The organism is Nonomuraea sp. NPDC005650 (genome assembly GCF_040605375.1).
In the GTDB taxonomy this organism is placed as follows: domain Bacteria; phylum Actinomycetota; class Actinomycetes; order Streptosporangiales; family Streptosporangiaceae; genus Nonomuraea.
Genome location: NZ_JBEXCR010000021.1, coordinates 113,787 through 171,457, shown reverse-complemented (window position 1 = coordinate 171,457; position 57,671 = coordinate 113,787). Strand labels below are relative to the sequence as shown.

The 57,671-nt window shown below is 72.7% G+C and carries 48 protein-coding genes and 1 riboswitch (2 of these 49 cut by a window edge); of the genes, 34 read left to right on the top strand and 14 right to left on the bottom strand.

The window, feature by feature from the left end:
- The 14 genes from ABZS69_RS33820 to ABZS69_RS33755 form a co-directional block, all read left to right on the top strand.
- On the top strand, nt 1-1,204 hold the 3' portion of the coding sequence (locus ABZS69_RS33820) for an MFS transporter (protein ID WP_355379430.1). 35 nt of this gene lie to the left of the window's left edge; only the last 1,204 of its 1,239 coding nucleotides appear in the window; its start codon lies off the left edge, out of view; it ends in the stop codon at nt 1,202-1,204.
- On the top strand, nt 1,201-2,037 hold the full coding sequence (locus ABZS69_RS33815; RefSeq protein WP_355379428.1) for a S8 family serine peptidase: 837 nt from the start codon (nt 1,201-1,203) through the stop codon (nt 2,035-2,037). Before ABZS69_RS33820 ends, ABZS69_RS33815 begins: the two co-directional genes overlap by 4 nt.
- 11 nt (nt 2,038-2,048) lie before the next feature.
- Nucleotides 2,049-2,693, top strand: a complete 645-nt coding sequence (locus tag ABZS69_RS33810; protein WP_355379426.1) for a GAF domain-containing protein — start codon at nt 2,049-2,051, stop codon at nt 2,691-2,693.
- An 18-nt stretch (nt 2,694-2,711) separates the two neighbouring features.
- Entirely contained in the window at nt 2,712-3,803 is a 1,092-nt protein-coding gene (locus ABZS69_RS33805; protein ID WP_355379424.1) for a radical SAM protein, read from the top strand.
- Nucleotides 3,772-4,722 (top strand): radical SAM protein, encoded by a 951-nt coding sequence (locus tag ABZS69_RS33800; protein ID WP_355379422.1) that lies wholly within the window; start codon nt 3,772-3,774, stop codon nt 4,720-4,722. The genes ABZS69_RS33805 and ABZS69_RS33800 overlap by 32 nt, the downstream gene beginning before the upstream one ends.
- Complete coding sequence (locus ABZS69_RS33795) at nt 4,712-5,389, top strand: iron-containing redox enzyme family protein (RefSeq protein WP_355379421.1); 678 nt, start codon at nt 4,712-4,714, stop codon at nt 5,387-5,389. Before ABZS69_RS33800 ends, ABZS69_RS33795 begins: the two co-directional genes overlap by 11 nt.
- Nucleotides 5,390-5,394: 5 nt before the next feature.
- A complete protein-coding gene (locus tag ABZS69_RS33790; protein WP_355379419.1) occupies nt 5,395-5,580 on the top strand; it encodes an aroma-sacti cluster domain-containing protein in 186 nt (61 codons plus the stop codon).
- Nucleotides 5,577-8,507 carry an adenylate/guanylate cyclase domain-containing protein gene (locus ABZS69_RS33785; RefSeq protein WP_355379417.1) on the top strand — a complete coding sequence of 977 codons (2,931 nt, stop codon included), beginning with the start codon at nt 5,577-5,579 and terminating at the stop codon, nt 8,505-8,507. Before ABZS69_RS33790 ends, ABZS69_RS33785 begins: the two co-directional genes overlap by 4 nt.
- Before the next feature lie 186 nt (nt 8,508-8,693).
- Nucleotides 8,694-8,906 (top strand): hypothetical protein, encoded by a 213-nt coding sequence (locus ABZS69_RS33780; RefSeq protein WP_355379415.1) that lies wholly within the window; start codon nt 8,694-8,696, stop codon nt 8,904-8,906.
- Between the two features lie 119 nt (nt 8,907-9,025).
- Complete coding sequence (locus ABZS69_RS33775; protein WP_355379413.1) at nt 9,026-10,303, top strand: pitrilysin family protein; 1,278 nt, start codon at nt 9,026-9,028, stop codon at nt 10,301-10,303.
- Complete coding sequence (locus ABZS69_RS33770) at nt 10,300-11,598, top strand: pitrilysin family protein (RefSeq protein WP_355379412.1); 1,299 nt, start codon at nt 10,300-10,302, stop codon at nt 11,596-11,598. The genes ABZS69_RS33775 and ABZS69_RS33770 overlap by 4 nt, the downstream gene beginning before the upstream one ends.
- The gene (locus ABZS69_RS33765) at nt 11,595-12,977 is read left to right on the top strand and encodes a SagB family peptide dehydrogenase (protein WP_355379411.1); all 1,383 of its coding nucleotides are present in this window, start codon (nt 11,595-11,597) and stop codon (nt 12,975-12,977) included. Before ABZS69_RS33770 ends, ABZS69_RS33765 begins: the two co-directional genes overlap by 4 nt.
- Complete coding sequence (locus tag ABZS69_RS33760) at nt 12,964-14,163, top strand: M20 family metallopeptidase (protein WP_355379409.1); 1,200 nt, start codon at nt 12,964-12,966, stop codon at nt 14,161-14,163. Before ABZS69_RS33765 ends, ABZS69_RS33760 begins: the two co-directional genes overlap by 14 nt.
- A gap of 122 nt (nt 14,164-14,285) precedes the next feature.
- On the top strand, nt 14,286-14,906 hold the full coding sequence (locus ABZS69_RS33755; protein WP_355379408.1) for a response regulator transcription factor: 621 nt from the start codon (nt 14,286-14,288) through the stop codon (nt 14,904-14,906).
- A 54-nt stretch (nt 14,907-14,960) separates the two neighbouring features.
- Here the strand turns inward: ABZS69_RS33755 and ABZS69_RS33750 are convergent, their stop codons facing one another.
- Nucleotides 14,961-17,870 (bottom strand): tetratricopeptide repeat protein, encoded by a 2,910-nt coding sequence (locus tag ABZS69_RS33750; RefSeq protein WP_355379406.1) that lies wholly within the window; start codon nt 17,868-17,870, stop codon nt 14,961-14,963.
- Between the two features lie 458 nt (nt 17,871-18,328).
- A riboswitch (cyclic di-AMP (ydaO/yuaA leader) is annotated at nt 18,329-18,471 on the top strand.
- Nucleotides 18,472-18,483: 12 nt separating this feature from the next.
- On the opposite strand from ABZS69_RS33750, the gene ABZS69_RS33745 reads away from it, so the two are divergent.
- Together ABZS69_RS33745 and ABZS69_RS33740 are read left to right on the top strand one after the other, a co-directional pair.
- Nucleotides 18,484-19,251 (top strand): GH25 family lysozyme, encoded by a 768-nt coding sequence (locus ABZS69_RS33745; RefSeq protein ID WP_355379405.1) that lies wholly within the window; start codon nt 18,484-18,486, stop codon nt 19,249-19,251.
- 215 nt (nt 19,252-19,466) lie between these two features.
- Nucleotides 19,467-19,802, top strand: coding sequence for a hypothetical protein (locus ABZS69_RS33740; protein WP_355379404.1), 336 nt, complete (start codon nt 19,467-19,469; stop codon nt 19,800-19,802).
- A gap of 4 nt (nt 19,803-19,806) precedes the next feature.
- Here the strand turns inward: ABZS69_RS33740 and ABZS69_RS33735 are convergent, their stop codons facing one another.
- Entirely contained in the window at nt 19,807-20,457 is a 651-nt protein-coding gene (locus tag ABZS69_RS33735; RefSeq protein WP_355379476.1) for an Lrp/AsnC family transcriptional regulator, read from the bottom strand.
- 112 nt (nt 20,458-20,569) lie between these two features.
- Here ABZS69_RS33735 and ABZS69_RS33730 point away from each other — a divergent pair, with 112 nt between their 5' ends.
- The 6 genes from ABZS69_RS33730 to ABZS69_RS33705 are packed head-to-tail and all read left to right on the top strand — an operon-like array spanning nt 20,570 to nt 26,779.
- Complete coding sequence (locus ABZS69_RS33730; protein WP_355379402.1) at nt 20,570-22,147, top strand: ABC transporter substrate-binding protein; 1,578 nt, start codon at nt 20,570-20,572, stop codon at nt 22,145-22,147.
- A gap of 13 nt (nt 22,148-22,160) precedes the next feature.
- Nucleotides 22,161-23,231 carry an ABC transporter permease gene (locus ABZS69_RS33725; RefSeq protein WP_355379401.1) on the top strand — a complete coding sequence of 357 codons (1,071 nt, stop codon included), beginning with the start codon at nt 22,161-22,163 and terminating at the stop codon, nt 23,229-23,231.
- Nucleotides 23,228-24,106 (top strand): ABC transporter permease, encoded by an 879-nt coding sequence (locus ABZS69_RS33720; RefSeq protein WP_355379400.1) that lies wholly within the window; start codon nt 23,228-23,230, stop codon nt 24,104-24,106. The genes ABZS69_RS33725 and ABZS69_RS33720 overlap by 4 nt, the downstream gene beginning before the upstream one ends.
- The gene (locus tag ABZS69_RS33715) at nt 24,103-24,879 is read left to right on the top strand and encodes an ABC transporter ATP-binding protein (protein ID WP_355379399.1); all 777 of its coding nucleotides are present in this window, start codon (nt 24,103-24,105) and stop codon (nt 24,877-24,879) included. Before ABZS69_RS33720 ends, ABZS69_RS33715 begins: the two co-directional genes overlap by 4 nt.
- Nucleotides 24,876-25,784: an ABC transporter ATP-binding protein gene (locus tag ABZS69_RS33710; RefSeq protein WP_355379398.1), complete on the top strand. Its 909-nt coding sequence runs from the start codon at nt 24,876-24,878 to the stop codon at nt 25,782-25,784. Before ABZS69_RS33715 ends, ABZS69_RS33710 begins: the two co-directional genes overlap by 4 nt.
- An 11-nt stretch (nt 25,785-25,795) precedes the next feature.
- On the top strand, nt 25,796-26,779 hold the full coding sequence (locus tag ABZS69_RS33705) for a Xaa-Pro peptidase family protein (protein WP_355379397.1): 984 nt from the start codon (nt 25,796-25,798) through the stop codon (nt 26,777-26,779).
- On the opposite strand, the gene ABZS69_RS33700 is transcribed toward ABZS69_RS33705, so the two are convergent.
- The 4 genes from ABZS69_RS33700 to ABZS69_RS33685 are packed head-to-tail and all read right to left on the bottom strand — an operon-like array spanning nt 26,776 to nt 34,788.
- Nucleotides 26,776-27,849, bottom strand: coding sequence for a hypothetical protein (locus ABZS69_RS33700; protein ID WP_355379396.1), 1,074 nt, complete (start codon nt 27,847-27,849; stop codon nt 26,776-26,778). The genes ABZS69_RS33705 and ABZS69_RS33700 overlap by 4 nt on opposite strands.
- Nucleotides 27,850-27,885: 36 nt before the next feature.
- Nucleotides 27,886-31,713 carry a S8 family serine peptidase gene (locus ABZS69_RS33695; RefSeq protein WP_355379394.1) on the bottom strand — a complete coding sequence of 1,276 codons (3,828 nt, stop codon included), beginning with the start codon at nt 31,711-31,713 and terminating at the stop codon, nt 27,886-27,888.
- 55 nt (nt 31,714-31,768) lie between these two features.
- Complete coding sequence (locus ABZS69_RS33690) at nt 31,769-31,909, bottom strand: hypothetical protein (protein ID WP_355379393.1); 141 nt, start codon at nt 31,907-31,909, stop codon at nt 31,769-31,771.
- A gap of 29 nt (nt 31,910-31,938) precedes the next feature.
- The gene (locus ABZS69_RS33685) at nt 31,939-34,788 is read right to left on the bottom strand and encodes an AAA family ATPase (protein ID WP_355379392.1); all 2,850 of its coding nucleotides are present in this window, start codon (nt 34,786-34,788) and stop codon (nt 31,939-31,941) included.
- A gap of 212 nt (nt 34,789-35,000) precedes the next feature.
- Here ABZS69_RS33685 and ABZS69_RS33680 point away from each other — a divergent pair, with 212 nt between their 5' ends.
- The 4 genes from ABZS69_RS33680 (at nt 35,001) to ABZS69_RS33665 (ending at nt 38,892) form a co-directional block, all read left to right on the top strand.
- The gene (locus tag ABZS69_RS33680) at nt 35,001-35,528 is read left to right on the top strand and encodes an acyclic terpene utilization AtuA family protein (protein ID WP_355379391.1); all 528 of its coding nucleotides are present in this window, start codon (nt 35,001-35,003) and stop codon (nt 35,526-35,528) included.
- 96 nt (nt 35,529-35,624) lie between these two features.
- Entirely contained in the window at nt 35,625-36,725 is a 1,101-nt protein-coding gene (gene menC, locus ABZS69_RS33675; protein ID WP_355379390.1) for an o-succinylbenzoate synthase, read from the top strand.
- A gap of 175 nt (nt 36,726-36,900) precedes the next feature.
- Complete coding sequence (locus ABZS69_RS33670) at nt 36,901-37,581, top strand: hypothetical protein (protein ID WP_355379389.1); 681 nt, start codon at nt 36,901-36,903, stop codon at nt 37,579-37,581.
- Nucleotides 37,582-37,716: 135 nt separating this feature from the next.
- Nucleotides 37,717-38,892, top strand: a complete 1,176-nt coding sequence (locus tag ABZS69_RS33665; RefSeq protein WP_355379388.1) for an MFS transporter — start codon at nt 37,717-37,719, stop codon at nt 38,890-38,892.
- 91 nt (nt 38,893-38,983) lie between these two features.
- On the opposite strand, the gene ABZS69_RS33660 is transcribed toward ABZS69_RS33665, so the two are convergent.
- Nucleotides 38,984-39,682: an alpha/beta hydrolase gene (locus tag ABZS69_RS33660; protein ID WP_355379387.1), complete on the bottom strand. Its 699-nt coding sequence runs from the start codon at nt 39,680-39,682 to the stop codon at nt 38,984-38,986.
- 230 nt (nt 39,683-39,912) lie between these two features.
- Nucleotides 39,913-40,494, bottom strand: coding sequence for a hypothetical protein (locus ABZS69_RS33655; RefSeq protein ID WP_355379386.1), 582 nt, complete (start codon nt 40,492-40,494; stop codon nt 39,913-39,915).
- A 153-nt stretch (nt 40,495-40,647) separates the two neighbouring features.
- Here ABZS69_RS33655 and ABZS69_RS33650 point away from each other — a divergent pair, with 153 nt between their 5' ends.
- The 4 genes from ABZS69_RS33650 to tuf all read left to right on the top strand — a co-directional run bounded on the left by ABZS69_RS33650 (nt 40,648) and on the right by tuf (nt 45,132).
- A complete protein-coding gene (locus ABZS69_RS33650; RefSeq protein ID WP_355379385.1) occupies nt 40,648-41,238 on the top strand; it encodes a hypothetical protein in 591 nt (196 codons plus the stop codon).
- A 258-nt stretch (nt 41,239-41,496) separates the two neighbouring features.
- Complete coding sequence (locus tag ABZS69_RS33645; RefSeq protein WP_355379475.1) at nt 41,497-41,829, top strand: YciI family protein; 333 nt, start codon at nt 41,497-41,499, stop codon at nt 41,827-41,829.
- A gap of 115 nt (nt 41,830-41,944) precedes the next feature.
- Nucleotides 41,945-43,177, top strand: a complete 1,233-nt coding sequence (locus ABZS69_RS33640) for an RNA polymerase sigma factor (RefSeq protein ID WP_355379384.1) — start codon at nt 41,945-41,947, stop codon at nt 43,175-43,177.
- A 734-nt stretch (nt 43,178-43,911) separates the two neighbouring features.
- Nucleotides 43,912-45,132 carry an elongation factor Tu gene (tuf, locus tag ABZS69_RS33635; protein ID WP_355379383.1) on the top strand — a complete coding sequence of 407 codons (1,221 nt, stop codon included), beginning with the start codon at nt 43,912-43,914 and terminating at the stop codon, nt 45,130-45,132.
- A gap of 154 nt (nt 45,133-45,286) precedes the next feature.
- Here the strand turns inward: tuf and ABZS69_RS33630 are convergent, their stop codons facing one another.
- From ABZS69_RS33630 to ABZS69_RS33620, 3 genes are all read right to left on the bottom strand, one after another.
- Complete coding sequence (locus ABZS69_RS33630; protein ID WP_355379382.1) at nt 45,287-46,096, bottom strand: methyltransferase domain-containing protein; 810 nt, start codon at nt 46,094-46,096, stop codon at nt 45,287-45,289.
- An 87-nt stretch (nt 46,097-46,183) separates the two neighbouring features.
- The gene (locus ABZS69_RS33625) at nt 46,184-48,970 is read right to left on the bottom strand and encodes a glycoside hydrolase family 2 TIM barrel-domain containing protein (protein WP_355379381.1); all 2,787 of its coding nucleotides are present in this window, start codon (nt 48,968-48,970) and stop codon (nt 46,184-46,186) included.
- A gap of 80 nt (nt 48,971-49,050) precedes the next feature.
- On the bottom strand, nt 49,051-50,199 hold the full coding sequence (locus ABZS69_RS33620) for an amidohydrolase family protein (RefSeq protein ID WP_355379380.1): 1,149 nt from the start codon (nt 50,197-50,199) through the stop codon (nt 49,051-49,053).
- 176 nt (nt 50,200-50,375) lie between these two features.
- Between ABZS69_RS33620 and ABZS69_RS33615 the strand changes: the two genes are divergently transcribed.
- From ABZS69_RS33615 to ABZS69_RS33600, 4 genes are read left to right on the top strand one after another with little or no spacing between them, the layout of a single operon-like run.
- Nucleotides 50,376-51,380, top strand: coding sequence for an NAD(P)-dependent oxidoreductase (locus ABZS69_RS33615; RefSeq protein WP_355379379.1), 1,005 nt, complete (start codon nt 50,376-50,378; stop codon nt 51,378-51,380).
- The gene (locus ABZS69_RS33610; RefSeq protein WP_355379378.1) at nt 51,367-52,056 is read left to right on the top strand and encodes a PIG-L family deacetylase; all 690 of its coding nucleotides are present in this window, start codon (nt 51,367-51,369) and stop codon (nt 52,054-52,056) included. Before ABZS69_RS33615 ends, ABZS69_RS33610 begins: the two co-directional genes overlap by 14 nt.
- On the top strand, nt 52,053-52,985 hold the full coding sequence (locus ABZS69_RS33605; RefSeq protein WP_355379377.1) for a methionyl-tRNA formyltransferase: 933 nt from the start codon (nt 52,053-52,055) through the stop codon (nt 52,983-52,985). The genes ABZS69_RS33610 and ABZS69_RS33605 overlap by 4 nt, the downstream gene beginning before the upstream one ends.
- Nucleotides 52,970-54,784 (top strand): NAD-dependent epimerase/dehydratase family protein, encoded by a 1,815-nt coding sequence (locus tag ABZS69_RS33600; protein ID WP_355379376.1) that lies wholly within the window; start codon nt 52,970-52,972, stop codon nt 54,782-54,784. Before ABZS69_RS33605 ends, ABZS69_RS33600 begins: the two co-directional genes overlap by 16 nt.
- Before the next feature lie 44 nt (nt 54,785-54,828).
- Here the strand turns inward: ABZS69_RS33600 and ABZS69_RS33595 are convergent, their stop codons facing one another.
- The 3 genes in view from ABZS69_RS33595 to ABZS69_RS33585 are tightly spaced (at most 16 nt apart) and all read right to left on the bottom strand, a layout consistent with a single transcriptional unit that may run on beyond the window.
- On the bottom strand, nt 54,829-55,059 hold the full coding sequence (locus tag ABZS69_RS33595; RefSeq protein WP_355379375.1) for a hypothetical protein: 231 nt from the start codon (nt 55,057-55,059) through the stop codon (nt 54,829-54,831).
- Nucleotides 55,060-55,075: 16 nt separating this feature from the next.
- Complete coding sequence (locus tag ABZS69_RS33590; protein WP_355379374.1) at nt 55,076-56,947, bottom strand: N,N-dimethylformamidase beta subunit family domain-containing protein; 1,872 nt, start codon at nt 56,945-56,947, stop codon at nt 55,076-55,078.
- Nucleotides 56,944-57,671, bottom strand: the 3' portion of a protein-coding gene (locus tag ABZS69_RS33585) for a hypothetical protein (RefSeq protein WP_355379373.1). Its footprint extends 238 nt past the window's final position; only the last 728 of its 966 coding nucleotides appear in the window; its start codon lies beyond the right edge, outside the window; its stop codon occupies nt 56,944-56,946. The genes ABZS69_RS33590 and ABZS69_RS33585 overlap by 4 nt, the downstream gene beginning before the upstream one ends.

The window sequence follows — 57,671 nt, the reverse complement described above, 5'->3', positions numbered from 1 at the left end:
CTTCATCGGGGCGCGCGCCTGCTCCGTGCTCGGCAGCATGGCGTCGGCGCTGGTCGTGCTGGTCTGGGTGCGGGAGATGACCGGGAAGGACAGCGCGGCGGCCCTGTCGATGCTGGTGTTCGCGCTGCCGACGCTCGCGTACCCGCTGATCGGGCAACTGGTGGACCGCGTCGACCGGCTCGTGGTGCTCATCGCCAGCCAGGTGCTCGGCGCCGGCCTCATCTCGTGCCTGGCCTTCGTGCACGACGCGTCCGACGTCTGGCTGGTGTACGCGGTCCAGCTCGGCCAGGGGATCAACCTCGGCCTGATCTCGATCGCCGGTGACGCCCTGCTGCCGCAGGCCGCGCCGAGGGACCGGCTCCCGGCCCTCAACGGCTGGCTGCAGTCGGCCCTGTCAGCGGTGCGCATCGTGTCGCCGGGCCTCGGCGTCATGGTCTTCACCGCGTGGGGCGGCATAGGCTCCGTCATCCTCCTCGACGTCGCGACGTACGCGGCCGGCATCGTCCTGCTGCTGCCCCTCGTGTGGCTGCGCCGGCGATCGGCCGAGGAACGGCCGCAACGGGAGAGCTACCTCGCGACGGTCAGATCGGGGGCCCGGCTCATCACCGGCAACGGCGACGTGCGCGTCATCGCCCTGTCGGCGGTGGGGTGCATCATGATCGCGGGCCTGATCAGCAGCATCTGGTACGCGGTGATCACCTCCGGGCTCGGCATGTCGGCCGACTTCGCGGGGGCGCTGGCGACGGCGCAGGCGGCCGGCGGCGTGCTCGGCGGCCCCGTCGGCTCCAGGCTCGCCCGCGCCGGGCGGACGCGGCTCGCGGCGCTGCTGGCGCTGGCGGCGTTCGCGGCCACCGGGCTGATGCTCCTGTCGGGATCGCCCGTGCTGGCCACGGCCGGCATCGGGCTGGCCGGCGTGGGCGCGACGATGCTGATGGTCGTCTACGCCACGGTGATCCAGACCTCGGTGCCGGAGAACGTCCTCGGGCGGGCGTTCGCCGCCGTGGACGCCATCATCAACATGGCGCAGGTGACCGGCCTGGCGATCGGCACGTTGTGGCTGGCGTCCGCCGGGACGTTCGAGCCGGTGCTGCTCGGCTCCGTCGTGCTGGTGGTGCCCATAGCCGTCGCCGTCTGGCGCGGATACGACGCCGGGGAGCGGCGCCTGCCGGAGGCCGCCCAGCCGATCGCCAGGAGGAAGGTGTGACGACCGCATTGCCGCTGCCCCGCCGTACCGTCCGTTTCGCGCACAGCTCGGCCGGTGGGCTGGTGGAGGCGCGTTCGGTGGTCTTCCCCGGCCCGATCACCCGCGAGTGGGCCTGGGGCGGCGCGACCGGGAGGGGCGTGACGGTGTGCCTCATCGACAGCGGGGTGGAGGCCGACCATCCCGCCATCGGCGGGCGCGTCCGGTGCTACAGCGTCGAGCCCGAGGCGGGCCCGGCCAGAGTCGGGTGGAGCGTGCGGCCGGACGACGAGGGCGACGCCGCGGGGCACGGCACGGCGTGCGCCGCCATCGTCAGAAGCCTGGCTCCCGACTGTGACCTGGTCAGCGTGCGGGTGCTGGGCAGGAACCTGCGCGGCAGCAGCGAGGCCCTGGCCGCCGCCGTCGAATGGGCCGTGCGGCAGCGCTTCCCCCTGGTCAATCTCAGCCTGTCCACCAACCGGCCCGCCGCGAAGGAGCGGCTGCACGACGTGGCCGACGAGGCGTACTTCGCGGGCGTCACCCTGGTCTCCTCCGCCCACAACCGGCCGGTGGCGAGCTATCCGTGGCGCTTCCCCTCCGTGGTGTCGGTGGGCTCCCACAGCGCCGCCGATCCCGAACGCGTCGAGCTGAGCCCGGACCCGCCCGTCGAGTTCTTCGCCGCGGGAGTGGCGGTTCACACGGCCTGGCTCGGCGGGCAGACCCGGACCGTCTCGGGCAACAGCTTCGCCACGCCCCACATAGCCGGGCTGTGCGCACGCGTACTGGAGAAACACCCGCACTACCGCACCCATCAGCTCAAGCACGTCCTGGCCGGTGTCGCCGACAACCTGAGGTGAGGAGACCGATCGTGGATCTACACATTTCCGAGGATGTGCTCCACTCCGCGGGCCGGTTGTTCGACGCGTCCGTCCATGACGAGATCCTGCGCTCGACGGTGCGGCTGGCCAGGCTCGCGTTCAGCGCCGCCGCCGCGTCGGTGTTCCTGTTCGACAAGCATCGGGACGCGCTGGTGTTCGAGGCGGCGTCCGGCGCGGGCGAGGACCGCCTGATGGGCGTGGCGCTCCCCTGCGATCAGGGGATCGCCGGCTGGGTCCTGAACACCGCCGAGACGATCATCGTCAGGGACGTCAGGGAGGACCCGAGGTTCGACAGCGAGTTCGCCGCCGGGACCGGCTACGTGCCGAACGAGATCATGGCCGCGCCGCTGGAGCTGGAGGGCGAGCCGATCGGGGTGCTGGAAGTCCTCGACCCGCGCCTTGAGCACTACGGGGACACCACCGCGATCGACCTGCTGACGGAGCTGGCCCAGCAGGCGTGCTCGGCGCTGTCCCTGGTGGTGGCGGCCAGGACGCTCCCCCCGGCCGTGCGCGAACGTCTCGACGACGATCCGCTGACCCGGCTGGGCACGGCGTTACGCGGGCGCGGGGCCGCCGACAGCGAGGTGGTCGCCGCTTTCGTGACCTCGCTGGCCGACCTGCTCACCAAGCGCTGACCGGACCGGGGAGGGACGATGCACCTAGCGGAGATCGCGGCGCTGCGGCCGGTGCCCGCCGCCGGACTGCAGCTCGCGCTCACCAGACGCTGCCCGCTGTCCTGCGCGCACTGCTCGACCGATTCGTCGATCGCCGCCGAGCAACATTCCGGAACGCCCTTCCGCACGCTGGTGGCGTCCTTCACGCACGAGCACCACCCCGAGGTCATCCTGATGTCGGGCGGCGAGCCGCTGCTGCGCCCCGGGCTCGTGGCCGACCTCGCGACCCGGGCGCGGGAGGCGGGCACCCGCTCGTTCGTGCTCTCGGGAATGTTCTTCGCCAGGCCGGGCCGCGCCGTCCCGCCGGCCATCGACCGCGCGCTCTCCCGCGTCGACCACGTCGGCGCCAGCGTCGACGCCCACCACGAGCGGGAGGTCGGCCGCGGCGCCGTCTTCGAGGTCCTGCACCGCCTCGCCGGACGCGTTCCCGCGGTCAGCCTGCACGTCACCGGTGGCGGTGACGACGACGAGTACGTGGCCGGCCTGGTGGCCGACATCCGCCGGGAGTTCGGCGACCGGGTGCCCATCCTGGTGACCCGGATCCAGCCCACCGGCCGCGCCCGGCACGGGCCCCCGCGGGCCAGTGCGGCCCCGGTCATGCCCTGCGCGTTCGCGGCCTGGCCGCTGGTCTCCTACGACGGGACGGTCTTCGGCTGCTGCCGGCAGAGCCTGCTGGAGAGCGAGCGGCCCCGGCATCTCGTGCTCGGCCACGCGGCCAGGGACGGCTGGGAGGCGCTGGCGGCCAAGGCCGCGGGCGACCCGGTGCTGCGCGCCCTGCGGCTGATGGGCCCGGTGGCCGTGCGGCGGCGGTTCGGGGCGGGTCCGGCGCTCGGGACCGTGTGCGCGACCTGCGTGACGCTGTCGGGCGACGCGGACCTGCGCCGGCGCGTGGCCGACTACCTGGAGTCGCCGGCCGGCCGGGCGCTGGCCACGCTGGCCCGGCCCGAGATCGAGCACCGCGATCCGTACCGCGTCGCCGCCGGATGGGGATCGCCGCGCTACCGGGAGTTGATCGGCCTCGGCTGGGAGGGGGCGAAGCATGCGCAGGCTGACACTGGCCGACACCGATGAGCTGCGCGCCACGCCCGGCGCGACGGTGGTCCTGTTCCTGACGGACCGATGCCCGGTCGGTTGCGCGCACTGCTCCGTCGCCTCGCGGCCGGACGGCCCCTCGATCACCGACCGCGAGCTGTTCGTGGAGCTGGTCGCGGGCATCGCGGCCACCGAGGAGGTCCGGGCGGTGGCGGTGACCGGTGGCGAGCCGTTCGCCGAGAGGTTCGGGCTGCGGCACGCGGTCCGCGCGTTGAGCGAGGCGGGCAAGGACGTCGTCCTGTTCACCAGCGGGTACTGGGCCTCGGCCGGTCCGCCGCGCCCGTGGGTGCGCTCGGTGCTCCGATCCGTTTCCACGGTCTTCCTCAGCGTCGACGGCTTCCACCTGCCGTTCGTCGACCGCGACCGCGTCCGCTCCGCCATGACGGCGATCCGGGACGCCGACTGCCACCTGATCCTCCAGACGCTCGGCGAACCGGATCCGGCCCTGGCCGGCGACTCGGCCGAGGTCAACGTGATCACGCCGATCCCGCAAGGACGGGGGCGGGAGGTGTTCCGGGCTCATCCGTACCGGCCGCTGGTCGATCTCGGCCCGTGCCCTCTCGTCAAGTCCCCCACGGTCCGCTACGACGGCACCGTCACGGCCTGCTGCGACGAGGCGGTGATCATGGGAGCGGGACCCTCCGGCCTGCGTACCACCGTCCGGAGCCGCGCGGAGGTCCCGGACGCGCTGCGCGCGTTCCGGCACGCGCCGCTCCTGCGGGTGATCGGCTCGCACGGCCCGCGGGCGTTGGTCTCATTGCTGGGGGCCGGCAGCACGTACCGGAACGTGTGCGGCGCGTGCTGGCGGGCCCATCGGATCGTCGAACGGTCGCCCCTGGCCGAGCGGCTGGTCACGGCCGTGGCCGCGCTTCCTCGTGGAGGCCGTCGTGCCTCATAGAACCCTTCCGGGGACCCGGCTGCGGGTCCTGCTGGACGTCGTGATGCCCGCCCTGTCCCGATCGACCGGCCGCATGTGGGCCGCCGACCCCGTCAGGGACGTGTACCTGTCCTGGCTGCGAACCTCGTACGACATGGTGCGGGCCACCGTGCCGCTCCTGCGCGCCGCCCAGGAGGAGTCCGCGCGGCGCGCGGACCCGATCTCCTCACGGCTGCTGACCTACCTTCCCCGGCAGATCCGCGACGAGGACGGCCACGACGCATGGGTCGCCGACGACTACGTCACGGCCGGGGGCAGCGCCGAGGACCTGCGCGAGCGGGTGCCCAGCGCGGCCGTGGCCAGGCTCGTCGGCTCCCAGTACTACTGGATCAGGCACGCTCATCCGATCGCCCTGCTCGGCCACACGGCCGTGCTGGAGTGGTATCCGCCGCCCGGCGAACTGGCGTCCATGCTCGCCCGGCGCTCCGGGCTGCCCGCCGGCGCCTTCCGCACGCTGTCCCGCCATTCGAGCCTGGATGGCGGGCACGGCGAGGCGCTGGCAGGCTTCCTCGACTCGCTGCCGCTGTCGGCCGCGCAGCGCCGCCTGCTGACCCGCAGCGCGCTCGCCTCGGTGGCCGGGCTGGCGGAGACCGCGGCAGAGGTCGTGAACGCACGCGGGAGAGGGTGACCACCATGGCCGACCGGCTCAGCCTGGAAGCACTCGGATTCGATCTCGAACTCGCCACCCCCGAACAGCGGGCGGTGCTGGAGTCGCTGACGGACGACGAGATCGTGCTGCTCGCCGACATCAAGCGGCGGCTTGAGGACGCCGACGACGACGTCGAGGGTCACATGGAGGGCGGTGGGTTCTGCTGGTGACGACGATCGCCGGGACGGCCGGCGGGGCACGCTGCCGCCGCTGCCAGGAGGTGAGCCCGTCCACCGCGCGGTTCTGCATGCGGTGCGGCGCCCGCGTCACCGTCGCGGAGCCGGCGCCCGCCGAGCTTCGCCTGGTGACCGTGGTCTTCTGCGACATCGTCAAGTCCACGGAGCTGGCGAACCGGCTCGGCGCCGAGGTCTGGACCGACGTCCTGGACGCCTATTTCGGGCAGGTGGGCGCCGCCCTGGAGGCACGGGGCGGGCGGCTGGAGAAGTTCATCGGCGACGCCGTGGTCGCCGTCTTCGGTGCCGACGGCGGGCGGGAGGACGACGCGACCCGCGCGGTCGCCGCGGCCCGCGACGCGCTGCGCCGGTTGGCCCGTTACGCCAGATCCCTGCGCCGGCGCGGGGTCGAACTGTCGGCGCGGTTCGGGGTCGCCTCCGGCAGGGTCGTCGCGGCCGACCGGGACGCCTCCTTCGCCGTCGGCTCGGTCATGAACCGGGCCGCGCGGCTTCAGCAGGCCGCCTCGTCCGGCGAGATCGTCGTCGACCTCAAGACGTGGCTGCTGGTGCGCGGGACGGTCCCGTGCCACCCGCTGACGCCCTTGAGCGTCAAGGGCTTCGCCGAGCCGCTGCGCGCCTGGCGGGTCGACACGTCCCCGCGGAGGCCGCCGGACGTCGCCCCGAGGCTGGTCAACCAGACCGCGCTGGTACGGGAGCTGACCCGGCAGGTGACCACGGCCATCGCCGAACCGGGCGTTTCCACTCTCCGCCTGGAAGGCGACATGGGAGTCGGGAAGACCCGGATCCTCCGGGAGCTGACGCGCCGGCTCGGCGACGACGTCCAGACGATCTTCCTCACCTGCGGGCCCGGTGCGCGGCGCGACCAGCTCTGGCTGCTCTACCAGCTGGAGCGGGCGCTGGGCGGGGCGCTTTCCGTACGCGGAAGCGCCGTCCCCCGTACGGCGGCGGAGCTCGTCTGGCTGCTCACCCGGCGGCTGCGCGCCCTCGCCGCCCACCGGCCGATGCTCGTGATCGTCGACGACGCCGCCCCCGCCAGAGCGGGCCTGGAGCGCCTGGCCCGAGCCTGCGCGAGCGCGCAGGAGAGCATCGTCTTCCTGCTCGGCGCCCGGGAGGCCGGCCTGACGGGCGGCGATCGCCTGGTCGTGCGGCCCTTGTCGGACGAGCATGCCCGCGACCTGCTGGACGAGATCACCAGGTCGGCGCCGCTGCGCGGCGGCGCCGCCAGGGCCGACGAGATCGTCCGGCGCGCCACCGGCAACCCGTTGTTCGTCGAGCAGCTCGCCCTGCTGGCCGCGACCGGCCTGGACGAGCTCATCCCGCCGTCGGCGGAGGCCGCCCTCGGCTCCCGGCTGGACCGGCTGAGCCGGGAGGCCAGGCAGGTGCTCGGCTGCGCGGGCGCCTGGGGGGAGGACGTGGAGCTGCCGGACTTCGTGGCGACGTGCGACCTAGACGACCCGGCCTTCGACGGAGCGATGGCCGAGCTCGCGGAGGCGGGGCTGCTCGACGGGGCGATGGCCGAGCCTGCCGGGGCCGGGCCGCTCGACGGCGCTCCCGTCGGAGCCACGCTGCCCGCGCGGGTGGCCTACACCCGGCTGCGCCTGGCCGACAGGGCGGCCGTGCACACGAGGATCGCGGAGCTGCTCCAGGCGCGGGCGAGCCGCCGTCCCGAGGCCATGGAGGCCGCCGCGGCCCACGCCGAGCGCGCTCACCGGGCGTGGCTGGAGCTCGATCCCGGGTCGAGGTCCGAGCGGGCCGCCGCGGTGCTGGCGGCGAGCTGCCTGTGCACGGCGGCGAGGGTGGCGGTGGCGCAGTCCAGGATCCCGCCGGCGCTCCGGCTCGCCGAGGAGGCCGGCGCGCTGGCCGGAGAGGATCGCGCGCTCAGGGCCGAGATCGCCGTCGTCCAGACGTACGCCATGGCCGCGGCCGGCCGGCCGACGGAGGCGCTGGCCCGCATCCGCGAGGTGCGCCGCGCCGTGCCCGCGACGGTCAACCTGCCCGCCGCCGCCCACCTGCACGCCAACGAGATCGCGATCAACCTGGGCACGGGCGTCTGGGACACGGCCCTGCTCGCCGAGGCCCACCGCCTCGCCGAGCTTTCCGGCGAGCGCGGTGCGCTGGCCAGGCTCCTGCTGGTCGAGGCCCTCCGCGACGCCCGCGCGGGCGACTACGCCGCGGCCGAGGCGCGGTTGCGCACGGCCAGGCTGACGGCGACGGACCTGCCGCTCTGCTTCGGAGCGTCCGAGATCTACGGGAATCTCGCCCTCTGCCTGGTGTACGGCGACGCCCCACCCGCCGTCGCGCTGAGCGAATGCCTCGAGTTGCGCGAGGAGGTCGCCGGGAGGCCGGCGCTGCACGCCGCAGTCAGCTGTCCTGCCGCGTTCCTGCTGGCCATGACCGGTGACGAGGTGGAGGCCGAGCGGGTCATCTCGGCGGCGGAGTCCGCGTTCGCCGACATGGGCCACGCGATCGGCCTGGCCGGTCTGTACGAGTTCCGCAGCATGATCGCGGAGCTGCTGGGGGACCCGGCCGCCGGGGCGGCGTGGGCCGGCCGGGCGGCGGCCCGGTACGCGGAGATCGGCCTGCCGGCCGCGGCGTACCGCTGCCGCCTGAGGGCCGGCCTGCTCGACGGGCACGGACCGGCCGACGGCGAGGAGCCGGACGAGCACGCCTCATGGGATCTCGCGGTGCTCGCCCGGCTGGCCGCCGCGCTCGGACACGGCGAACGCGGGCGCGCCGGCCGCGCGCTCTCCTGCCTCGACGCGGCTCTGCGGCGGATCGACGACGTCAGCGGAAAGGGGGCGATCACGATCTCCATACGCTCGTGCCGGCGGGTGGCCGCGAAACTCGGCGGCGCCGCGATGACACACGTCCAGGCATTCATGAAAAGGCGAGAAATAGACTGAGCCCACCCTTTTCCGGGGGCGAATATATCCGTAACGCCTGGTCGGGCGTCCCGTCGGCATGCCATTTTTCGGTTTATCAAGCATAAAAATTTCCACCCCCCAATATCTCGACATACCAGTATTTGTCTGATTATTCTGAATTTGGCCGGCCGTTCGGACCGGTGAGATTTCGGCAAAGGAGGAGCCATGGGTTCCGAATCCGGGAAAGAGCAGGCGATGAACCCCACCGAGCAGGTCATCGACGCGGCGCAGCGGCTGACGGACGCGGTGTCCGTGGCCGTCAAGGGCGGCGCTGACGTCACCGGGCACTCGCTCGACGACGGCGCCGAGGTATTCGAGGACGGCGAGGAAATCGGCCAGCGTTCGAACGCCATCAACTTCGGCTGCTGCTGCGCGTGAGGCCATAGCATTTCGCTGTTGACCGCACGACCGGCGCCTGCCGAAAAGCTGCGGAGCGAGGGCCGGGTGAATTTCACCCGGCCCTCGTCGGCCGGTCCGGAAATATGCGAGGAGGTGACATGGGAACATCGGCCGTCGATTATCTCGATCGGCGCCTCGACAACGGATTACGGGTGCTCCTTTCCGAGGACCACACGGCAGGCGTCGTCGCCGTGAACGTCAGATACGGCGTGGGCTCCCGCGACGAGCGACCGCCGCGGACCGGCTTCGCCCACCTTTTCGAGCACCTCATGTTCTGCGGGTCCTCCAAGGTCGCCGCCGGCGAGCACCTGCGGACCGTCCAGCGGCTCGGCGGGCAGGCCAACGCGATCACGTCGATGGACTCGACGGCCTACCACCAGAGCGTGCCCGCGGGGGCGTTGAGACAGGTGCTGTGGCTGGAGGCCGAGCGGATGGGCGACCTGCTCCCGGCCGTGACAGGCGAGGCCCTCGACCTGCAGCGCAAGGTGGTAGAGAGCGAGCGCCGCGAGACCCTGGACAACCTCCCCCACGGCACCTCGCTGGAACGCCTCGCCGCCGCCCTCTTCCCGCCGGGTCACCCCTATCACCATCTGCCCATCGGATCGGTGGACGACCTGGAGAACGCCTCGCTCGACGACGTGCGGGCGTTCTTCACGCGTCACTATCCACCGGGCAACGCCGTCCTCACCGTCGTGGGCGACTTCGACCCCGCCCAGGCCATGGCCTGGATCGAGGAGTACTTCGGCCCGATCTCGCCCGGTCCGCTCCCGCCGCGCCCGGCGTTCCCCGCGCTCCACCCGCACGAGCAGCTCAGCCTCACCGTCCACGAGCCGGCTCCCGCCGCCGTCTTCATCGGCCGCCGGCTGCCGGCGGCGGGCGGCCGCGAGTTCGAGGTCGCCCGGCTCACCGGCGTCCTGCTCGGCCACGGGCAGGGCAGCCGCCTCAACCAGCGCCTGGTCCGCGGGCAGGACCTCGCCGCGACCGTGAAGATCACCACGATCCCCCTGACCGGCGCCGCGTCCCTGGGCGTCGTCCACCTCGTCCCGCGGCCGGGCACCGATCCGGCGGAGGTGGCGGCCGCCTGCCGGCGCGAGCTGATCGACCTCGCCGAACACGGCCCGGGGGAGGACGACCTGGCACGGGCCGTGGCCCAGGTCGAGGCGAGCTGGCTGAGCCGGCTCGACACCGCGGAGGGCCGGGCCGGCGAGCTCTCCTGGCACGGCCTGCTGATGGACGGCCCGGCCCGCGTCAACGACGTCCTGCCTCTCACCTACTCCATCACGCCGTCGGACGTCCAGCGGACGGCCGGCCAGTGGGCGGCGGGCGGCGGCAGCGTCGTCCTCACCTACCGCTTCGGCCAGAAGGGAACCGGATGAAAGCGCACGTGCCGGACTTCAAGGAAGGAACGTTGCCCGGCGGCCTGCGGACAGTGCTGGTCGACCTCCCCGATCGTGGCATGGCGGCGGCGCAGCTCTCGTTCCGGTTCGGCACGGCGGGCGACGGCCCAGAGCTCGCCGGGCTCTCCCGCGTCCTCGTCCAGGCCCTGGCGACCCCTTCCGATCGGTTCGCCGTGGATCTCGAACGCTGCGGCGGGCGGATCACGGCGACCGGCGACCACGACGCGTGCTCCATCACGGTCAGCGCGCCTGCCGGACGGTTCCCCCAGGTCCTCGACCTGCTGGCGGAGGCCGTCATCGAGCCCCGCCTCGCCCCGGACGACGTCGACCGGCTGGTGGCGCGCCGCGGTGCGCAGCTCGCCAGGGAACGCGCCGATCCGCCGACCAGAGCCATGGACGCCTTCCTGGCCGCCGCCCACGCCCCGGGCTGCGGCTACGGCCTGCCGGCGGGCGGCACGGCCGGATCCGTCGCCGGCCTGCGCGCCGAGGCCGTGCGCGCGCTGTACGACCGCTCGGCAGGACCGGCCAACGCCTGCCTCGTCGTGGCCGGCGACCTGCGCCGGTCGGCGATGGAGCACGCGCTGGACAACTCGTTCGGCGGGTGGAGCCGGGACGTCGAGCCCGTCAGGCGGCGCGCGCCCGAGCCCGCGGCGCCGGCCAGGACCGTCGTCGTCGACGTCCCGCGGGCCGTGCAGACCGCGATCGTCTACGGGCGGTCCGTCCCGCTCCTCGACACCGCGGGCAGGATCGCGCTCGAGGTCGTCGTCCACTGCCTGGGCGGCTGGTTCGGCTCGCGGCTCAACCTGCTGCTGCGCGAGCGGAAGGGCTACAGCTACGGCGCTCACGCCTGGCTGGTCTCCCGCTCCTGGCAGGCCGGGCACTCCTGCCAGGTCCTGGTCCAGACGTCCGTACGCACGCCCAGCACCGGCGCCGCGGTCGAGGAGATGGTGGCGGAGGTCGACCGGCTGAGCGGCGGCGACCTCGCGGACGGCGAGCCGGCGTCGGCGGCGGAGAGCATCGTGCAGGCGCAGCCGATCCAGGCGCAGACCCCGCAGCAGGTCGTCGAGTGGTACGGCCGGCCCATCCGCCGCGGTTACCCGCCGGACTTCCCGAGAAGGCGGCTGGACGCCGTCCTCGGCCTGGACCCCGCGGCGGCGCGGGAGACGGCACGGCTCCTGCGGCCCGCCGAGCTTCACCTGGTGGCCGCCGGGGACGCCGAGGTGATCGAGCCGATGCTGCGCGGCGCCGGGCTCGCCCCGGAGGTCGTCGCGTGACCGCCTGCGACGAGGTGCTGGAGCTGAGGCCGCAGGCCCGGTGCGCGATCACCCGGGACGGCGAGCTGCACGTCGCCGACGCGCTCCACGACGAGCGGCTCGGCCACGTGTCGCCGTCGCGGAAGGCACTCATGAAACGGCTGGCCACCGGCCCGGTCAGCCGATCCGGCCTGCTCGGGACCGGGGACGACGGCGATGAGCTCGCGGAGCTGATCACCCGGCTGGCGTCCGGCGGCTGGCTGTCGATCGAGGTCCGGCGCCAGGGCACGCCGCTCTACACCCTGGTGCCGCTCCGGCCCCCGCCCGGCCCGCCCCCGGCCACCGTTCCGGCCGGAATGGTGCTGTCGCGGTTCGCGCTGCTCCATCGGGACAGGGACGGCGGCGGCATGGCGGTGGAGTCCGCGCGGTCCTGGTGCTCGATGGTCGTGCACGACCCCGGGCTCCTCGGCGTGCTGGCCGATCCGTCGGGAACTGCCGGCGAGGAGGGGCCGGTGGGCGAGCGGCTGCGCCGCGATCTGCGCTGGGCCGGCTTCGCCGTGGCCGGGGGCGAGGAGGAGCACGATCTGCGCCTGTGCCAGTGGGGGGCGCACGAGCTGTGGTTCCACGATCGGAGCAGGCTGGTCCGCGGCCACCCGCGGGTGCCCTTCGGCGACACCTGGTGGGCCAGAGACCGGTTCCCGGCCCTGCCGGCCGATCACGAGCCGTTCTCCGGGCGCGAGACGGAGCTGTGCCGGCCGGATCTCCAGGCCCTGCGGCGTGGCGACCCTCCGCTGACGGCGGTGGTGGAGGATCGCCGGTCGATCCGCCGGCACGACGACCGGCACCCGCTCACGGCCCGGCAACTGGGCGAGTTCCTCTTCCGCTGCGCGCGCGACCGGCACACCCGGGTCGCCGACGGCGTCGACTATGTGAGCCGGCCCTATCCGGCCGGGGGATCCGCCTACGAGCTGGAGATCTATCCCCTGGTCAGACGGGTGACCGGGATCGAGCCCGGGCTCCACCACTACGACCCCCGGCGGCACCGGCTGCGGCTGGTGCGCCCGATGACGCGCGACGTGCGCCGGCTGCTGGAGATCGGCGCCAGGTGCGCGCGGACGGAGCAGGAGCCCCAGACGCTCCTCATCATCTCGGCCCGGTTCGGCCGGGTGATGTGGAAGTACCAGGAGATGGCCTACGCCCTGATCCTCAAGGACGCCGGGGTGCTCACGCAGACGATGTACCTGGTCGCCACCGCCATGGGGCTGGCCCCCAGCGCGATCGGGGGCCACGGCGCGGCCGAGTTCGCCCGGGCGACCGGGCTCGACCCGATGGTGGAAGGCAGCGTGGGCGAGTTCATCCTGGGCAGCCCCGCGCCGGGACAGGCCGATGAGCCTGCGTGAGGCGGCCTCGGAGCTGGAGCCCGATCTGGTCCGGCTGCGCCGTGCCATCCATGCCGAGCCTGAGCTCGGGCTGCGGGTCCCCCGTACGCGGGACAAGGTGCTCGCCGAGCTGGCCGGGCTGCCTCTGGAGATCTCCACCGGCGTCCGCGCGGACTCCGTGACCGCGGTGCTGCGCGGCCCGCGTCCGGGGCCCGTCGTGCTGCTGCGGGCCGACATGGACGCGCTGCCGCTCACCGAGCGGGGGCCCGCGGGACAGGTGTCCGCCGTGCCGGGGCGCATGCACGCGTGCGGCCACGACCTGCACACCGCGATGCTGGCCGGCGCGGCACGGCTGCTCGGCCGGCGACGCGACGACCTCCCCGGCAACGTGATCTTCATGTTCCAGCCCGGTGAGGAGGGGCAAGGCGGCGCGCGGATCATGATCGACGAAGGCGTGCTCGACGCGGCGGGCGCGCGTCCGGCGGCGGCCTACGCCCTGCACGTCGTGTCCGCCGGGCTGCCACGGGGCGTGGTCATGACGAGGTCCGGCCGCATGATGGCCTCCTGCGACGTGTTCGAGGTGGTGGTTCGCGGCGTGGGCGGGCACGGCGCCCTGTGGCGGCTGGCCAGGGACCCCGTGCCGGCCCTCTGCGACCTGGTGTCCGCGTTCCGGGCGGTGGGGGCGGGCCACGGCGAGCGGGATCCGGTGGCCGTCACGGTGGGAAGCGTCCGGGCGGGCGCCTCGCCCAACGTGATCGCCGAGGAGGCGCGCTTCTCCGGCACGATCAGGACGCTGTCGGAGCGCACGCGGTCCGCGGTCAGGGACCGCCTGGCGGCGCTCACCCGCAACGTCGCGGCGGCGCACGGGGTCGGCGCCGCGCTGGAGTTCACCGCCGAGTATCCGATGACGGTCAACGACTGCCGGGAGACCCGGTTCCTGAGGTCGGTGGTACGGGAGGCACTCGGCGCGGAACGGTTCGTCGCCGCGGCCGGGCCCTCCCTGGTGTCGGAGGATTTCTCCTTCGTTCTCGAAGAGGTCCCGGGCACCATCGCGATACTCGGCGCCTGCCCGCCCGATCGGGATCCGGCGCGGGCCCCGTACAACCACGCGCCGGACGCCGCGTTCGCCGAGTCCGTGCTGGCCGACGGCGCGGCTCTCTACGCCGAGCTGGCCCTGCGCCGCCTCACCGGCCCCCGAACCCTATGACCAGCGAGAACACCGATTGACAGCCTCGTGTCATCGATCGGTCATGGGCCGGAACTAGCGTTCCTGGTGGCAGGTGTCCCTTCATTCACCGGGCTGGATGGGCGATGCGGACGATAAAAGTCATGGTGGTCAACGAGAACACGCTTGCGCGTAACGGCATTCAGTCCATTCTGTCCCGCCATCCGGATATCCAGGTGGTGGGCGAGGCCACCGACCTGGCCGATGCCTACAGGGCGCGCGTCACGCCCGACCTGTTCCTGGTCGAGGTCCCCGCGATCACCGCCGACATCGTGGCGGCGGCGCGGGCGCCCGGCGGGCGCGGCCGGGTGCCGGTGCTCTTCCTGGCGGCCGACATCCGGAGATCCGAGTTCGACCTGCTCGGGCTGGGCTGCTGCGCCATCTCGGACCGGCATCTCGCCGCCGCCGACCTCGTCGCGGCCGTACGCGTCATGGCGGCCGGCTATGTCCTGGTGGAAAGGACGAGGGCGGCCACCATAGCGGTCGTGTCGGCGACGCTGGGCGCCGATGTCGAGGGGCACGGCGGGCCGCTGCTGACCAGGCGCGAGAGCGAGATCCTCGACCTGATGGCCCGGGGGTTGTCCAACTCGGAGATCGCGGCGGTGCTGACCATCGCGCCGTCCACCGTGAAGAGCCACGTCAAGGAGATCCTCAGCAAGCTCGGGCTGCGCAATCGGGTCCAGGCCGCCGTCTACGCGGCCGGGGCGGCTCAGCGCTCCTGGTAGCGCCCGCCCCCGTCCAGGCTCAGCGCTCCTGCCGGAGCCCGCCCCCGTCCAGGCTCAGCGCTCCTGCCGGAGCCCGCCGCCGTCCAGGCCGGCCAGCAGGATGCGGATCCGGTCGGCGTCCGGGAGGTCGAGCCGGGTGTAGAGGTCGAGCGCGCTCTCCCAGTGCCGCCGCGCGCGGTCCGGCCGGTCGAGCCGCTGGTGGATGGCGGCGATGGCGTCGTGGGCGCGGGCCTGGTCGTCCGGCTGGTTCAGCTTCCCGGCCAGGGCCAGCGCCTCCTGGTGATGGGTGAGCGCGTCGTCGGCCTGGTCTCCGGCGTGGAAGGTCTCGCCCAGGGCGTGCAGGGCCTCGAACTCCAGGTTGCGATCCCCGGTGTTGCGGGCGATGGCGAGGACGCGCCCGTGGCAGTCCAGCGCCGTCTCGTACCGGTGGGACATCCGGTGGACGATGCCGATCTCGTTGAGCATGTAGCCCTCGCCGCTCTGGTTCCTCGATCGGCGGAAGATGTCCAGGCCCTGCTCGAAATGAGTGAGCGACTCGGCGTAGTCACCCGACGACCGGCAGATCAGGCCGAGGTTGTTGAGGGCGTGCGCCTCGCCGGTGCGGTCGCCGGTCCGGCGGAAGATCTCCAGGGCGCGGCGGCAGTGATCCAGCGCCTGGTCGTGGCGGGCCTGACGCCAGTAGAGCGAGCTGAGGTTGTTGAGGACGTGCGCCTCGCCCGCCTGGTCGCCGGTCTGCCGGAACAGCTCCAGGGCCTGCCGGAAATGGTCGAGCGCCTCGGCATAACGCCCGAGCCGCCAGAACAGCGAGCCCAGCTCGCGCAGCGAATGGCTCTCACCGGGCAGGTCACCGTGGCGGCGGGTGGTGCGCAGGGCGAGGCTGTGCAGCGCCAGCGCGTCCGCGTTGTGGCCGCGTATCTGCAGGTAGTGCCCGAGAACCGCGGAGAAGCGTCCGGTCTGCACCGCCCAGTCCTGATCCGCGCAGTGCTGCGCGAGAGCCAGCATGTTCGCCCGCTCCGCGTCCAGCCACGACAGCGCCTGGGCCTCGCCGCGGAACTCGGCCGGCTCCGGATCGAGCTGCGGATGGTGGTGCTTGTCCTCCGGCGCGAGCACGCGGACGGCCGTCGACGCGGTGCGCAGATAGTGCTTCAGCAGGCCGTCCACCGCCTGGCGCCGGGCGGGCTCGGACTCGTCGCGCGCGGCGATGTCGGCCGCGTGCCGGCGGACCAGGTCGTGGAAGCGGTAGCGGCCGGGCACCCGCTGCTGGAGCAGATTCGCGTCCAGGAGGTCTTCGAGGAGATGCCTGCTCCGGTCGGTGGTGAGCCCGGCCAGCGCCGCCGCGGCGTGCTGGTCGATGTCGTCCCCCGGATGCAGGCCCAGCAGGCGGAACAGCCGCCGCTGCTCGGCCGTGAGGTGCTGGTAGGACACCTGCAGAGCGGTCGCCACGCTGCGCTGACCGGCGTGGAGCTCGGGCAGCCGCCGGCGCTCGTCGCTCAGGAGCTCCAGCAGGTACGTGACGGTCCAGGCGGGGCGGGCCCGCAGCCGGGCCGCCGCGATCTGGATCGCCAGCGGCAGCCGCCCGCAGAGCCTGACCGCCTCCTCCATGAGGTCGGAACGGGCGTCGGCCCGGGGATGGCCGGCGGTCACGGCGGTGAAGAGTTCGACCGCCTGGGGCAGGGGCAGCAGGTCCAGGGCGATGGGGTGGGCGTTCTCCAGGCCGATCAGCTGCCGGCGGCTGGTGATCAGCACCAGGCAGCCGGAGGTCCCGGGCAGCAGCGGCCGCACCTGTGCTTCGGTGGCCGCGTTGTCCAGCACGATCAGCATGCGGCGGCCGGCCAGCCGGCTGCGCAGCAGGGCGGCGCGCTGCTCGACGCCTTCCGGGATCTGCTCCTCGTCCAGGCCGAGCGGGCGCAGGAGCTGAGTGAGCGCCTCGGCGGGATCGACCGGTGCTATGTCGTGCGTGAAACCGTGCAGGTCGATGAAGAGCTGGCCGTCCGGGAAGAGCGGGGACAGCTGATGAGCGGCGTGCACCGCCAGCGCGGTCTTGCCGATCCCGGCCATCCCGTCGATCACGCCGATGGTCGGCTTCCCCGGGTCCGTGTCGTGCGCCTCCTGCTGGAACGGGGCGAGCAGGCTGGACAGCTCGAAGTCGCGGCCGATGAACGTGGGCAGGTCCGCGGGGAGCTGCGCCGGCGTGGACACCGGCGCCACCGGCGCCGGGACCGCCGGCGGAACGCGGCCGGGGGACTCCCGGAGCAGCCGCGCGTGCGCCTCGCGCAGCTCGGGCGAGGGATCTATGCCCAGCTCCTCCGCGAGCCTGCGCCGCGTGCGCTCGAACCGGCGAAGCCCGTCGGCGCGGCGGCCGACGGCTCCCAGCAGGGTGATCAGCCGGGCGTGGAGGGGCTCCTCGTAGGGGGCGGCCTCCGTCAGGGTCTCCAGGTGGCCCAGCGCGGTGTCCGGCACCCCTTGTTTCAGCGCGAGGTCGGCGAACCGGCACGCGCAGGCGACGCGCTCGCGGCGGAGCCGGCGCACCTGGGGATGCGTACGCACCCAGTCGGGCGCGTCGGCCAGGACGTCCCCCCGCCACTGGGTCAGAGCGCCCGCCAGGCGGTCCAGGTCGTCGGGCTCCGTCCGGACGGCCAGAAACCGCTCGGCGTCGACGTGCTCGGCGGACAGCCGCAACAGGTAGGAGCGCGGGCCCGCGTGCTCGATGGCATCCGCGATGTCCAGCTCCCGGCGGAACCAGGCCCGTAATCGGGAGACCGTCGTCCGCAGGGCCGGAAGGCTGCCTCCCGACGGGCCCCACACGTACCGGATGAGCTGCTCCTCCAGCACGGGTTTCCCGACGCTGAGCAGGAGGGCGGCCAGGAGCCAGCAGACCTGCTGGCCGGGCAGGTCGCCCGCCAGCCCCTGAACGCGGATCTCGAACGGGCCCAGTATGCGAAAGTCTGGCGATACCTCATCCACCACCGCGACCATCTCGCCCCAATCGAGTCAGACCGCGTTTTTTGCCATGAATATAACCAACATCGCAAACCTCCCTCCAGCAAGACCTTCTATGCCAGATCGGACGGTTGGCAACGTGCGAATCACGGCCGCCTCGGGCCACGATTACCTGCGCGATCGTGCAGAGTCACAGCAGCATCATGCGGCCGGGATGCCCCAGCCGCGTCGGCCATCGGCGTTCTCGCGAGCGAGGCAGGACGCGGCGGCCACAAGTTTTACCAAGTGCCAAAACCCTTGTGGGCACGGCGTTTCCCCGCCGCCCGGCGACCGATACCCGCGAATCCGATTTGTCCTGCTTGCGCTATCTGTGGGTAGATGCCTATCTTTTGCCTAATCGCGGCATAGATGTGGTTACTTCACCTCATCGTGCCGCTTCGTTGACCGGACCGTGCGCTGTCCTCCGGAAGCTCTTCGGGGACAGCATTCGGCCGCCTAATCCGCGCCTCGCGGAGCCGGGGACCCAATTTCCGGGGTGAATCGGACGCCAGCCCAGGCTGCGCCCGTAAGGCACTTCCAAGCCCGAACCCGTCAGCTAACCCGGTAGGCGGTATGGAAGCAAGGAGTCAATGCCGTCGTGTCCAAGCCTCGGTTTGCCGCAATCGCCCACGTCCTCCAGAACCCCCGCGCTCTCCTCACCAAGCGCCTCGGCCTCGCCGTCGCCGGTGCGACCCTCGCCGGAACCACCGCCATCGCCGGCGTGGCGTTCGCGGCGGCATCCCCGGAGCAGGGGCCGGTGAACGCGTCTCAGCACAAGACCGGGTCTCTCATCTACGGCCTGGACATCTCCAACTACGAGCCGCTGTACGACTGGACCTCCACCCAGGCCCAGTTCGGCATCATCAAGGCCACGGAGGGCACGGACTTCCGCGACGCCTCCTTCGCCAGGCACTGGCGCGAGCTGGGCAAGAAGGGGATCGTGCGCGGGGCCTACCACTACGGCCACCCCGCCAACGACCCCATCGCGGAGGCGAACTACTTCCTGTCCGTGGTGAACTCCCAGCCCGGCGCGGCCGGCGACATCCTCGTCCTCGACCTGGAGACCACCGACGGCAAGTCCGTCGCCGAGGTGAACTCCTGGGCCAAGACCTGGCTGTCGTACGTGAAGAAGAAGACCGGGACGACGCCGATGTTCTACAGCGGCTGGAAGTTCGCCAACAAGTACGGCAAGGGCCTGGCCGAGTACCCGCTGTGGGTCGCCCACTACAGCAAGGCCAAGGGCGCGGTCGCCCCGCCCGCCGACTGGAAGACCTGGGCCATCCACCAGTACACCGACATCCCCATCGACCAGAACGTCTCCGTGCTGTCCACCGACCAGCTACGGGGTCTGGGCCGCCGCGCCTGAGGGAGCGACGCGGACGGCCGGGCCATGGGCCCGGCCGTGCGCCCGCACTCCGGGACGACCGGCCTCCACGCCACGACGGGCTCAACGACGCGCTCGTCGTGGCTCGGCCTGTGATGGGGATCCGGACTGGACGGATTGTCGATCACCGACCGGTCTCCCCGCGATCCGTCCAGACGGATGCTGACATTTCCGGAATGTGAGCCACGATGTCGGGCGTGAATCTCAACGGCCGCAAATTCGTGATGGTGAGCTCGACGGCGAGCGCAGTCGACCAGGACAGCCCTACGGAGTTCCTGTACCAGGAGGCTGACGGGGTGGTGTGGGGCAGCTACTCCGGCGACACCGTGACCCACGGGCGTTTCGTGGGCATGCGCGACGGCGCCCAGGTGGCGATCTCGTACGCGCACGTGTTGAAGGCCGGTGGGAAGGCGGGCGGGCAGAGCAGCAGCCGCATCGAGGCGGGCGACGACGGGCTGCTGCGCCTGGTGGAGGAGTTCAGCTTCGACGGGGACGACACGCTCCACGTGAGCGTGTGCCAGGAGATCGGCTGACCGCTCAGTCGTCCTTGCGGAGGGCGGCGCGGCCCTCGGCGGCGCCGACGAAGCGCATCTTGCCGAGCGGCACGCCGCCCTGCGCCCCCTCCTGGGCCGGCCGCCGCGCCGGGCGGGCTCGGTCGCGATCACGGTCGCGGTCGCTGGGTAGCACGTACGGCCGCTTGAGCACCTCGTCCAGGATGAACACGGTCTCCGTGGCCTTGACCGCCGGGATGTTGGCCAGGCGATCGGTCACCATGGTGTGCACGGCGGCCACGTCGGACACGCGTACCTGGATCATGGCGTCGTGCTGCCCGGTGGTGATCGCGCAGTACTCCACCTCCGGCATCCGGGCCAGCTCGGCCCGGAACTGCTTCCACATCTGCTGGCGCACGGTCACGAAGATCAGGGCGGTGATGCCGAGCCCGGTCCGCACGTGGTCGATCTCGGCGGTGAAGCGCTTGATCGCCCCGTCCGCGCGCAGCGCCTCGAAGCGCGTGTAGGCGTTCGCGCGGGAGATGCCCACCCGTTCGGCCAGCGCGGCCACGGAGATCCTGCCGTTCTCGCGCAGGACCTCAAGGATCTTCATGTGGATGTCGTCGAGCTCGAGACCGATGCCGATCCGTCCAGGCTGACCGCCGCCGCTGACACCATTTCTGGAAATTTCACTCATCATTACCTCACTGACCTTTATATACGTCTTACCGACCGCACGGTGCCTGGACGTTCTGCCGCACAATCCTCGACATCTTCCTGCCGAACGTCCAAATCTTGGAGGACCCATCATGGCGACCCGCTCGCAGACGGCGGCTGTGCTGCTCGCCGGTGCACTCGCCCTGGCCGCCTGCGGCAGCGGCGGCTCCCAGGCTCCCGCCGCGTCCGGCGGTGGAGGCAAGACCCTCGTCATCGACACGTCCTTCGACCTCAAGACGGCCGACCCGGGCCGCACGTACGAGCCGACGGGGCTGATCGTCGGCAAGGCCGTCTACGAGACGCTGCTGACGTTCGACGGCGCGGACGTGACCAAGCCGGTGCCCGCGCTCGCGGAGTCGTACGAGCTGAGCACGGACGGCAAGACGCTGACGCTCAAGCTGAAGAAGGGCGCCACCTTCGCGGACGGGTCGCCGATCACGGCGGACGACGTGGTGTTCTCGCTGACGCGCGTGCGGGACATGAAGGGCACGCCGTCGTTCCTGCTGGACGGCGTCGAGGTGGCCAAGACCGACGACTCGACGATCACGCTGACGTCGAAGGCGGCCAACCCGGCGCTGCCGTACATCCTGCCCAACCCGGCCCTCGGCATCCTCAACAGCAAGGTCGCCAAGGAGCACGGCGCCACCGCGGACGCCCAGGACAAGGCCGAGCAGTACCTGAACTCGGCCTCGGCGGGCTCGGGCCCGTACGAGATCGAGTCGTTCAACGTGAGCAGCCAGGTCACGCTCAAGGCGAACCCCAAGTACTACGGCACCAAGCCCGCCTACGACAAGGTCGTCATCCGCAACGTCGAGGCCGCCACGCAGAAGCTGAACGTCCAGCGCGGCGACAGCCAGGTCGCCCTCAACCTGTCGGGCGACCAGGTGACCGGCATGCCCGCGACCCTGCAGGTCAAGAAGACCGCCTCGGCGAACGTCATCTTCCTGCTGGCCAACCAGGACTCCGCGATCAGCAAGACGACGCCGAACGCCAAGTTCGTGGAGGCGGTCCGCAAGGGCGTCGACTACGCGGGACTGCTGGAACTGGCCGGCGAGGGCTCGGCGCAGGCGCCGGGCGTCATCCCGTCGCAGCTGCTCGGCGCGCTGCCCGCCGACCAGGCGGCCAAGCGGGACGTCGAGGGCGCCAAGGCGGCGCTGGCCGCCAGCGGCGTGTCGAACCCGACCGTCAAGCTGGAGTACCCGAGCGAGCTGACCGTGAACGGCCTGTCCTTCCAGCCGCTGGCCGAGCGCATCCAGGCCAACCTCAAGGAGGTCGGCATCACGGTGGACCTGCAGCCCGCGCCGGTCACCACGGCCCTGGACAACTACCGCAACGGCAAGGAGGAGATGGGCCTGTGGTACTGGGGCCCGGACTACCCCGACCCGAGCGACTACCTGGCGTTCCTCCCGGGCAAGACGGTGGGCCTGCGGGCCGGCTGGAAGGCGGGGGCGGCCAAGGAGATCGAGGCCGCCGGTGACAAGGCCGCCACGACGATCGGCGACGACGCCCGCAAGGCCGCCTACGTGGACGTGCAGACCAAGCTGAACGCCTCCGGCCCGTTCATCCCGCTGATCCAGCCCAGCCAGAACATCGTGACGGCGGCGTCGGTGACCGGCCTGGAGTACCACCCGGTGTGGACGGTGGACGTGGCCGATCTCGGCGTGAAGTAAGGGAGCCTCGCAGGTGTCCGACATCCCGGGCGAAGCCCGCCGGAGCCGGGCGAGACGGGTCCATCCGCTCGTCCGCTTCCTGATCCGGCGCATCCTGCTCGCGGTCCTGATGGCCTGGGGCATCACGCTCGTCACGTTCGTCCTGACGAACCTGGTGCCCGGCGACCCCGTGGCCGCGAACCTCGGCCAGCGGGCGCTGGGCGATCCGGCGATCGTGGCCCAGTGGCGGGCCGAGCACGGCCTGGACAAGCCGCTCTGGGAGCAGTACGCGATCCACTTCCAGGGCCTGCTCCACGGCGACCTGGGCACCAGCCAGCAGAGTCACCGGCCCGTCAGCCAGGACCTGGCCGAGTTCGTCCCGGCGACGCTGGAGCTGGCCGGGGCGGCGATCCTGGTGTCGCTGGTGCTGGGCGTGGCGTTCGGCGTGATCGCCGCGCTGCGCCGGGACCGGCTGTCGGACCACGCGCTGCGCGTGCTGAGCCTGATCGGCATCTCCGTCCCGACGTTCTGGCTGGCGCTGGTGGCGTTCTACGTGTTCTTCTACCGGCTGCAGCTCACCCCGGGCAGCGGCCGGGTGGACGCGGCGCTCAACGGCGCGGTCCCGGCCGTGACCGGGCTGCAGACCGTGGACGCGCTGGTGGCGGGCCGGTGGGACGTGTTCTCCTCCGCGGTCGGGCACCTCGTGACGCCCGCGCTGGTGCTGGCGCTCTACACGATCGGCCTGCTCACCCGCTTCACCCGCTCGGCGGTGCTGGAGGTGCTGGGGCAGGACTACGTGCGCGCCGCCAGGGCCAAGGGCCTGCCCGGCCGGGTGATCCTCTTCCGGTATGTGCTGCGTTCGGCCCTGGTGCCCGTCATCACCGTGGCGGGCCTGGCGTTCGGCAGCCTGCTGTCCGGCACCGTGCTGGTCGAGGCGATCTTCGCCTGGCCCGGCGTCGGCCAGTACGCGTACAAGAGCGCCACCACCCTCGACCTGCCCGCCGTCATGGGCGTCGGCCTGGTCGTCGGCGTCGTCTACCTGGTCATCAACCTGATCGTGGACGTCCTGTACGGCGTCATCGATCCCCGAGTGAGGCTGCAATGAGACGGCGGGACCCCCTGGCCCGCAGGGGCCTGCTCGCGCGGCTGCCCGAGGCGTGGCGGCAGCCGCTGGCCGTGGTCGGCGCCGTGCTGGCGGTGGCCTGGCTGGTCATCGCGCTGGCCGCCCCCGTGCTGGCGCCGCACGACCCCCTCGCCCAGGACCTGCCGCGGCTCGCGCCGCCGGGCGCCGGGCACTGGTTCGGCACCGACCAGCTCGGCCGCGACATCCTCAGCCGCGTCATGTACGGGGCGCGGGTGTCGATCCCGCTGACGTTGCTGCTGGTCGTGCTGTCGGTGCTGATCGGCGGGCTGCTCGGCGCCTGCGCCGGGTACTTCGGCCGGTGGGTCGACGAGACGATCATGCGGCTGGCGGACCTGGTGTTCGCGTTCCCGACGGTGATCCTGGCCATGGTGGTGGCCGCCGCCCTGGGCGCCAGCTTGACGAACGCGGTCCTGGCCGTGCTGGTGGTGGCCTGGCCCGCGTACGCCCGCGTCACCCGGGGGCTGGTGCTGGGGGTGCGCGAGCGGGAGTTCGTGCTGAGCGGGCGGCTGCTGGGCTTCTCGGTGTGGCGCTCGCTGCGCGTGGACGTGCTGCCGAACGTGACCGGCCCCATCCTCGTGCTCGCCACGCTCGACATCGGCACCGCGCTGCTGCTGCTGTCCGGGCTGTCGTTCCTGGGCCTCGGGGCCAAGCCGCCGTCTCCCGAGTGGGGGGCGATGGTGGCCTCGGGCGTGGAGGTGTTCGACAGCTGGTGGGTGGCGACGTTCCCGGGGCTGGCGATCCTGACGGTGGTGCTGGCGTTCAACTTCCTCGGCGACACCCTGCGGGACGCCCTCGACCCCCGTACGGCCCGCGCGATCAAGGAGCGTGCCCTGTGAGCACTTTGGGGATCACGGGGCTCAAGATGTCGATCGGCGGCAAGGAGATCCTGCGCGGCGTCGATCTCGCGCTGGAGCCCGGCCGCGTGCACGGGCTGGCCGGAGAGAGCGGCTCGGGCAAGACGATGACGGGGCTGGCCGTGCTGGGGCTGCTGCCGCACGGCGCCCGCGTGTCGGGCGCGATCCGGCTCGGCGAGCGCGACCTGCTCACCCTGCCGCCCAAGGAGCTGAACCGGGTGCGCGGCGGCGAGGTCGCCATGGTGTTCCAGGACCCGGCGACCAGCCTGCACCCCATGCTGACCATCGGCAAGCAGCTCACCGAGCACATGCGGCACCACCTGGGGCTGGGCAGGCGCGAGGCGCGGGCCCGGGCGGTGGAGCTGCTGGGCAAGGTGCGGATCCCGGGGGCCGAGGAGGCGTACGGGCGCTATCCGCACCAGTTCTCCGGCGGGATGCGGCAGCGCATCGCCATCGCCATCGCGCTGGCCTGCTCCCCCAAGGTGCTGATCGCCGACGAGCCGACCACCGCGCTCGACGTGACCGTGCAGGCCGGCGTGCTGCGGCTGCTGCGCGGCCTCTGCGACGAGCTGGGGCTGGCGGTGCTGCTGGTCACCCACGACCTGGGGGTGATGTCGGCGGTGGCGGACGAGGTGAGCGTGATGAAGGACGGCCTGGTCGTGGAGTCGGGGCCGCGCGGGCGCGTGCTGCGGGAGCCCGAGCACGCCTACACGCGTTCCCTGCTGGAGTCCCTACCCGACGCGGAGGCGCAATGACGCTGTTGGCCATCGACGACCTGGTCGTCGAGCACCGCTCCCCCGGGCGGCCCGCCGTGCGGGCCGTGGCGGGGGCCAGCCTGGCCGTCAACCCCGGCGAGGTCGTGGGGCTGGTCGGCGAGTCCGGGTGCGGCAAGTCGACGCTGGCCCGCGCCGTCTGCGGGCTGAACCCGGTCACCGCCGGCTCGATCTCCTTCGACGGGCAGCCGGTCACCCCGCTCGGCCTGCGGCGCAGGAAGCTGACCGGGATCCAGATGGTCTTCCAGGACCCGTACGCGTCGCTGAACCCCCGGCGCCGGGTCGGCGACCAGATCGCCGACGGGCTGCGCACCTCGAACGACACCGCCACCTCGCCCGCCGACCTGCTGGAGCGCGTCGGCCTGCCGCGGGACTTCGCCGGGCGGCACCCGCACGAGTTCTCCGGCGGGCAGCGGCAGCGCATCGCCATCGCCAGGGCGCTCGCGGCCCGGCCGCGGCTGCTGATCGGCGACGAGCCCATCTCGGCGCTGGACGCCTCGGCGCAGTCGCAGGTGGCCAGGCTGATGCGGGACCTGGCGGTGGACTCGGGCGCGGGGCTGCTGTTCATCAGCCACGACCTGTCCGTGGTGCGGCTGATCGCCGACCGGATCGCCGTCATGTACCTCGGGAAGATCGTCGAGGTGGGCGACACGGCCGAGGTGTGGGCGGACCCGAAGCACCCGTACACCAAGGCCCTGCTCCAGGCCATCCCCAAGCCGGACGGGATGGGGGTGCTGCCCGCCGAGCTGGCCGGTGACGTGCCGGACCCGGCGAACCCGCCGGGCGGGTGCCGGTTCAACCCGCGCTGCCCGTCCGTGATGGACGTCTGCCGCGTGAAGGAGCCGGACTTCGGGCCGGTCGCCTGCTGGCTGCACGAGCCGAAGTGACGCCCGCCCCCGTGCCAGTGCCCGTGCCCGCGGCGCGGCTGGCGGCGGTGCGGGCCGCCATGGGCGAGGCCGGGGTGGAGGCCCTGGTGCTGCGGCCCTCGCCGGACTCCCGTTTCTTCGGGGCCTTCCTCGGGGGCGCGTTCCTGGTGGTCACGCAGGACGTGGTGGCCGAGACCGCCGATCCGGCCGGGGTGGTGCCCGCTGGGGCGCGCCGGGTCGGGGTGGACCCGGAGATGCGGGTGCGGGAGCTGTTCGCGCTGGCGATCGAGGCCGAGCTCGTGCCCGCCTCCTCGGTGCTGTGGCCGCTGCGGCTGCGCAAGGAGCCGTACGAGGTCGAGGCCGTCGGGCGCGCGGTGGCCGCGGCGGAAGGGGTGCTGGCGCGGGCGCGGGAGCTGGCCTGGTTCGGGGCGACCGAGCGGGCGATGGCGTACCGGCTGCGGGTGCTGCTGGCCGAGTCGGGGTGCGAGGAGCTGCTGGCGCTGCGGGTGGCGGCCGGGGAGCACACGGCGCGGCCCGCGCACGTGCCCGGGGACCGCGTGATCAACCCCGGGGATGCGCTGGGCGTGTCGGTGTGCGGGCGGTGGGGCGGCTACTGCGCCGAGGTGGCCGGGGTGTTCGCCGTGGCCGAGCCGCCCGAGGACTTCGAGGCGATGTACTCGGTGGTGCTGGCCGCGCACCGGGCCGGGCTCGCGGCCGTGCGGCCCGGCGTGCCGGTGGACGAGGTGGCCAGGGCCGTGGGCGAGGTGATCGACGGCAGCGGGTACGGGCGCTTCGCCGCGGCGCACGTGGGCCGGGGCGTCGGATTAGGGCACGACGAGGGGCCGTGGCCGGGCGAGGACGCGGTGTTCGAGCCCGGGATGGTGTTCTGCCTGGAGCCCGCCATCTACGTGCCCGACCTGTTCGGGGCACGGGTCGCGGACGTGGTGGTGTGCGGGGACGACGGCCCGGTGCCGCTGGGCGCCTCCCCGCACGCCCTCCACGTCCTCGACCGCTAGGGCAGCTTGACGGCGTCGGCCAGCCTCCGGGCCTCCTCCGCCCACCCCGCCAGGAACATCAGCGCCTCGCCCCGCTCCCTGAACCGGCGGGCCGCGTCCACCGGCCTGGCACCGCCGTAGTCGAGCTGCGTCTCCCCCAGCCGGGCCAGCATCAGCGGGGCCAGGAAGTCGTACTTGACCGCGGACGCGCACACCGCCAGCCGCACCAGCCGCTCGTCCCCGCGCCGGCCCGACTCGCGCAGGCCCCGCACGTACGCGCCGTAGACGGCCGCGTCGAGCGCGGGCAGCAGCCCGGCGGGCAGGAACAGGTCGAACACGCTGTCCGGGATGTGGTTGCCGACGTCCTCGCCCAGCGCCCCGTCACCCGCGAACGCCCAGTCCACCAGGACGCTCTCGCCGTCGCGGCCGATCACGTTGCTCGGCCACACGTCGAGGTGGCACAGCGCCCTCGGCAGCGACTCCAGGACGGCCAGGAGCTCCTCCCGGTCCCGGTGCAGCCGCACCAGCTCCCCGCGCAGGCCGGGCGGGAAGTTCTCGGCGACCAGGGGGTGCCGCCAGGCCGCGCCGTCCTCCAGCAGCTCGTACGGGACCGCTTTCGAGCCCAGGTAGTCGCGCAGGAACGACCGGCTGGCCCACGGCCGCTCCACCTCGCCCGCCGCCCCCTGGGCCAGGCCGAGCTGGTGCCCGAACAGCGTGTGGCGCTCCAGGCCCCAGGTGGTCGCCGGGGTGCCGCCGACGTCCTCGGTCCACAGCGCCAGGTCGCCGTCGTCGCGTTCGACCAGCGCCAGCAGCTTCGGCGCGGTCACCCCCGAGCCCGCCCACAGCTCCGGCAGGCCGTCGGCGTAGACGTCGGCCTCCCTGCGCCAGTAGTTCCAGTGGCGCGGGTCGTCGGAGTGCCCCCACCCCTCGCCGCCCTCCTTCCGGCGGGTCAGCACCTTGAGCACCGCCGACCTCTGCCCCCTGCGCACCCGCCAGATGCCGCCGGTCACCGCGTTCAGCGGGTTGTGCGTGAGCGGCTCGACGACGGCGTCGCCGCCGCCGCCGAGCACGCGCGCGATCTCCTCTTCCACCCACGCAAGGGTAGCCAGGACGGCGCCGCCGCCGTCCTACCTCCGTGCGACCTTCCAGGCCCTGGTGACGGTCTGGTCGATCGAGTTGCCGGCGGCGTCGGTGGCCTGCACCCGCAGGGTCACGAACGCGCCGTCGCGCGGCGCCCTGGCCTCGTACCCGGCCGTCGCGCCGCCGCGGACCTTGCGGCTGCCGAGGTCGGTCCACGTGGCCCCGTCGTCACCGCTGACCCAGGCGCGCACGGTGAACCTGCCCAATCCGCCGCCGTATCCGGGCTGGTGGCCGGGCAGGAGCCTGATCGGGTACTCAGCCCCGGCCCGGACCGTGTTGTCCGAATCCAGCCCCACGTCGTAGCGCACGTCGACCATGGGCAGGACCTCGCCCTCCTCGTCCTCGTCCGAGCCCTGGCCGTCGAGCCGGGCGGCGAACTCCCAGGCCGTGCGGCTCGACGTCGACAGCGGCCTGATCGACTGCGTCGTCTCGAGCTCTATCCGGTACCGGCCGGGCGTCGGCGTCTCCAGCGTGCAACTGCTGATGTACGGCCTCTCACAGAGCACGTTGCCGTCCTTCAGGAACCGGATGTTCGACTGCGCCTGCTGAGGCAGGTAGTGGTACCCGTTGCCGATGCGGAGCGTGTAAAGGTTGAACGAGAGGTAGCCGTACCCCCATTGCGGGTACGCCTGCGCGGTCAGGCTCGGCCCGGTGCCCGTGGGCCCGGGCGCGATCGGCGCGGAGAAGTAGTCCTCGGTGACCCGGTCACCGGCCGCGTACTCGCGCCTGCCCTGCTCGTAGAGTCCGCTCGTCAGGCTGACGAACTGCCGGCGCAGGCCCGGCGAGACGTACTCGGTGCGGGTGAACGGGGCGGCGACCTTGGTGACCGCCTTGATCAGGTGGTTGGGCGCGATGCCGTCGACGCGGTAGACCGTGCCGGGGACGTCCGCGCGGTACCGGGCCGTGATGGTGGCCAGGTCCTTCGGCCCCGTCTCGAAGACGGTGTCCGCCGGCATCTTGTCCTTGACGATGTAGGACAGGTCGTACAGGAAGGGAGAGACCGGGTCACCGCCGGTCTCCACGGTGGTCCGGCCCCTGGCGGCGGCCGCGCCCAGCCGTTCGCCGTCCTCGTGGGTGAGCACCGCCACCGGCACGGTGGTCGGCTTCTCCACGGCGCGGCGGGCCGGCCCCGCGTCGGCCACGGCGACCAGCACCCCTGCCGCGCCCGCCGCCGCGGCGTCGGCCGCCACCTGGTCGAGCGGCGTCGTCGCGCCCCATTCGTCGATGGCGAGGGTCTCGTCGACCAGCGCCAGCCTGCCCCGGACGCCTGCCGCGGCCAGCTCAGCCGGGCTGCCCTTGCCCGCGGCCACCACCTGGTACGCCCCGGGCGACCGGAACGTGGCCGTGCAGCGCGGGACGGCGGCGCAGACGTTGGAGAACTCCAGCGGGTAGGCGGGGCTCAGCTTGGGCGCCCGCGGGCCGGTGACCTTCATGGTCAGGGCGGGAGCGACCAGTTGCGTGCCGAAGCCCATCATGAAGGTGCCAGTGACGGCCGTGGTCGTGCCGGGCAGCACGTAGACCTCGGCCGGGCCGGTGTTGCCGTGGAAGGTCTGTCCGATCACGCCGATGTCGTGGCCGGGCGTTCCGACGCGCCGGTCCCAGCGCACGCCCATCCGGTCGACCGCCTCCGCCGGCCGCCGGGTGGGGTATTCCACTCGCCGGGCCTTCCGCGCGTCGAAGACCAGCTCCCGGGGCTGGTCCATGACCAGCTCCGGCTCGCCGGCGATGGTCTCCGACAGCTTCGAGTACGGTTCCTCCGTGGTCCAGTCCGAGATGTTGGTCATCAGGGCGTACCGGCGGCCGCGTACCAGCATCGGGTCGTAGCCGAGCCCCATGAAGTACGCCGAGCCGCGGTCGTACAGGCCGAGCCACTCCTGGCCGGTCTGCAGGTCCATCAGGTTCAGCAGCGAGCAGCACGTGGTGTGCGCCGGTGCGCCGGCGCGGTCGATGCCGCGGACCTTCAGCCGGACCCGCTCGCCGTCCTTGGTCCAGCCCAGCGTGGTCCGCGCTGCCGTGTCACCGTGCCGCGCCTCGAGGAAGCCGTAGTACGCCCCGAGTCCGAGCGCCGCCGGGTCGACCGTGACGGTCACCGTGGCGGTGCCGCCGGCCGGCACGTCCACCGCCGACGGGGTCACCGTGACCGCCGCGCCGGGCTCGAACGGGGTCGCCTTGGCCATCCTCTCGTCCATCCTGGACAGCGTGAGACCGAGGGTGGCGCGCACCGCCTCGGCGCCGGTGTTGCGCAGGGTCACGGTCCCGGTGGCCGTCGCGTACGGCGGCCTGATCATGCCCAGGTTCAGGGTGCCGGTCGCCGTCAGGCCGCCTGCCACGGCCTGGGCCAGGTCCATCATGCCGCCGCCCTCCCGGGTCACCTCGCCCTCCTTGGCCGGGTTCGCCGTGCTGACCAGCGCGTCGCGGATCCGGCCGCGGCTCCAGTCCGGGTGCTGCTGCGCCAGCAGCGCGGCGCCGCCGGCCACGTGCGGCGCGGCCATCGAGGTGCCCGACAGCGACTGGTACCGGTCGTTACCGACGTTGCCTCCGAGCTTCGAGCCGGCCGCCCTGGCGGCGGCGATCGCCGCCCCCGGCGCGGTGATCTCCGGTTTCACCGCGTTGTCGCCCAGCCGCGGGCCCCAGCTGGAGAACCAGCTGCGCTCGTAGGGGGCGGTCTTGTCCACGCTGCCCACGGTCAGCGCCTGGTCCGCGCTGCCCGGGCTGCCGATCCAGTACGGCGAGTCGGTGTCGCCGTCGTTGCCCGCCGAGACGACGAACAACGCGCCGGTGGCCTCCGAGATCCGGTTGACCGCCTGCGACAGCGGGTCGGTCCCGTCGGTCGCGATGCCGCCCAGGCTCATGTTGATCACCTTGGCGCCCTGGTTGGCGGCCCACTCCATCCCGGCGATGATGTCGGAGTCGGCCCCGGACCCTGTGGCGTCGAGCGCCTTGGCGACCACCAGCTCGGCGTCCGGCGCGACGCCCCGGTACCTGCCGTCGGACGCCGCGCCGGACCCCGCCGCGATCGAGGCGACGTGGGTGCCGTGCCCGTTGTCGTCCGCCGCGGAGGAGGTGCCGGGCACGAAGCTCTGCGACGCGGCGATGCGGCCGGCGAAGTCCGCGTGGTCCCGGTCGATGCCGGTGTCCACCACCCCGATCTTCACGCCCCTGCCGGTCAGCCCCGCCGACCAGGCGGCGGGCGCGCCGACCGCGGGCACGCTCACGTCCAGCGACGCCTTCACCCGGCCGTCCAGCCAGATCTTCTGCGTGTCCGCGCCCTTGAGCGCCGCCCACGCGTCGGTCGTCCTGCTCTTGTCGACCGCCAGCGCCTGGCCTTTGACGCTGGTCAGCGCCCGCTTGCGGGACGTGCCCCGCGGCGCGGTGGGCAGCGCGGCCCGCGCCTGCGCGCCCGCGTAGGTGGCGATGACGGGCAGTTGCCCGGTGTGCGCGTCGTCGTAGCCGTACTCGGCGAGCCTCGTCAGGTTGAACAGCTCGCGGTCCAGCCTGCCCGCGGCGATCTGGCGGAGCGTCTCGCCGGTCAGCGCGTAGAGACCGCCGCTCAGCTGCTGGAAGGTGATGTCGCCCAGGGGGGCGACATCCTTGACGACCTCACCTATCGCGCCGCCGTCGGCGGCGGTCCGCAACCGGACCACGTCGCCGGTCAGCAGGGTGAAGGTCTTGTCCGCCGGCGGCTCGGCCGCGGCCGGACTCGCGGGGGGCGACGGTGGCGGGGAGGCGGGGGGTACGGCCGCGGCGGGTCCGGCGACCGCGACCATCAACACGCCCGCTAACGCCGCGGGCGCGCCGGAACGGAGAACGCGCATGGAAACCCTTTCGTGCTTTGCGTGATCCACGGTCAGGACTGGTTCTCTCGGCAGCTCACAGCGGCACCCACCCGTCCTCGTCCGGTTCGGCGGGCACAGCGGCCTCGGGCTCCTCCGACGGCGGCGCGTCCCGATCGCGTTCGCGTTCGGCCGGCCCGATCTCGTCGTCCGGCGCCGGTGATCTGCTCTCTTCCACACGGACACGATGCGAGAGCGGGCGAACAGCTAGCTATTGGGGAATCCCCCATCTTTGCCCGCCGTGTCCCCCAGCAGGCGCTCCAGCTCAGTGCGTGAGCGGGCCGAGAGCTTGCGCATCACCGCGGCGAGGTGCTTCTCCACCGTCTTGGCCGAGACGAACAGCGCCTGCGCGATCTCCTTGTTGGTCCGCCCGCGGGCGGCCAGCTCCGCCACCTGACGCTCGCGGGGGGACAGCTCCGCGCCGTAACCCTGGCGGCCACCGCGATGGCGGGCCGGGAGCGCGACCCCGTGCAACCGGGCGACGCCGGCCGCCCGGCCGTGGTCCCAGGACGCGCCGAGCCGCTCGTAGACGGCCACGGCGTCGCGCAGCACCGCGCCGCCGCGCGGGTCGTCTCCGTCGAGCAGCAGGCCGGCCGCGCGTTCGCTCGCCCGCGCCGCCTCGTACGGGGCGGAGGCGTTCCGGTACTTCTCGGCCGCCGCCAGGAAGTCGCCGGCGCGGCCGTCCAGCACGCCCCGGGCATAGCACAGGGCTGCGGCGGCGAGCGGCGCGTCCAGGTGCCGGAGCTCCCGCTCCACCCGCTCGGCGAACCGCCGCGCCTCATCGTGCTCGCCGGCCGCCGCCCACACCTCGACCGCCGACGGCAGCGCCGCGCCGGCCGAGGGCCAGCAGCCCCACTTGCCGAGCTCGCGCAGCAGCAGTCGGACGCAGTGCAGCGCGCCCCGCGCGTCCCCGCGGGCCAGCCGGGCGCGGGCCCATCCCCCGGCCGCCGCCGGCACGACCTCGTACGCCCCGATCTCCACCGCCAGCTCGGTGACCCGCCGCAGCCGCTCCTCCGCCCGGTCCACCGCCCCGTGCGCCAGATCGAGGCTGCCGCCTGCCAGCTCGACGTCCATGCGGCTCGGCGCGTAGTGGGCGACGTCGGCGAGGAGGCCGTCGACCTCCTCGCGCAATCCGGTCCAGCTGCCGCGGCAGTACCGCAGCAGGGCGAGCCCGCTGCGGAGCATGACCTCGAGCCGCCGGTTCTGCTGCACGGCCGAGGCGCGCAGCCCGCTGGTGAGCATGGATTCGGCCATGTCGAAATGGCCCGCGTAACAGGCGGAGATGCCGACCGAATAGTGGGCGTTCGCCTCGCGACGCTGCTGCGGGGAACCGCCGGTGATCTTCAGCATGCGATCGGCCGCGCCCCGCCACGACGGATCCCCGATGTCCAGGAAGACGGAGCCGGCCTTGCCCAGCACGAACACCTCGAGCAGCCGGTCGTCGACCTCGTCGACCAGTTCGAGCGCGCGGCTCAGCCACCGCACGTTCTCCCGGATCGGCTCGTTCGGGCCAGGCGTGACGCCCAGGCCCACCAGCGCCCACGCCCGCAGGTCCGGGCGGTCCTGGAGATCGCCGATCGCGGCCATGAACAGCTCCCGCTGCCGGGCCGGGTCCTGTCCCGCCTGGCCGAGTGCGACGGCCACCAGGAACCGCAGCTCTCCGCGTACCGGCCCGGTCAGGTCGTCGTCCAGGACGCGGTCCAGCAACTCGATGACCTCCCGCGCGCCCAGCGTGTCCAGTGCGGCCCACCCGAGCTTGACCGCGGCCAGGCCGCGCCGCTCGCCCGTCATCGGCGCGTGCCGCACGACGTCGGCGAGCAGGCGGACGGCCTCGTCCTCGTGCCCCAGCGCGACGGCCTGCCCGGCCGCCTTTTCCGCGGCCTCGGCCCACTCGGCGAGCCGGTCCGCGTGCTTGAGGTGATGGGCCACCTGGCCGAGAGGGACGGGGTCGAGGGCCCGCAACGCGTCGGCCGCCCGGCCGTGCAGCTCGCGCCGCCGGGGACCGCTCAGCGTCTCGTAGACCGCCTGCGCCGCCAGCACATGGCGGAACCCGAGGGCCGGGCCGTCCTCGACCAGCAGGCCGGAGCCGATGGCCTCCTCCAGCCCCTCGATCCCGCCCGGGTCCCCGGCGGCGGACAGCAGGACCGCCAGCGTGACCGGGGTCTGCAGCACGGCCGCCGCCTCGGCCAGCCGGTGAGCGCCGACCGGCAGCCGGGCGATCCGTTCCAGCGTGGAGTCCCGGACCCTCCGGGGGACCTCCAGCTCCTCCAGCACCCTGCGGGTCCAGCGGTCGCCGCGGCGTACCAGCGAACCGCGCTCACGCACCAGGGCCAGCACCTCCTCCACCGCGAACGGCAGCCCGGCGGTGCGCTCCCACAGGTAGCGGGCGAACTCGTCCGACACCCGCTCGGTGTCCAGGATCACGGTCGCCAGGGCGCCCGTCTCGTCCTGGTCCAGCGGCGCCAGCACGAGATGGGCCTGGCTCGTGCCGGGCAGCAACCTGACCGTCGACGCCCGCACCGCCGCGCTGACCTCCTCACCCCGGTACGTGAGCACCACCGTCAGCCCGGGCGGCTGATCGCCCAGCAGATAGGCCACGAAATCGGTGGTCTGCTCCTCCGCCCAGTGCAGGTCCTCCAGCACCAGCACCGCCGGCGAAGCCGCCACCAGCACATCCGTCAGGCCCCGGAAAACCCGGTGCCGCTCGGCCATCCGATCGTCCAGCGGATCGGGCGCGGCCGGCAGCACCTCCGCCAGCTCCGGCAGCAACGGGCGCAACGCTCCGGCCACTCCGCTGAGGCGCAACCCCCGCAGCCCGTCCCCGATGCCGCGCACCGCCTCGATCACCGGGCCCAGCGGAAACGACTCGCGCAACCGGTGGCACCGGCCCAGCAGCACCCGGCGGCCGGCGACCTCGGGCCGGCCGAGCAGCTCCGACACCAGCCTGGTCTTGCCGACCCCCGCCTCGCCCTCGACCGACACCACCGCCGGCGGGCCGGCCACCGCCGCCACCAGCGTCGCCAGCTCCTCGACGCGCCCGACCAGCGCCGGCGACACGACCCGCTTCCCGGCAGCGCTCCGCGCCGCCCTCACCGGCGGGCGATCCGACGAGTCATGCGGCGGTGTCATCCTCACACCCCCACAAAACCCGCCCAGCGATCATTCCAGGTGAATTTCCGATGAACATGGGCTACCGATGCGCCCTCTTGAGCACAGCCACGGTCCGTGACGGTGTGTGATGATCCGCGGCAAAGGGTAGCCCAAGGAATATGCTGCGCATCGGCACATGGAGGTCTGCCGGGTCGCGCGACGTGGTGGTCTGCGGCTGGCGCGACGGCGGTCCCGAGCCCCTCGAAACGGGCATCAAGCTCATCTACGGGGCGGGCGGCCCGATGCCGGACTTTCCCGGGCTGCGCGTGGGCAGCCTCGTGGCGAGGTGCGCGGAGGAGATCGCCGAGGCCCTGTTCCAGGGGGTGGACGTGGTGGCCACCGCGCCGGACTGCTGTCCGGCGGCGCCGGTGGTGGCGGCGGGCAGGTGGCACTACGGCTGGACCGAGGGCGACCTGGGCGCGCTGGCCGGGGCGACCGTGGCGGGCCTGGTCATGGCCGCGCAGCCGGGGCCGTGCGCGGTGGAGATCCGCCGCGACGGCCGCAGCTCGCTCGACGGCGACATGCGCGCGGAGGCCGTACGCGCCTGCCTGGCCGCCCGCTACCGCACCCCGGAGCTCACGATCCCCCTGGAGTCGGTACGCCTCAGCCAGGAGGCCCCCAGCAGGCTCCTCATCACGCCCCGTTAGCCGGTCTGTGATCCTGGAGCCGGCACACCGCGGGATTGCGCGGCGCTGCCCCCGGGAACGGCCGGTCGTGGGGTTCTACTACGTAGTGGAGAGAACGTGAAGATCACTGGAGTTGAGCTGCGGCGGATCGCGATGCCGCTGGTGGCGCCGTTCCGCACGTCGTTCGGCACGGAGACGGCCCGCGACGTCCTGCTGGTCAGGGTGGTGACGCCGGACGCCGAGGGGTGGGGCGAGTGCGTGGCCATGGGCGAGCCCCTCTACTCCTCCGAGTACACCGACGGCGCGGCCGAGGTGATCCGCCGCTTCCTGCTGCCCGCGCTGCCGAAGAGCCTGGACGTGCACGACGTCGGCCGCGCGCTGGAGCCGATCAAGGGCCACCGCATGGCGAAGGCGGCTCTGGAGACGGCGGTGCTGGACGCGCAGCTGAGAACGGCGGGCGAGTCGTTCGCCCGCTTCCTCGGCGCCTCCCGTACGCGGGTGCCGTGCGGGGTGTCGGTCGGCATCATGGACTCGATCCCGCAGCTGCTCGACGCCGTCGGGGGCTACCTCGACGAGGGGTACGTCCGCATCAAGCTCAAGATCGAGCCCGGCTGGGACGTCGAGCCGGTCCGGGCGGTGCGCGAGCGGTTCGGCGACGACCTGCTCCTCCAGGTGGACGCGAACGCCGCCTACTCGCTGAGCGACGCCCGTCGTCTGGCCCGGCTCGACGCGTTCGACCTGCTGCTGATCGAGCAGCCGCTGGCCAACGACGACCTCGTGCAGCACGCCCGGCTGGCCAAGCAGCTCACGACACCGATCTGCCTGGACGAGTCGATCGAGTCGGCCGAACACGCGGCCGCCGCCATCGCGCTCGGCTCGTGCTCCATCGTCAACATCAAGCCCGGCCGGATCGGCGGCTACCTGGAGGCCCGGCGCATCCACGACCTGTGCCGGGCGAACGGGATCGCCGTGTGGTGCGGCGGCATGCTGGAGACCGGCCTCGGCCGGGCGGCGAACGTGGCCCTGGCCGCCCTGCCGGGCTTCACCCTGCCCGGCGACACGTCGGGGTCGCGGCGCTACTACTCCACCGACATCACCGAGCCGTTCGAGCTGTCCGACGGCCACCTGGAGGTTCCGGCGGGGCCGGGGCTGGGGGTGAACCCGATCCCGGAGGTGCTCGAGGAGGTGACCACGAGCACGGAGTGGATCACGCTCTGAGCTCGGGCAGGTGGTTCCTCAACCACGGTGAGGATCACACTCTGGTCCCAGGCCAGAGCTCGGGCAGGTGGTTCCGCACGCGGTTCCCCCACATGGGGGAGGCCCGCGGACGCGGTGGCCGCGACGATCGGAAGTCGCCAAGCGAACAACCACCTGTTTGACCGGAGGCCCCCGTATGACCACCCTCGGCGAAGCACCGCAGATCGGACGGCTGCGCGTCATCCTGGCGAAGCTGCACGGGCGGACGGCGGCGGGCGTGCCCCGCTGGGCCGTGTGGGCCGCCTACGCCACCACCCTGATCCCGCTGCCCTCCGGCATCTGGCGGATCGCGGCCCTCATCTTCGGCGCGCCGCTGCTGGAGTTCGGTTCGGCGCCCCCGCCCGGCCACGGGCCGATGCTGATCGACGGCCGGTGGTGGTACATCGTCGCGCTCAGCGTGGTCAGCGAGGCGGCGGCGCTCCTCACCGTCGGGCTGGTCGCCCAGTGGGGTGAGGTGTGGCCGCGCCGGATCCCCGGTCTGGGCGGCCGCCGGGTGCCGATCCTGGCGGCCGTCGTACCCGCCGGCCTGGGGGCGGCGGTGCTGCTGGTCTTCCCGTTCGCGTTGGTCATGCTCGCCTCCGGCCGGATGATCAACGGGAACCCCTCCGGTCTGATCGTGCACGGCTGGCAGGCGGTCGTCTTCTGGGTGACGTACGCGCCGCTGGCCGCGTGGGGGCCGCTGCTCGGCCTCTTGACCGTGCACTACTTCAACCGGCGCCGTACCACCCGGTCCGGCGGCGGCGACTCCGGCGAGACCGAGGCCGCCCGGTCCGACACCTCCGACTCCCGCGAGACCCGGGCCACCCGGGCGGGATGACAGGGTGAGGGGCGAGCGGCGCCCTGTCGTAGGGCCGCCAGAAGCATGGTGCGGTCTGAAACCTGCCGGTATCCACCCCTCCGTCGTTGCTTGGCTGGTGCCCTGCCCAAGGTCCCCAACCAACCGAACGGAACCATGTCCACGCTCACCCAAGCCCGGCCGCGCTCACCGCTCGTCAGCCGGCTGGCGGTCGCCTCGCTCACGCTGGGCATCTTCGCCATCGTCACCAGCGAGATCCTGCCCATCGGCCTGCTGCCCGACATCGGCGCCGATTTCGGCATCTCCGACGGCACCACCGGGCTGACCATGACCCTGCCCGGCATCGTCGCCGCCGTCGCCGCGCCCGCCGTCACGCTGGCCACCGCCCGCCTGGACCGCCGGGTGATGCTGTGCGTGCTCATGGCGGTGCTCGCGGTCGCCGACGTGCTGGCGGCGGTGGCGACCTCGTACTGGATCATGCTGCTCTCCAGGGTGCTGGTCGGCCTCACGATCGGCGGATTCTGGTCGATCGGCGCCGGGCTGGCCGCCCGCCTCGTGCCGCCCCGCTCGGTCGGCGCCGCCACAGCGCTGATCTTCTCCGCCGTCCCCCTGGGCTCCGTGCTCGGCGTGCCGGCCGGCACCTTCATCGGTCACCTCGCCGGCTGGCGAACCGCCTTCCTCGCCCTGGCCGCGCTGTCGCTCCTCGTGCTGGTCGCCCTGCTGATGCTGCTGCCGCCGCTGCCCGCCCAGCAGGTCACCAGCGGCCGCGTCCTGCTCGGCCTCCTGCGCGAACGCGGCACCAGGATCGCCCTGCTGGCCACGTTCCTCGTCGTCCTGGCGCACTTCGGCACCTACACCTACGTCACCCCCTTCCTCCAGCACGTCACCCACCTGGACCCCGCCGCCGTCAGCGCCACGCTCCTGGCGTACGGCATCGCGGGGACGGCAGGGAACTTCCTCGCGAGCAAGGCGGTCGCGACCGCCCCGCGAGCGGCCTTCATGGCCTGCGGCGGCCTGATCGCCCTCACCACGCTGGCACTGCCCGCAGCCGGCACCACCACCGCCGGCGCCGTCGCGCTGGTGGTCCTGTGGGGCCTGGCGTACGGGGGCGTGCCGGTCTGCTCCCAAGCCTGGTTCATGAACGCCGCCCCCCGAACGCCGGAGGCCGCCACGGTCGTCTTCACCTCCTCCTTCCAGGCGACGTTCGCCCTCGGCGCGCTCGTCGGCGGCCGGGTCGTCGACGCCTTCTCGGTCTCCACGGCGATGATCTGCGGCGGGCTGACCGCCCTCCTCATGGTGGCCTCCCTGTGGTCGCTCACCAGACCCCGCTGACCCTGCTCGGCTCTTTCCTCCCCAGGGCTCAGCAGACGGGGACGGCCTCGTGCACGGTGCCACCACCGGCCGAGGCCGCCACAGCGCGCCGCTATGCGCTGATCCGCCCGAGGAGATGCCGGCTGAAGAAGCGCTCCGAACTCTCCAGCTCGAACGCGGGAACGTCCACGTGCGGGCCGGGGTTGGCGTGCAGCGTCTTCTCCTTGGAGGCGAAGGCGTCGAACAGCGCCAGCCCCGAGTCACGCGGCACCAGCTCGTCGTCCCACTGCAGGAGGAACTCGACCGGGACGGTGATCCGAGCCGCCGCCTCGCCCAGCGTCTCGTGCCCGGCGAGGCCGAAGACGGCGGCGTTGATCCTCGGCTCGGCCGCGACGAACGGCACGCCGACCGCGCTGCCCAGCGAAACCCCCCAGAATCCCACGGGCCCGCCCGCGCCGACGCCGTCGAGTTCCTGGAGGGCGTCGAGGGTGGCCCGCCACTCGGGAACCGCCTGCGCGCCGCGTTCGGCATTGAAGCGGACGATCAGCGGACCGATCTCTTCGCCCGCCGCCCTCCGTTCCCTGAGGTCGGCCGCGAACCGCTCGTCACGTTCGGTCCTGGGCCGGTCGCCGTGCCCGGGCGCGTCGATGGCCGCCACCGCGAAACCGCACTCCGTCACATAGCGGTGGGCACGGGCCACCAGGCCCGGCGCCGTCTTGTGCTGGCCACCGCCATGGCCCAGCAGTACGAGAGGACGGCCCCCGTCGGCGTCGGCGGGCGACCAGAGGACGCCGGGGAGGTCCGGGAGCATGAAGAGACGTTCGGAGACACCGTTCGAGGTCGTCTCTGAAATGAAACGCATAGGTTCGTTGCCTTTCGGGATGCCTTACGGGCGCTCCCGCGGCCACCTATGTCAGACGAACCGCACGTTCACGAGGGAGTTGAGCACCCGGCCTGCTACAGCGTTAACGGGTCTCACCTCCTCAAGTCGGTACATGCACGGCGACCCTACCACCGACCAAGCGCGGCCTTGGAGTGTCGTCACCCGAGTGATGATCTGGATGCTGCCGCGAGGTTGATCACTCGCCGTTGGGCAGCGCCGAGGGGTGGCGGGAGCTGATGGGGCCACTGGCGATCGTCGTCAGGGTGAACAAGCTTCCCAGAGGCGAATACGGCATACTCCGGCCTCCACCCGTAACAGTAGTCCGGGTCATCGGCGAACGGCAGCGCCAAGGACCGGACACACAGGCACGGCCACTCTTCGACGTTCATGCCGAGGTAGGTGCCCCATGTCTCAAGCTCATGTGTACGGCCGTCCCGCTGCTCATGCGGCACGGCGCCCTCCCTGTATGCCTTCCAGTCGATCGCCCGCCACCGCACGCATTCGGCGCCGGTCACCGGGTCGATCATGACGCGAGAGGGAATCGGCGAGCAGGTTGCGCAACCGGTGAACCAGGTGGTCTGGGGCCCCCAACGGTTGCCGGCCACGTAGTGACTGCCGTTCGAGTACCCGGCGATCATGCGCCTCGGTTCATGGGCGACGAGCTGCGCGAAGCCTGTCTCATCAAGCCGCATCAGCAGGAAATCAAGCAACTCCTCCACGAAACGGTCATAGCGGCCCACTCTCCGATCGTCCCATGAAGCGCATCGCCGCTGGGATGATCCTGTGGTTAGCCGGGTGCTCCGACTGCCCCGCAGCGGCGCGCCAGGGCAGTGGCCGAAGATCTGGTTCAACCGAACCGATCACGGCTGCGATACGTCCAGATGGACATGACGATGCGTATGCTCGCGGTGCTCTCCCTGGTGGCCGCTCTGCTGATGGTTTCCGCGGGTACGGTGGACGCCCGCTCGGGCTGCTCATGTGCGATGCGTACACCACAGCAGCACGTCAACGACGCGACGGCCGCGTTCTCCGCTACCGTCACGAACGTCCAGGTGAACGAACCGATGCTCAACGGCGGCAGCGTCACCGCCACGCTCCGCACCGACCACGTCTACAAGGGCGAACTCGGCGCCGAGGTCGAGGTGTTCACCAAGGCGCAGGGGCCGGCCTGCGGATACGAGTTCGTGAAGGGCGCCCGCCACCTGGTGTTCGCCAAGGCCCGCGGCTCGGGACTGGCCACGACGTCGTGCTCGGGCAACAGGCTCCTGCCTCCCGGCGACCAGCCGTTGCGGCCCTCCGACCAGACCCAGGGCATGGAGCCGCTCACTCCCGAGCTGATCAAGGCGCTGGGAACGCCTACCCGCGTCAGCTCCGAACACGCACCCGCCTTCGACTGGACCGGCCCAATGGCGATCGCCCTGTTGATCGGGGCGGTCGCGCTGGCGGCGATCGTCTGGACACGACGGAGGGCTCGGTCGCGCTGACCTGCGATCAGCGAGCGTGCGATCTCTTCGGAGGACTTCGGCCTGGCATGCCGCCTTTCATGACCAGTTTCTCGGCGAATTGGCGTGCGGTGGCATGCCCTGCGGTTGCCTTGGTCGCGCAGGGGGCTCGGGTCTTGTGGTTGTCTGAGGAAAATGTTGGGAGGCCCTGTCCATTTGGCGGGAGTCCGTTCGTGGTGAGGGTGTGCGGCGGGCCTGCCGTACTCTGACCTGACCCATGGGGGGAACACCGTGAAGTACATGATGCTGATCAACGCCGCCACCGCCGACCAGGGCGACCAGTGCACCGTCGAGGACTGGATGGCCTATGACAAGGCCGTGCGTGAGGCGGGTGTCTGGGTGTCCGGCGAGTCGCTGGCCGATCTGGTGACCGCCACGACCGTGCGCGTCGACCGGGACGGCGTCCGGACCGTGACCGACGGGCCGTACGCCGAGACTCGGGAGGTTCTGGGCGGGTTCTACGTGATCGACGTACCGGACCTCGACGTGGCGCTCGACTGGGCCGCCCGCTGCCCGGGCTCGCGCGGCGGCGGGTCGGTGGTCGTACGTCCGATCGCCGACTTCGGCGCCTGAGAAGCTCGACGTGCCTGAGGTGTCTGAGGTGCCTCGTGCTTGAGGTGCCTGAGGTACGTGAGGTGCGTCGTGCCTGAGGTGCCAAAGTTGCCCATGATGTCTGAGGTGTGGCGAAGTGCGTGAGGTCGAGGCGGTCTTCCGGGAGGAGCGCGGCCGGCTGCTGGCCGCGCTCGTGCGCCGGTTCGGCGATCTCGACCTCGCCGAGGAGGTGACCTCGGACGCCATCGAGGCGGCGTTGACGCACTGGCCGGTCGAGGGCGTGCCGCCCAAGCCGGGCGCGTGGCTGATGACGACGGCGCGGCGCAAGGCGGTCGACCGGCTCAGGCGCGACCAGGCGTTCGCCGCGCGGCTGGCCATCCTGCAGGTGGAGGCGGAGCGGGCAGCACACGCCCCGCCGGCCGACGCGGACGGCGAGCTGCCGGACGAGCGGCTGCAGCTCTTCTTCACCTGCGCCCACCCCGCGCTGCCCACCGAGGACCGTGGCGCGTTGACATTGCGCTGCCTGGCGGGGCTGACCACGCCGGAGGTGGCGCGGGCCTTCCTGGTGCCGGTGCAGACGATGGCCAAGCGGATCGTCCGGGCGAAGAAGAAGATCCGCGAGGCCCGCATCCCGTTCCGCGTGCCCGGCGCGGACGAGCTGCCCGAGCGCCTGCCCGGTGTGCTCCAGGTGATCTACTCGATCTTCACCGAGGGGTACGCGGCCAGCTCCGGGCCCGACCTGCAGCGCCTGGACCTGGCCGAGGAGGCGATCCGGCTGGCGCGGATCCTGCGCCGGCTGCTGCCCTCCGAGCGGGAGGTCGCCGGGCTGCTGGCGTTGATGCTGCTGGTCCACGCGCGCCGCGACGCCCGTACCGGTCCCGGCGGCGAGCCGGTGCTGCTGGACGAGCAGGACCGCGCCCGCTGGGACCGGGACCTGATCGAGGAGGGCTCGGCCCTGGTGGTGACCGCGCTGAGCGGCGGCCCGCCCGGCGTGTACGGCGTGCAGGCCGCCATCGCCGCCCTCCACGACGAGGCGGCGGACCTGGCCACGACCGACTGGCCGCAGGTCGTGGCCCTGTACGACGTGCTGCTCGCGCTCGACCCGTCCCCGGTGGTCGCGCTGAACCGGGCGGCGGCCGTGGCCATGCGCGACGGACCCGAGGCGGGCCTGGCGCTGCTGGACGAGTTGTCCGGCGAGCCGCGGCTGCGCGACTACCACCCCTACCTGGTGGCGCGCGCCGACCTGCTGCACCGCCTCGGCCGCCTCCCCGAGGCCGCCGCGGCCTATCGCGCGGCTCTCGACACGGCCGGGAGCGAGCCCGAACGCGTCCACCTCCGACGCCGCCTGGCCACCGTCGAGGGGTCCTGAGGAAATGTCGCGGGCCCGCTGCCCAGACCACGAAACTCCACGGTCACGGACCTGCCCACGTGTGCCTACACCCGCGGCGTGCGTCGGGCCGCCCGTCCCGGCGGGGTGGGAGCAGCCCCGCCGATCACCGGGCCGACCCTGATCGGCGGGTACGGCATGGCATTGATCGGCGGCGGCTGACCCGCTGGATGAGCTGCCGCGAGCTGGGGAAACTCCTGCGCCGCTGTATCCTTCCGCCCTCTCGGCAAGACATCGGCCCGACCACTGTCCTGTCTCCGCATCGGCCTCCGAATGGCCCGAAAGGCGTGCGGGCCCGGGGTGGGCGTCAGATGGCCCACCGCCTCGTCGGTCAACGGGCGGGTACGCGAAGGCGCGGGGGGTGCGCCGTCAGGCGCCTTGATAAGGGCGCCTGAGCCTCTTGGCGCGAAGCGCCGCCATGGCGAAGACCTTTGGCTCGGGGTGGGCTCCAACGGCCGACCACCCAGATGGGCAACGGGAGGGTGGCGTCGGCCCCCCGGGAATATTCGGTTGCGGTTGTGTGCTGACGATCGCACTATGGTTCGCATGTTCCTGCACGCTCTCCTTGTGACGCCCGCGGTGCCGGGCGTGCTTGAGCGTGCCTGCGACGGCCTGGAGCGTTGACCTCTTCCCGTGAGTCCTGAGGTGACCCGGCGGGGGGAGGTTGTCGGCCCCGAGCACGGGTCACACGGAAACCAGGTCTCAAGGAAGGAACCATGGCCAAGCAGGCCTACGTACGGAACAAGCCGCATCTCAACATCGGCACGATGGGGCACGTCGACCACGGCAAGACCACGCTGACCGCCGCCATCACGAAGGTGCTGGCGGAGCGCGGGCAGGCCACGTACACGCCGTTCGAGCGGATCGACCGCACGCCCGAGGAGGCGCAGCGGGGCATCACGATCAACATCTCGCACGTCGAGTACGAGACCGACACCCGCCACTACGCGCACGTGGACATGCCCGGGCACGCCGACTACGTGAAGAACATGATCACGGGCGCGGCGCAGCTCGACGGCGCGATCCTGGTCGTGTCCGCGCACGACGGGATCATGCCGCAGACCAGGGAGCACGTGCTGCTCGCCAAGCGGGTAGGCGTCGAGCACCTGGTCGTGGCCGTCAACAAGGCCGACGGCGCGGACCCGGAGCTGACCGACCTGGTCGAGCTGGAGCTGCAGGAGCTGCTGGCCGAGCACGGCTACGACGGCGTCCCGATGGTGCGGGTGTCCGGGCTGCGGGCGCTGGAGGGCGACCCGGTCTGGACCGCGTCGATCGAGGCGCTGCTGCGGGCGGTGGACGAGCACATCCCCGTGCCGGTGCGGTACGTGGACGCGCCGTTCCTCATGCCGGTCGAGAACGTGCTCACGGTCACCGGCCGGGGCACGGTCGTCACCGGGGCCATCGAGCGCGGCACCGTCCGGGTCGGTGACACGGTGGAGGCGGTCGGGTTCGGTGACGGGTTCGGCGCCGTCGTCACGGGCGTGGAGACGTTCGGCAAGACGATGGAGCGGGGCGAGGCCGGCGACAACGCGGCCGTGCTGCTGCGCGGGGTCCGCCGCGAGCAGGTACGGCGCGGCATGGTGCTGGCGGCGCCCGGCAGCCAGCGGGCCCACCGGTCCTTCACCGCCCGCGTGTACCTCCTGACCGCGGAGGAGGGCGGGCGGCGCAGGCCGATCGCGTCCGGCTACCGGCCGCAGTTCTACCTGCGGACGACGGACGTGCCCGGGGAGATGACGCTGCTGTCGTCCCCCACCGCCCAGCCCGGCACCGACGACGCTCAGTCCGGCGCCGCCCTCACCGCTCGGCCGGGTGACACGGTGGACGTGTCGGTCGAGCTGGGTAAGGCGGTCGCGCTGGAGCCCGGGCTCGGCTTCGCCATCCGCGAGGGCGGGCTGACGGTCGGCGCGGGCACGATCCTCACCGTGCCCGACGCCTGACCCAGGCGCCCGACGCCTGACCCGCGCGCCCCGACGGCTGACCGGGCGCGCTCAGCACGCCCGGTCCCGGCCGATCAAGGCCCGGGTCCCGGGCTGGGGCTCGGGCCAGGTCGATCAGGGCCCCGGTCCCAGGCCCGGGCTCGGGCCGGGTCGGTCAGGGGCGGATGCCCGTTGCGAAGCGCACCGTGCGGGGAAGGACGAAGCGGTCCTGGGGTAGCGACGCCTCCAGGGCCGCCCGGGCTTCCCCGCGCAGGTGCTCCGGGATCGCCTCCAGCGGGGCCCGGCGGGCGGCCGACCAGAGCCAGTCCCACACCTGCCCCGCCTCGACGGTCACCTCGAACACCACGTCCTCGTACCGGACCCCGCCCAGCCCGCCCGCCACGAACAGCCCGGTCAGCTCCTCGGCCGTGCCCAGCGTGTGGCTGAACGGGGCGCCGCCCGCCCCCGAGGTGTACGGCTCCAATGCCCGCCCCACCAGGCCGAGCAGCTCGACCTCGACCGGGCTCGACCGGACCAGCAGGCTGGCCGCCAGCCGGCCGCCGGGCCGCAGCAGCCCGGTCATGGAGCGGACGGCGGCCAGCGGGTCGGGCAGGAAGTACAGCATCATCCCGGCCAGCACGACGTCGAACCGCTCGCCGGGCAGCAGCTCCGCGGCCCGTTCGGCGTCGCCCAGCAGGACGGTCGCGTGGCCCAGGCCGTGCCGGTCGATCTCGGCCGTGGCGGCGGCGACCATGCCGGGCGCGAGGTCCAGCCCGACCACCCGCCCCGTGGGGCCGACGGCCTGCGCCGCGGGCACGAGCGAGGCGCCCGTCCCGCAGCCGGCGTCCAGGACGCGGTCGCCCGGCCCCGGCCCGGCCTGCCGTACGAGCTCGGCGGCCACGGGCGCGAAGAACGGCACCCCCACCTGCTCGTAGGTGCCGGAAGCGCGGTCGAACACACCGGCCAGGTATTCCTTGGCATCCATCACAGTCCTCCCGTTGAGCGTCAGTGAAACGTCAGCACGAAGGGCGCGCGGCCCCGCCGGGGGGCCGCGCATGATCAGATCCGTCGGTCAGCTGGGTTCGAAGCGGAGCCGGAACGTCGTCCGCCCGGCCCTGAGGTCGTACGCGGGCAGCGCGCCGGGCCCGCAGGTCGCGGTGCCGATGCCCTGCTGGGCCAGGTCGAGGCCGACGTGCACGCGCCCGCCCGGCACCAGGTCCGGCCGGTGCCGCGCCCGGTCCAGGTCGAAGGCGCTCCACGGCCGCGCGGTCAGCCCGAACACCGGGAACCCGCGCACCCTGAAGGCGCCGAGGTCGGCCCAGCGCACGTCCGCCCGGTGGCCGTTCTCCTGCGGGAACACGTACGGCGTCTGGAACTCCGCCAGGCTCGCCCGCCAGCGGCCGACCCTGGCGGACATCCCCGTGTCCGGGTACGCCTCGCCCGGCCCCCGGCCGAACCAGATGACGTGTTCGACCGCGCCGGCGGGCAGCGTCATGTCCAGCCCGAGGCGCGGGATGGGGTCGGCCCAGTCGCCCTCCGGCTCGACGTCCACCCGCAGCTCCAGGCCGCCGTCCGACGCCGTCCAGGTGTAGGTGGCGCGCAGGCCGAGGTCGGTCGCGGCCGGCGCGACCCGGGTGCGCACGGTCAGCCCGTCGCCGGTCTCGACCGCGTCCACGCGGTGGGTCAGGCGGTGCAGGCCGAGCCCGCGCCACTTGCCGGCCAGGCCGCCGTAGGTGTCGTTGTCGGTCGGCGCCCGCCACAGGCCGAGCCGCGGCCCCTCCACCTCCACGCCGAACAACCTGATCAGGCGTCCGGTCTCCAGGTCGAAGGCCGAGTCGCCCACGGTGATCTCGCCGCCGTCGCGGACCAGCCCGGCGGTCCACGTCGCGGGCGCGCCCTCGACGGCCTCGCCGACGAGCGGCGACAGGAGCGCCTGGCCCCAGGCGACCTCGTGGCCCGCCTCGGCCCACGGCTGGTCGGCCGCCAGCACCGCGCGTACGGTGAGCCACACCTCTCCGGCGCCCGAGCCGGCGGGCAGCTTGACCTCGCCGCCCTCGGCGGGCACGGTCAGCCGGTGCTCGGCGACCGTCTCCCCGTCCGCCTCCACCGTGGCCAGGAACTCCAGGTGGGACAGGTCCGCGAAGCCGTAGCCGTTGACGACGCGCACCACGCCGTCCCCGAACTCGAACCGCACCGGCTCGAACACCTTCTTCAGGTCGATCAGCCCGGGCGACGGCGTGCGGTCGGGGAACACGAGGCCGTCGATGACGAAGTTCGAGTCGTGCACGGGCTCGCCGTAGTCGCCCCCGTACGCGTACTCGTACTCGGGATGCGCCAGCCCGTGGTCGATCCACTCCCAGATGAACCCGCCGGCCAGCCGCGGATACTTCTCGAACAGCTCCTGGTACTCGGCCAGCCCGCCGGGCCCGTTGCCCATGGCGTGGGCGTACTCGCACTGCATGAACGGCATGCCCCGCCGCCGCGCGTCCAGCTCGGGGTCGTCCAGCGGCGTCTCCTCGCGCCGGCCGATGAGCTCGACCTCGGCGTGCGAGGCGTACATGCGGGAGTAGACGTCCGTGTGCGCGCACGACCAGTCGCCCTCGTAGTGGATCGGCCGGGACGGGTCGCGCTCGCGGGTCCAGTCGGACATGACGGCCAGGTTCCGGCCGACGCCCGCCTCGTTGCCGAGCGACCACATGATGACGCTGGGGTGGTTCTTGTCGCGTTCGACCATGCGGCGCATGCGGTCGAGCAGCGCGTCGGCGTAGCGGGGGTCGTCGGTGGGGTTGGCGCGCCAGCCGACCTGGCCGAAGCCGTGGGTCTCGAGGTCGCACTCGTCGATGACCCACAGGCCCAGCTCGTCGCACAGGTCGAGGAAGCCGGGGTGGGGCGGGTAGTGGCTGGTCCTGACGGCGTTGACGTTGTGCCGCTTCATCAGCAGCACGTCCTCGCGCATCGTCTCGTACGTCAGGGTCCGGCCGCTCTCCGGGTGGAACTCGTGCCGGTTCACGCCCTTGAACAGCAGCGGGCGGCCGTTGGCCAGGAGCACGCCGTCGACGATGGAGATCGTGCGGAAGCCGACGCGCAGCCGTACCGTCTCGTCGGGGAGGGTCAGGACGGCGTCGTACAGGCGGGGCGTCTCGGCCGTCCACGGCTCCGCCTCCAGCGTCACCTCCGCCCCGGGCGCGAGGTCGGCGACGCCCAGTTCGGGGACGCTCAGCGTGCCCGAGCCCTCGAAGCTCAGCGTGCCGCGCCCGTCCGCGTACGAGGTGCGCACGAAGACGTCGGCGGCGGAGCGGGTGAGGGTGACGTCGCGGAAGATGCCCGGCAGCCACCACATGTCCTGGTCTTCGAGGTACGTGGCGGCCGACCACTGGTGCACGCGCACGGCCAGCACGTTGCGCCCCGGCCGCAGGTACGGCCCCGCGTCGAACTCGGCGGGCAGCCTGCTGCCGGTCCAGAAGCCCAGCTCGTGGCCGTTGAGCCAGACCCTGGCGAAGGAGTCGGCGCCCTCGAACCGCAGCCGGCCGCCCGTCCAGCCCTCCGGCAGGTCGAACACGCGGCGGTAGTCACCCGTCGGGTTCTCGTCGGGGACCCGGGGCGGGTCGACGGGGATCGGGAAGACGACGTTCGTGTACGCGGGCGCACCGTGCCCGTGCAGGTTCCAGTGGGACGGGACCGGGAGCTCGTCCCAGTCCGCGTCGTCGAAGGCGGGCTGGGCGAAGTCGTCGGGGACGTTCGCGGTGGGTGAGAGGCGGAAGCGCCACGTGCCGTTGAGGTCAACGGCGGGCGCGTCAGAGCGGAGTGCCGCCCGGGGTTCGAGCAGCCCCGAACCGGGGGAGAAAGTTTCGAGATCCATCGCGGTCGAGCCTAGAGGTTAGAGATGGTTTCGTCATCGATGAGTTTTCTGTCCACACATGGGCGGAACATCATTCGCCCTCACCCTCCGAGGTCATAGACGCGGCGCGCGTTCTCCGCACCCACCATCCAGGCCACCCGCATCGCCTGCTCCACCGACCACTCCCCCTCCGCCACGAACCCGCCGAGCACCCGCGCCATCGCCCGCCGCCACAGCAGCGCCCCGAGATAGTGCAGCTCGGCGGGGCCGAAGCCGTCGGAGGAGAAGAGCAGCTTCGCGAACGGCGCCACCTCCAGGCTCTCGGCCACCAGCGCCACGCTCCGCGCGCCGGTGTAGCTCACGCCCAGCCCCACGTCGAAGAACACGTTCGGGTACGCGTGCGCCAGCAGCCCCGCCTGCCGCTGGTAGGGGTAGCAGTGCAGCAACAGCAGCGGCACCCCGGTCGGCTCGGCCAGCTCGATGAACCCGCGCAGCAGCAGCGGGTCCGACCGGCGCAGGTCCACGTCCGGGTCCCCGTACCCGATGTGGAACTGCAGCGGCAGCCCCCGCTCCAGCCCCGTCCAGATGAGGTGACGCAGCAGCACGGGATCGGCCAGCCGCCCGCCCCCGGCGGCCAGCCAGCGCCCGGCGGCCTCCGTGACCTCCTCGCGCGCGGGCGGCGCCGGGTCGAAGTCGAGCCCGTACCGGTAGGCGACGATGCTCTTGAGCCCGCGAGCCGTACGCGTGCGCTCCCACAGCGCCTCGGCGAACCGGTCGGCGAACGCGCCCGCCCCGCACCCGCCGGCGGCCACCTGCTCGGCCACCGCCTCCAGCCGCACCACCTCGTCGGCCGGCACGCCCGTGACCTCCGCCATGCCGGAGGGCCCGAGCAGCTCCTCGCCCCGGTAGCCGGTCTCGACCAGGAAGTGCCCGATGCCGCTCGCGCCCAGCAGCAGCCGGTTGGTCTCGTCGACGCCGAGCCGGGCGCGCCTGGCCAGGTATTCCTCCGGCGTGCAGTGCGGATCGAGCCCGAGCACCGGCGCGCAGTGACCCAGGATGGCGTAGCCGACCTGCGAGTCGAACGGCGTCATCCACGACGGCACCGGCCGGTCGGACTCGGTGATCAGCTCCTCGAACGCCCGGCGCGACAGGTCGTGGGACGTGACGCCGTGCACGTGGTGGTCGACCAGCCTCATCTCGTCGATGGCCCGCACGAAGCCCGCGGGCATGAGGTCGAGCTCACTGGACATCGGTGGTGTCTCCCCAGGTCTCCCTGCCCGGTCAAGATAGGGAGCTACCCGCGCCGGGAGGGGTTCACGCGCCGCGGTGAAAAGTTGTGGCCATGGGTGACAAGACAGACGAAAACTGTTTTAATCCCGCCTAGGTCCCAGAATGACCGTTTTCCTCTAGCGGGAAAGGCGGGTCCGTGCGAGCACCAGGTGGCGAAGTAGTCATCACCGGCGGTCTCGGTTTCATCGGCTCACATCTGGTGGACGCCTACCTCGCGGCGGGCCACCGCGTACGGATCATCGACTCGAACGCCGGGGCGGTCGTGGACGGCGAGGACTACGACGCCGACCCCCGCTGCACGGTCATCCGGCAGCGCGTGGAGGACCATCTGGCCTCCGGCGGCGACTTCGCGGGCGTGGACCGCGTCATCCACGCGGCCTCCTACGTGGGCCCGGCCAGCATCCTGGCGCGGTCGGGGCGGCTCGGGCACGACATCATCGGCAGCACCGCGCCGGTCATCGAGGCGTGCGCGAGCGCCGGGGTGCCGCTGTGCATGTTCAGCTCGGCCGAGGTGTACGGGCGCAGCGGCGTGCTCGACGAGAAGGACGACATCGTCGTGCCGACCCAGTACAACACGCGCATCGAGTACGCCGTCGCCAAGACGCTGGCCGAGGCCATGGTCTGCAACAGCCGCCGGCACGGGCTGCGCGGCATCGTCATCCGGCCCTTCAACGTGGCGGGCGCGCGGCAGTCGCGGGCGGGCGGGTTCGTGATGCCCACGTTCGTGCAGCAGGCCCTCGCCGGGCGGCCGATCACGGTGTTCGCGGGCGGGGAGCAGGTCAGGGCGTTCGTGGCGGCCGGCGACCTGACGGCCTTCCTCATCGGCTACATGGACGCGGCGCTCGACGGCGACGACGTCATCATCAACGTCGGCAACCCGGCCAACGCCGTCACCGTCATGGAGCTCGCCGAACGCGTCAAGGCCCTGCTCGGCAGCCCCTCCCCCATCGTCTGCGTGGACGGCAGGACCGTGCACGGGCCGCACTACGCCGAGGCGGAGTCGTTCCACAAGATCCCGGCGCTCAGGACGGCCACCGACCTGGGCTGGCGGCCCCGCGTCACCCTCGACGAGCTGATCATGAACACCGCCGACTACTACCGCGCCCGCGAGGACCGAAGGGCAGTGAATGCGCCGCTTTGACCGCGTCCTGGTGATCTCCCCCCACGCCGACGACGAGGTCCTGGGCTGTGCCGGTCTGATGGCCGCGCAGGCCGTGCTCGGTGCCCAAGTACACGTCCTGTATCTCGCGGTGGACGGCATGCGCCACTACGGGCTGGCCGGTGCCACGACCTACCAGCAGCGGCTGGACGAGATCGAGGCCGTGCGCGGCCTGCTCGGCTTCACCTGCGAGATCGCGTACGGGGATCGCGGGCTGACCGAGCGGCTCGACACGCTGCCGCGCCGGGAGCTGGTGGACCTGTTCGAGCAGGTCCTGAACGAGCGGCGGCCCGACCTGCTGCTCCTGCCCAGCTTCGCCGACTACGACCAGGACCACTGCGCGGTCTTCGACGCCGGGTTCGCCGCCGCCCGGCCGATCGCGCAGCAGTTCGGCAAGTGGCTGGTGCCGAACGTCTTCATGTACGAGATGTCGAAGATCCAATGGGCGTCCGAGCCGATGCCCCGCTCGACGGTGTACTGCGACATATCCGCTTATATGGTCCGAAAGCTGGAGGCGCTGCGGGCGTACGAGAGCCAGCACCGGCCCTCGCCGCACATCAGGAGCGAGGATTCGGTGACGGCGCTGGCCACGTTACGCGGAGCGGAGATCGGCGTCACTCACGCGGAGGCGTTCGGGGTGCTGAGGGAGGTCCTGTGAAGACGTTCGCGTTCGCCACCGGGATGGAGTTCGCCGCGCCGGCGGTGGACGTGCTGGTGGCGCAGGGCACCCCGCCGTCGCTGCTGATCGGCTACCCGCCGAAGCTGCAGCACCGCTCCGGGTTCGCGCCGCTGCGGGAGGCGTCCGACAAGCACGGCATCCCGCTGCTGGAGACGGCCGACATCAACGACGGGCAGGCATACGAGCTGGTCAAGGACATGGACCTGTTCGTGATCGCGGGATGGTCGCAGCTGGTGCGCGAGCCGCTGCTGTCTGCCTGCCCCCTGGGGTCGATCGGGCTGCATCCCACGCGGCTGCCCCATGGCCGGGGCCGGGCCGCGCTGCCGTGGACGATCATCAAGCGGCTGGAGACGAGCGCGGTCAGCCTGTTCTTCCTGGACGAGGGGGCCGACACCGGGGACCTGATCGCGCAGCGGGAGTTCACGATCAGCCGGCGCGACGACGTCGGGGCCGTCTATCGCAAGGTCACCGAGATCAACGTGGACCTGCTGGCGACGTACATCCCGCTGCTGCTGGAGGGACGCGTGGTGGCGCGCGCGCAGGGGCCCGGCGGGTCGTGGTGGGAGAAGCGGCGGCCCGAGGACGGGGTCATCGACTGGTCCCTGCCCGCCTCCGACCTCTACGACTGGGTGCGGGCGCTGGCCCCGCCCTATCCGGGGGCGTTCACGTCCGTCTCCGGGCGGCGGCTGTACGTCCACAGCGCGGACCTCATCGAGCACGGCGGCGCGGAACCGGCCGGGGCCGTGCTCGCCCCCGTGTGGTCGACCGGGGTCGGCGGGGTGCTGGTGGCCTGCGGGTCGGGGCTGCTGGTCGTACGCGAGGTGCAGTGGGAGGGCGGGGACCGGCGCGACGCCCTGGACCTCGTGGAGTCGGGCGAGCTGACGGTAGGCGCATGCCTGGGGACGTGAGCCCCGGGAGCCGTGGGAACGTGCGGCTGAGCGGGGCCGTGATGGCGCATCCCCGGCGCAGGGAGGCGGCGGCGCGGCTGGCCGGCGGCGTGCTGGACGTCGTCACCGACCCCGATCCGGGCGGACGGCCCTCGGCGTTCCGCACCTCGTTGCTGGCCTGGTCGAGCATCCCTGGCGACTCCACCCACCACTTCCTGCTGCACGACGACATGGTGCTCTCCGGCACGTTCTTCGAACGGGCCGAGCGCGCCGCCCGCGCCATGCCGCACGCCGCGCTCGCCCTGTTCGCGTTCTGGAACTCGCGCAACGGCGCCGCCGCCCGCCAGGGGGCGCTGGCCGGGGCGCGGTGGGTCGCGGGGGCGGGCGAGTACACGCCGGTGGCCGCCCTGCTGCTGCCCAGGGAGGTCGCCGAGGGGTACGTGCGGTGGGCCCCCGGCCGGGGCGACACCTGGCCCGACGACGTGCTCATGGGGCGGTACCTGCGCCAGGCCGGGGTGCCGGTGTTCGTGGCGGTGCCCAGCCTGGCCGAGCACGAGGACCTGGCGAGCCTGGTGGACAACGACTTCCAGGGGGTGCGCCGCGCGCCGTGCTTCTTCACCGACGACCCGCTGGCGGGCCTGGGCGAGGACGCCGTGCTCGCCGATCTGCCGGCGATCCCGTTCTTCAAGCGGGGCGTCGCGCAGTGCGCCGTACGGGTGCCGGGGTCGGGGCGGTGGCGGGACCTGCGCTGCGAGGACTACCTGGCGGGCCTGGGGTTCGACGCCGGCGCGCTGCTCGCGCGGGCGGGCGCGGGCCCGCACGGGGGGTTGTGGCTGACGGCGTTCACGATGGGGGTCGTGCACGGGGGCCGCGAGCTGGGGGACGCGCGGGTCGTGGACGAGGCGCTGGCCACGATGGGGCCGGGCGGGTTGTGCCATGAGCTGCCGGGGCGGGAGCTGGGGCGGCTGTCTGGGGAGTTGCACGAGGTGGCGCGGGCGGGCCTGGAGGCGGGCCTGTACGAGGTGGGGGCGGGCGGGGGCCTGGAGGATCGCCTACCCCGCGCCTCGCCCTCGATTGTGGCCCCGGCGGTGGTTGTGAGCGGTGCCGAGACGTTCGTCCGTGAGCACCTGACGTACGCGCTCGCCGATCGGGGCCTCAGTCTCGCCGCCACGGACTCCGGCGCGCCGGTGGTGCACGTGTGCGCCCTCGGCTGGTCCCCGGACGCCGACCCGGAGGAGGAGCTGCGGCTCGCGCGGGCGGCCTTCGCCGGCGGGCGTGGCGGGGTGCTGCTCAGCTCGGTCCACGTCTACCCGCAGCGGAAGTGGGTGGACGAGGAGACGCCCGTGTCGCCCGCCGCCACGCCGTTGTCCCAGGCCCTGCTGCACGTGGAGGCGGCCGCGCCGGGCGCGGTGGTGCTGCGGCTGGGCGAGCCGTACGGGCCCGGCATGCCGCAGCGGGGGCCGGTCGCGGACCTGGTGCTGCGGTCGTCGCTCAACCGCCCCGCCCCTGTTTCGGGCCGTCCGGTGCAGCTGGTGCACGTACAGGACGTCGCCGGTGCGGTGCTGGCGGCGCTGGAACGGGGGGTCGCGGGCCGCGTCTACAACGTCGCCGGCCAAAGGCGCCTGCGCATGAGCGAGCTGGCCGAGGCGGTGTCCAAGGCGGTGCGGCCGATGGACACCGAGACCTCCGACGAGCCTCCCGGGCCGCTGGTGAACGTCGAGCGGGCGGGGGCCGAGCTGGGGTGGCGGGCGGGTGTGACGCTGGACTACGGGCTGCACACGTTCGCGCAGTGGCTGGCCTACGAGAGCGACCGCCCTTAGCGTTCCCGTCCCGCCGGGCCGGCCTCCCGGCGTGGTCGGCCGAGCTATCTCAGGCAGTCCTGAGCGGTCAGGACCAGGGTCACGCCGAGGACCGTCCTCTTCGACATCAGGAACACGTAGGACGCCTTGGGGTTGCCAGGCACGGTGGCGAAGGTCCCGTACAGCGCGTTCTGCCTCAGGTTGGGGTAGGCGGCCTTCAACTGCGCGGGGGTGGCGCCGATGCCGATGCCCTGAGGCGTTCTGACACCGCGGCCGGGCGCGGAGATCGTGACCACGCCCTGCTGGCGGTCCTCATCTCGAAGACAGTGGCCGCCGGCGGAGGCCGCCGTCGGGTCCGGCGCCGATGAGCAGTCCCGCGGTGGCGGCCAGGGCGGTGCGCCCTCCGGCGGGGCCCAGGTCGCTCCACCCGGCCTCGTGCCGCTCGGCGGTCCTGACGAGGATCCGGTCGGCGGAGACGGCGAACAACCGGCCGTTCATCGCGGTCAGGCTCACCGCTCCGGCGGCCGGGCCGACGTTCCTCCAGTCGTGGGCGTCGAGCCGCCGGATGGGCAGGTGCCACAGCTCGTCGGCGGCGGTGACGGCGAACAGCCCTTCGTCCACGGCGGCCAGCGCGATGGTGCCCTCCGGTGCCCGGCTGACGTCCTGCCAAGGGGTGCGGGTGAGCACGGGGTCGCGGTAACGGATGGCGCCGTCGGGGGCGACGCCGTACAGCCCGGCGGGCGGGCCCCCGTGCGCCTCCCGGGGCGCGGCGAGGGCGATCGCGTCGGTCTCGTCGATCGCCTGCCACGGGAGGTTCTGGCCGCACACGTCCCTGACGGCGAGGGTCCCGTCCGAGCACGCGGCGTAGAGGCGGTTCTCACAGCACACGAGCGCCCGCACGACCACGGCACCACCTGGCTCGACCTCCGCCGACGGGGCGACCTCAGCGGCGCCACCTGGCTCAACGCGTGGGATGGGGCCGATCGAGTCCCAGGTGGGGGTGGCGGGTGGCTGGGAGAGGCGGTTGAGGACGTTGCGGGTGATGGTGGCCAGGGCCGGGTCGGCGAGGGTGTTGCCCCAGTTGATGGTGCCGGCGTTGAAGACGGTGCCGGCGCCGAGGCGGTGGAGGCCCATCGTGGCGGCCCCGCCCCTGCCGTAGCGGCGCCAGTGGGACAGGTCGGCCGTGGCGAGGACGACGAACGACGGCGGTGTGCCGTCGCGGCCGCTCGCCCGGGGCACGCCGGCCACCCAGTCGAGGTCGGCCGCGTCCGTCTCGTAGCCGAGCGCGCCCCTCCCGAACGTGTCGCCGTCCGCGAGCCCCGTGCCCTCGAAGACCCAGTGGTCGGCGAACCGGGCGGTGTAGGACTCGTGGGCCATCACGCGAGAGTCGACCCAGCAGCCGGCGCCGTTCCTGAAGGAGAGGCCGGTGAGGGTGTTCTCGGGGCGGTTGACGGGGTCGCTGGGCCATTCGACCGTGACGCGGCCGGGGTCGGTGGCGGCCATGGGGTCGGCGGTGGCGTCGCGGTAGCAGACCATGGTACGGAGGTCGTCCTCGAAGCGGACCTGCCACCAGCAGGTGTTGCCGGAGAATATGGCGATATTTCCCCCACGGCGGGCAAAGGTCTCCACCGCGTCCCGCATCTCCCACGACCAGTACTCGTCATGCCCGTTGACGACCAGGAGGCGGTAGCGGGAGAGGAGGTCCAGGCCGCCGTGCAGGTCCAGGCCCGAACAGTAGTCGACCGTGTAGCCCGCCGGGCCGAGCCAGCGGAGCAGGCCGAGCTCCCACTCCTCGATCTGCGGCCCCGCGCCCGGCCGGTCGAAGGTGACCTTGACGGCGCGGTCGGGCTGCTCCGACTGGTAGAGGCCCTCGCCGGGTACGCCGGGCCGGTTGTACGCCTCCCAGGTGGGGAACGGGATCGAGACGAGGATGGGCGAAGCGGGCACCGAGCTACGTACGACGAAATATGCGGAAATATCGCGGTAGATGGCTCGATAGAGGGAGCTGGGCCAGTCGTCGCCGATCTTCAAGGTCCAGAGGGGCCCACCGGTCGAGGCGTCCTCCAGGATGGTCCGGCCCGACGGCACGTCCTCCACCACGATCGGGCCGCCGCCGGAGTCGAGGATCCGGAAGCGCAGCTCGTCGCCCTGCGCGCACGACGTCGTCTCCGCGTACAGGCTCATGTACGGGCCGCCTCCACGATCAGGCCTTCCAGGTCGAGCAGGTACTGTTCGACGCCCGGCGGGGGCAACAGGGCGGTGTCGGCGTAGCAGGAGACCTCCATGCGGCCCAGCTCGCCGCCGATGTGCAGGCGGAAGTCGCAGATGTTGCGGTCCATGGCATCCGTCCAGGCCACCTCCGTCTTGCCCTCCATCGCGTCGACCTGGCCGTCCTCCTGGACGAGCCGCTGGTCGTTGAAGCAGCCGAACGACCGGATCCCCGGCCCCACGCCGGTGACCGCCTCCTCCATCGCGTACGGGTCGTACTGCGCCTGCCGGTACGCCCGCAGCGCCGTCCCCCACGCCTGCCGTACGAGCGCGTCGAAGGACTCCGTACGCAGGTCCAGCACCACCAGCGCCTCCTGCGAGATCGTGGACACCACGTCGCGCCGCGCGGCCGCGAAGCGGTTGTTGACGATCACCCGCATCCCGCAGAACCGCTGCCCGGTCAGCCCCCCGGCCACCCGCATCGCCGCCGCAAGCAGCACCGTGGAGGAGCTGACCCGGTTGCGGGCGGCGAGCGCCTGCGCGGCGGCGGCCAGCGCGGGCGAGCGCATCGTGGCCTCCAGGAAGCGCGGCTCCCCCGGTACGTGCGAGGACGGCGGCACGGGGTCCATCCGGGCGTACTCCGCCAGCCAGAACCCGATCGCCTCCCCCGACACGCGCCGTCCCTCGGGCGAGTGCTGCC

Excerpts from the sequence above, each read along its gene's own strand:
- ABZS69_RS33660 (WP_355379387.1), bottom strand. The coding sequence starts at position 39,682 with ATGCTCCCGGACCTCCCCGGCGTCCTCTGGTCGCCCGCCGACGCCGAC.
- ABZS69_RS33730 (WP_355379402.1), top strand. The coding sequence starts at position 20,570 with ATGGCGACCCGCTCGCAGACGGCGGCTGTGCTGCTCGCCGGTGCACTC.
- ABZS69_RS33780 (WP_355379415.1), top strand. The coding sequence starts at position 8,694 with ATGGGTTCCGAATCCGGGAAAGAGCAGGCGATGAACCCCACCGAGCAG.
- ABZS69_RS33670 (WP_355379389.1), top strand. The coding sequence starts at position 36,901 with ATGACCACCCTCGGCGAAGCACCGCAGATCGGACGGCTGCGCGTCATC.
- tuf (WP_355379383.1), top strand. The coding sequence starts at position 43,912 with ATGGCCAAGCAGGCCTACGTACGGAACAAGCCGCATCTCAACATCGGC.
- ABZS69_RS33775 (WP_355379413.1), top strand. The coding sequence starts at position 9,026 with ATGGGAACATCGGCCGTCGATTATCTCGATCGGCGCCTCGACAACGGA.
- ABZS69_RS33800 (WP_355379422.1), top strand. The coding sequence starts at position 3,772 with ATGCGCAGGCTGACACTGGCCGACACCGATGAGCTGCGCGCCACGCCC.
- ABZS69_RS33610 (WP_355379378.1), top strand. The coding sequence starts at position 51,367 with ATGCGCCGCTTTGACCGCGTCCTGGTGATCTCCCCCCACGCCGACGAC.
- ABZS69_RS33620 (WP_355379380.1), bottom strand. The coding sequence starts at position 50,199 with ATGTCCAGTGAGCTCGACCTCATGCCCGCGGGCTTCGTGCGGGCCATC.
- ABZS69_RS33590 (WP_355379374.1), bottom strand. The coding sequence starts at position 56,947 with ATGAGCCTGTACGCGGAGACGACGTCGTGCGCGCAGGGCGACGAGCTG.
- ABZS69_RS33805 (WP_355379424.1), top strand. The coding sequence starts at position 2,712 with ATGCACCTAGCGGAGATCGCGGCGCTGCGGCCGGTGCCCGCCGCCGGA.
- ABZS69_RS33755 (WP_355379408.1), top strand. The coding sequence starts at position 14,286 with ATGGTGGTCAACGAGAACACGCTTGCGCGTAACGGCATTCAGTCCATT.
- ABZS69_RS33600 (WP_355379376.1), top strand. The coding sequence starts at position 52,970 with ATGCCTGGGGACGTGAGCCCCGGGAGCCGTGGGAACGTGCGGCTGAGC.
- ABZS69_RS33645 (WP_355379475.1), top strand. The coding sequence starts at position 41,497 with ATGATGCTGATCAACGCCGCCACCGCCGACCAGGGCGACCAGTGCACC.
- ABZS69_RS33770 (WP_355379412.1), top strand. The coding sequence starts at position 10,300 with ATGAAAGCGCACGTGCCGGACTTCAAGGAAGGAACGTTGCCCGGCGGC.
- ABZS69_RS33720 (WP_355379400.1), top strand. The coding sequence starts at position 23,228 with ATGAGACGGCGGGACCCCCTGGCCCGCAGGGGCCTGCTCGCGCGGCTG.
- ABZS69_RS33760 (WP_355379409.1), top strand. The coding sequence starts at position 12,964 with ATGAGCCTGCGTGAGGCGGCCTCGGAGCTGGAGCCCGATCTGGTCCGG.
- ABZS69_RS33790 (WP_355379419.1), top strand. The coding sequence starts at position 5,395 with ATGGCCGACCGGCTCAGCCTGGAAGCACTCGGATTCGATCTCGAACTC.
- ABZS69_RS33650 (WP_355379385.1), top strand. The coding sequence starts at position 40,648 with ATGCGTATGCTCGCGGTGCTCTCCCTGGTGGCCGCTCTGCTGATGGTT.
- ABZS69_RS33680 (WP_355379391.1), top strand. The coding sequence starts at position 35,001 with ATGCTGCGCATCGGCACATGGAGGTCTGCCGGGTCGCGCGACGTGGTG.
- ABZS69_RS33665 (WP_355379388.1), top strand. The coding sequence starts at position 37,717 with ATGTCCACGCTCACCCAAGCCCGGCCGCGCTCACCGCTCGTCAGCCGG.
- ABZS69_RS33710 (WP_355379398.1), top strand. The coding sequence starts at position 24,876 with ATGACGCTGTTGGCCATCGACGACCTGGTCGTCGAGCACCGCTCCCCC.
- ABZS69_RS33735 (WP_355379476.1), bottom strand. The coding sequence starts at position 20,457 with ATGAGTGAAATTTCCAGAAATGGTGTCAGCGGCGGCGGTCAGCCTGGA.
- ABZS69_RS33695 (WP_355379394.1), bottom strand. The coding sequence starts at position 31,713 with ATGCGCGTTCTCCGTTCCGGCGCGCCCGCGGCGTTAGCGGGCGTGTTG.
- ABZS69_RS33625 (WP_355379381.1), bottom strand. The coding sequence starts at position 48,970 with ATGGATCTCGAAACTTTCTCCCCCGGTTCGGGGCTGCTCGAACCCCGG.
- ABZS69_RS33630 (WP_355379382.1), bottom strand. The coding sequence starts at position 46,096 with ATGGATGCCAAGGAATACCTGGCCGGTGTGTTCGACCGCGCTTCCGGC.